Origin of the sequence: Pseudomonas sp. GXZC (assembly GCF_026967615.1) — a bacterium.
Taxonomy (GTDB): Bacteria; Pseudomonadota; Gammaproteobacteria; order Pseudomonadales; family Pseudomonadaceae; genus Aquipseudomonas; species Aquipseudomonas azotoformans_A.
Genome location: NZ_CP114115.1, coordinates 3,824,490 through 3,881,395, shown reverse-complemented (window position 1 = coordinate 3,881,395; position 56,906 = coordinate 3,824,490). Strand labels below are relative to the sequence as shown.

Annotated in this window: 52 protein-coding genes and 1 tRNA gene (1 of these 53 only partly in view); 17 read left to right on the top strand and 36 right to left on the bottom strand. The window is 61.7% G+C overall.

Translation table 11 applies throughout. The annotated features are described in order from the left end of the window. On the top strand, positions 1–249 hold the final stretch of the coding sequence (locus tag OZ428_RS18045; protein ID WP_269130750.1) for a saccharopine dehydrogenase family protein. Its footprint begins 870 nt before the window's first position; 249 of the gene's 1,119 nt are visible here — the last part of the coding sequence; the start codon falls outside the window, past its left edge; it ends in the stop codon at positions 247–249. Here OZ428_RS18045 and OZ428_RS18040 read toward each other — a convergent pair. From OZ428_RS18040 to OZ428_RS18030, 3 genes are all read right to left on the bottom strand, one after another. Continuing rightward, complete coding sequence (locus OZ428_RS18040; RefSeq protein ID WP_269130749.1) at positions 203–607, bottom strand: DoxX-like family protein; 405 nt, start codon at positions 605–607, stop codon at positions 203–205. The two genes, OZ428_RS18045 and OZ428_RS18040, sit on opposite strands and share 47 nt — an antisense overlap. Next, positions 604–1,056: a thiol-disulfide oxidoreductase DCC family protein gene (locus OZ428_RS18035; protein WP_269130748.1), complete on the bottom strand. Its 453-nt coding sequence runs from the start codon at positions 1,054–1,056 to the stop codon at positions 604–606. The genes OZ428_RS18040 and OZ428_RS18035 overlap by 4 nt, the downstream gene beginning before the upstream one ends. 71 nt (positions 1,057–1,127) lie before the next feature. Further along, on the bottom strand, positions 1,128–2,465 hold the full coding sequence (locus OZ428_RS18030; protein WP_177003662.1) for an MFS transporter: 1,338 nt from the start codon (positions 2,463–2,465) through the stop codon (positions 1,128–1,130). Between the two features lie 243 nt (positions 2,466–2,708). Here OZ428_RS18030 and OZ428_RS18025 point away from each other — a divergent pair, with 243 nt between their 5' ends. Next, positions 2,709–3,161 carry a putative 2OG-Fe(II) oxygenase gene (locus tag OZ428_RS18025; RefSeq protein WP_269130747.1) on the top strand — a complete coding sequence of 151 codons (453 nt, stop codon included), beginning with the start codon at positions 2,709–2,711 and terminating at the stop codon, positions 3,159–3,161. Here OZ428_RS18025 and pdxR read toward each other — a convergent pair. After that, complete coding sequence (gene pdxR / locus OZ428_RS18020; RefSeq protein ID WP_269130746.1) at positions 3,145–4,620, bottom strand: MocR-like pyridoxine biosynthesis transcription factor PdxR; 1,476 nt, start codon at positions 4,618–4,620, stop codon at positions 3,145–3,147. The genes OZ428_RS18025 and pdxR overlap by 17 nt on opposite strands. A gap of 85 nt (positions 4,621–4,705) precedes the next feature. On the opposite strand from pdxR, the gene OZ428_RS18015 reads away from it, so the two are divergent. After that, entirely contained in the window at positions 4,706–5,470 is a 765-nt protein-coding gene (locus tag OZ428_RS18015; RefSeq protein WP_269130745.1) for a sulfite exporter TauE/SafE family protein, read from the top strand. Here OZ428_RS18015 and OZ428_RS34520 read toward each other — a convergent pair. The 4 genes from OZ428_RS34520 to OZ428_RS17995 all read right to left on the bottom strand — a co-directional run bounded on the left by OZ428_RS34520 (position 5,467) and on the right by OZ428_RS17995 (position 10,814). Next, on the bottom strand, positions 5,467–6,960 hold the full coding sequence (locus OZ428_RS34520) for a methyl-accepting chemotaxis protein (protein WP_330911099.1): 1,494 nt from the start codon (positions 6,958–6,960) through the stop codon (positions 5,467–5,469). The genes OZ428_RS18015 and OZ428_RS34520 overlap by 4 nt on opposite strands. Positions 6,961–7,127: 167 nt before the next feature. Further along, positions 7,128–9,296, bottom strand: a complete 2,169-nt coding sequence (locus OZ428_RS18005; RefSeq protein ID WP_269130744.1) for a TonB-dependent siderophore receptor — start codon at positions 9,294–9,296, stop codon at positions 7,128–7,130. Between the two features lie 210 nt (positions 9,297–9,506). Further along, entirely contained in the window at positions 9,507–10,235 is a 729-nt protein-coding gene (locus tag OZ428_RS18000) for a CPBP family intramembrane glutamic endopeptidase (RefSeq protein ID WP_269130743.1), read from the bottom strand. Positions 10,236–10,316: 81 nt separating this feature from the next. Then, positions 10,317–10,814 carry an Lrp/AsnC family transcriptional regulator gene (locus OZ428_RS17995; RefSeq protein ID WP_033896536.1) on the bottom strand — a complete coding sequence of 166 codons (498 nt, stop codon included), beginning with the start codon at positions 10,812–10,814 and terminating at the stop codon, positions 10,317–10,319. Positions 10,815–10,935: 121 nt separating this feature from the next. Between OZ428_RS17995 and OZ428_RS17990 the strand changes: the two genes are divergently transcribed. Both OZ428_RS17990 and OZ428_RS17985 read left to right on the top strand, forming a co-directional pair. After that, a complete protein-coding gene (locus tag OZ428_RS17990) occupies positions 10,936–11,970 on the top strand; it encodes a histone deacetylase family protein (RefSeq protein WP_269130742.1) in 1,035 nt (344 codons plus the stop codon). A 58-nt stretch (positions 11,971–12,028) separates the two neighbouring features. Continuing rightward, positions 12,029–13,456 carry an amino acid permease gene (locus tag OZ428_RS17985; RefSeq protein WP_269130741.1) on the top strand — a complete coding sequence of 476 codons (1,428 nt, stop codon included), beginning with the start codon at positions 12,029–12,031 and terminating at the stop codon, positions 13,454–13,456. Here OZ428_RS17985 and OZ428_RS17980 read toward each other — a convergent pair. From OZ428_RS17980 to OZ428_RS17885, 20 genes are all read right to left on the bottom strand, one after another. Next, a complete protein-coding gene (locus tag OZ428_RS17980; RefSeq protein WP_269130740.1) occupies positions 13,434–14,468 on the bottom strand; it encodes an alpha/beta fold hydrolase in 1,035 nt (344 codons plus the stop codon). The two genes, OZ428_RS17985 and OZ428_RS17980, sit on opposite strands and share 23 nt — an antisense overlap. A gap of 138 nt (positions 14,469–14,606) precedes the next feature. Further along, a complete protein-coding gene (locus tag OZ428_RS17975; RefSeq protein ID WP_269130739.1) occupies positions 14,607–17,126 on the bottom strand; it encodes an autotransporter family protein in 2,520 nt (839 codons plus the stop codon). A gap of 248 nt (positions 17,127–17,374) precedes the next feature. Beyond that, positions 17,375–18,136 (bottom strand): PIG-L deacetylase family protein, encoded by a 762-nt coding sequence (locus OZ428_RS17970; protein ID WP_269130738.1) that lies wholly within the window; start codon positions 18,134–18,136, stop codon positions 17,375–17,377. A 179-nt stretch (positions 18,137–18,315) separates the two neighbouring features. Then, positions 18,316–18,975, bottom strand: coding sequence for a glycosyltransferase (locus OZ428_RS17965; RefSeq protein WP_269130737.1), 660 nt, complete (start codon positions 18,973–18,975; stop codon positions 18,316–18,318). After that, complete coding sequence (locus OZ428_RS17960; protein ID WP_269130736.1) at positions 18,972–19,571, bottom strand: SAM-dependent methyltransferase; 600 nt, start codon at positions 19,569–19,571, stop codon at positions 18,972–18,974. The genes OZ428_RS17965 and OZ428_RS17960 overlap by 4 nt, the downstream gene beginning before the upstream one ends. After that, on the bottom strand, positions 19,568–20,326 hold the full coding sequence (locus OZ428_RS17955; RefSeq protein WP_269130735.1) for a PIG-L deacetylase family protein: 759 nt from the start codon (positions 20,324–20,326) through the stop codon (positions 19,568–19,570). The genes OZ428_RS17960 and OZ428_RS17955 overlap by 4 nt, the downstream gene beginning before the upstream one ends. Beyond that, entirely contained in the window at positions 20,323–21,321 is a 999-nt protein-coding gene (locus OZ428_RS17950) for an acyl-CoA dehydrogenase (RefSeq protein WP_269130734.1), read from the bottom strand. Before OZ428_RS17950 ends, OZ428_RS17955 begins: the two co-directional genes overlap by 4 nt. A 1-nt stretch (position 21,322) precedes the next feature. After that, positions 21,323–23,482: a glycogen debranching protein GlgX gene (gene glgX / locus OZ428_RS17945; RefSeq protein WP_269130733.1), complete on the bottom strand. Its 2,160-nt coding sequence runs from the start codon at positions 23,480–23,482 to the stop codon at positions 21,323–21,325. 119 nt (positions 23,483–23,601) lie between these two features. Beyond that, positions 23,602–23,874 carry a DUF2934 domain-containing protein gene (locus OZ428_RS17940; RefSeq protein ID WP_269130732.1) on the bottom strand — a complete coding sequence of 91 codons (273 nt, stop codon included), beginning with the start codon at positions 23,872–23,874 and terminating at the stop codon, positions 23,602–23,604. Positions 23,875–23,898: 24 nt separating this feature from the next. Beyond that, entirely contained in the window at positions 23,899–26,634 is a 2,736-nt protein-coding gene (locus tag OZ428_RS17935; protein WP_269130731.1) for a malto-oligosyltrehalose synthase, read from the bottom strand. After that, positions 26,631–28,715, bottom strand: a complete 2,085-nt coding sequence (gene malQ / locus OZ428_RS17930; RefSeq protein WP_269130730.1) for a 4-alpha-glucanotransferase — start codon at positions 28,713–28,715, stop codon at positions 26,631–26,633. The genes OZ428_RS17935 and malQ overlap by 4 nt, the downstream gene beginning before the upstream one ends. After that, on the bottom strand, positions 28,712–30,457 hold the full coding sequence (gene treZ / locus OZ428_RS17925; RefSeq protein ID WP_269130729.1) for a malto-oligosyltrehalose trehalohydrolase: 1,746 nt from the start codon (positions 30,455–30,457) through the stop codon (positions 28,712–28,714). Before treZ ends, malQ begins: the two co-directional genes overlap by 4 nt. A 20-nt stretch (positions 30,458–30,477) precedes the next feature. Beyond that, on the bottom strand, positions 30,478–32,031 hold the full coding sequence (gene glgA, locus OZ428_RS17920; RefSeq protein WP_269130728.1) for a glycogen synthase GlgA: 1,554 nt from the start codon (positions 32,029–32,031) through the stop codon (positions 30,478–30,480). A gap of 482 nt (positions 32,032–32,513) precedes the next feature. Beyond that, on the bottom strand, positions 32,514–33,467 hold the full coding sequence (locus OZ428_RS17915) for a D-2-hydroxyacid dehydrogenase family protein (RefSeq protein WP_269130727.1): 954 nt from the start codon (positions 33,465–33,467) through the stop codon (positions 32,514–32,516). Positions 33,468–33,493: 26 nt separating this feature from the next. Continuing rightward, positions 33,494–34,495, bottom strand: coding sequence for an alpha/beta fold hydrolase (locus tag OZ428_RS17910; protein WP_269130726.1), 1,002 nt, complete (start codon positions 34,493–34,495; stop codon positions 33,494–33,496). 44 nt (positions 34,496–34,539) lie between these two features. Beyond that, positions 34,540–34,983 (bottom strand): YqaA family protein, encoded by a 444-nt coding sequence (locus tag OZ428_RS17905; protein ID WP_269130725.1) that lies wholly within the window; start codon positions 34,981–34,983, stop codon positions 34,540–34,542. After that, the gene (locus OZ428_RS17900; protein WP_269130724.1) at positions 34,980–35,426 is read right to left on the bottom strand and encodes a DUF411 domain-containing protein; all 447 of its coding nucleotides are present in this window, start codon (positions 35,424–35,426) and stop codon (positions 34,980–34,982) included. Before OZ428_RS17900 ends, OZ428_RS17905 begins: the two co-directional genes overlap by 4 nt. A gap of 97 nt (positions 35,427–35,523) precedes the next feature. Then, positions 35,524–35,982, bottom strand: coding sequence for an SRPBCC family protein (locus OZ428_RS17895; protein WP_033903032.1), 459 nt, complete (start codon positions 35,980–35,982; stop codon positions 35,524–35,526). Positions 35,983–36,063: 81 nt separating this feature from the next. After that, complete coding sequence (locus OZ428_RS17890) at positions 36,064–38,058, bottom strand: methyl-accepting chemotaxis protein (protein ID WP_269130723.1); 1,995 nt, start codon at positions 38,056–38,058, stop codon at positions 36,064–36,066. Between the two features lie 131 nt (positions 38,059–38,189). Beyond that, positions 38,190–39,185 (bottom strand): aldo/keto reductase, encoded by a 996-nt coding sequence (locus OZ428_RS17885; RefSeq protein WP_269130722.1) that lies wholly within the window; start codon positions 39,183–39,185, stop codon positions 38,190–38,192. A gap of 118 nt (positions 39,186–39,303) precedes the next feature. On the opposite strand from OZ428_RS17885, the gene OZ428_RS17880 reads away from it, so the two are divergent. Beyond that, complete coding sequence (locus tag OZ428_RS17880; RefSeq protein WP_269130721.1) at positions 39,304–40,215, top strand: LysR family transcriptional regulator; 912 nt, start codon at positions 39,304–39,306, stop codon at positions 40,213–40,215. On the opposite strand, the gene OZ428_RS17875 is transcribed toward OZ428_RS17880, so the two are convergent. Then, entirely contained in the window at positions 40,212–41,117 is a 906-nt protein-coding gene (locus OZ428_RS17875) for an AraC family transcriptional regulator (protein ID WP_016978064.1), read from the bottom strand. The two genes, OZ428_RS17880 and OZ428_RS17875, sit on opposite strands and share 4 nt — an antisense overlap. Positions 41,118–41,219: 102 nt before the next feature. Here OZ428_RS17875 and OZ428_RS17870 point away from each other — a divergent pair, with 102 nt between their 5' ends. From OZ428_RS17870 to OZ428_RS17845, 6 genes are all read left to right on the top strand, one after another. After that, positions 41,220–41,780, top strand: coding sequence for a carboxymuconolactone decarboxylase family protein (locus OZ428_RS17870; protein WP_033903025.1), 561 nt, complete (start codon positions 41,220–41,222; stop codon positions 41,778–41,780). A 33-nt stretch (positions 41,781–41,813) separates the two neighbouring features. After that, entirely contained in the window at positions 41,814–42,875 is a 1,062-nt protein-coding gene (locus OZ428_RS17865; RefSeq protein ID WP_269130720.1) for an acyl-CoA dehydrogenase family protein, read from the top strand. After that, positions 42,872–43,675 carry an ABC transporter ATP-binding protein gene (locus OZ428_RS17860; protein WP_269130719.1) on the top strand — a complete coding sequence of 268 codons (804 nt, stop codon included), beginning with the start codon at positions 42,872–42,874 and terminating at the stop codon, positions 43,673–43,675. The genes OZ428_RS17865 and OZ428_RS17860 overlap by 4 nt, the downstream gene beginning before the upstream one ends. Continuing rightward, the gene (locus OZ428_RS17855; RefSeq protein WP_269130718.1) at positions 43,662–44,861 is read left to right on the top strand and encodes an ABC transporter substrate-binding protein; all 1,200 of its coding nucleotides are present in this window, start codon (positions 43,662–43,664) and stop codon (positions 44,859–44,861) included. Before OZ428_RS17860 ends, OZ428_RS17855 begins: the two co-directional genes overlap by 14 nt. 11 nt (positions 44,862–44,872) lie before the next feature. Further along, complete coding sequence (locus OZ428_RS17850; protein ID WP_442964842.1) at positions 44,873–45,619, top strand: ABC transporter permease; 747 nt, start codon at positions 44,873–44,875, stop codon at positions 45,617–45,619. A 111-nt stretch (positions 45,620–45,730) separates the two neighbouring features. Further along, positions 45,731–45,919, top strand: coding sequence for a hypothetical protein (locus tag OZ428_RS17845; protein WP_010210250.1), 189 nt, complete (start codon positions 45,731–45,733; stop codon positions 45,917–45,919). Between the two features lie 6 nt (positions 45,920–45,925). Here OZ428_RS17845 and OZ428_RS17840 read toward each other — a convergent pair whose 3' ends face one another. Next, on the bottom strand, positions 45,926–46,306 hold the full coding sequence (locus OZ428_RS17840; RefSeq protein ID WP_033903021.1) for a fe2+ zn2+ uptake regulation protein: 381 nt from the start codon (positions 46,304–46,306) through the stop codon (positions 45,926–45,928). 237 nt (positions 46,307–46,543) lie between these two features. Here OZ428_RS17840 and pvdQ point away from each other — a divergent pair, with 237 nt between their 5' ends. From pvdQ to OZ428_RS17825, 3 genes are all read left to right on the top strand, one after another. Next, positions 46,544–48,829, top strand: coding sequence for a bifunctional acylase PvdQ (pvdQ, locus tag OZ428_RS17835; RefSeq protein WP_269130716.1), 2,286 nt, complete (start codon positions 46,544–46,546; stop codon positions 48,827–48,829). A 212-nt stretch (positions 48,830–49,041) separates the two neighbouring features. Further along, positions 49,042–49,115: transfer RNA gene (locus OZ428_RS17830), tRNA-Cys, on the top strand. Positions 49,116–49,323: 208 nt separating this feature from the next. Then, entirely contained in the window at positions 49,324–49,521 is a 198-nt protein-coding gene (locus OZ428_RS17825; protein ID WP_269130715.1) for a hypothetical protein, read from the top strand. Positions 49,522–49,559: 38 nt separating this feature from the next. On the opposite strand, the gene OZ428_RS17820 is transcribed toward OZ428_RS17825, so the two are convergent. From OZ428_RS17820 to OZ428_RS17800, 5 genes are read right to left on the bottom strand one after another with little or no spacing between them, the layout of a single operon-like run. Then, positions 49,560–49,814 (bottom strand): hypothetical protein, encoded by a 255-nt coding sequence (locus tag OZ428_RS17820; protein WP_269130714.1) that lies wholly within the window; start codon positions 49,812–49,814, stop codon positions 49,560–49,562. Continuing rightward, positions 49,815–50,345, bottom strand: a complete 531-nt coding sequence (locus OZ428_RS17815) for a GNAT family N-acetyltransferase (RefSeq protein ID WP_269130713.1) — start codon at positions 50,343–50,345, stop codon at positions 49,815–49,817. 39 nt (positions 50,346–50,384) lie between these two features. After that, complete coding sequence (locus OZ428_RS17810) at positions 50,385–51,806, bottom strand: efflux transporter outer membrane subunit (RefSeq protein ID WP_269130712.1); 1,422 nt, start codon at positions 51,804–51,806, stop codon at positions 50,385–50,387. Next, entirely contained in the window at positions 51,803–53,371 is a 1,569-nt protein-coding gene (locus OZ428_RS17805) for a DHA2 family efflux MFS transporter permease subunit (protein ID WP_269130711.1), read from the bottom strand. Before OZ428_RS17805 ends, OZ428_RS17810 begins: the two co-directional genes overlap by 4 nt. Then, the gene (locus OZ428_RS17800) at positions 53,364–54,473 is read right to left on the bottom strand and encodes an HlyD family secretion protein (protein WP_269130710.1); all 1,110 of its coding nucleotides are present in this window, start codon (positions 54,471–54,473) and stop codon (positions 53,364–53,366) included. Before OZ428_RS17800 ends, OZ428_RS17805 begins: the two co-directional genes overlap by 8 nt. Before the next feature lie 99 nt (positions 54,474–54,572). Here OZ428_RS17800 and OZ428_RS17795 point away from each other — a divergent pair, with 99 nt between their 5' ends. Then, entirely contained in the window at positions 54,573–55,283 is a 711-nt protein-coding gene (locus tag OZ428_RS17795; RefSeq protein WP_269130709.1) for a CerR family C-terminal domain-containing protein, read from the top strand. Positions 55,284–55,290: 7 nt separating this feature from the next. Here OZ428_RS17795 and OZ428_RS17790 read toward each other — a convergent pair whose 3' ends face one another. After that, positions 55,291–56,091, bottom strand: coding sequence for a S1 family peptidase (locus OZ428_RS17790; RefSeq protein WP_269130708.1), 801 nt, complete (start codon positions 56,089–56,091; stop codon positions 55,291–55,293). 236 nt (positions 56,092–56,327) lie between these two features. Between OZ428_RS17790 and OZ428_RS17785 the strand changes: the two genes are divergently transcribed. Further along, positions 56,328–56,792, top strand: a complete 465-nt coding sequence (locus OZ428_RS17785) for a hypothetical protein (protein ID WP_033903010.1) — start codon at positions 56,328–56,330, stop codon at positions 56,790–56,792. The last annotated feature ends 114 nt before the right edge of the window (positions 56,793–56,906 follow it).

Sequence of the window (56,906 nt, the reverse complement as noted above, 5' to 3'; positions counted from 1 at the left end):
TACATCGATGTGCAGGGTGTGGGGGCTGACGGCCAGCCTTTGTCACTGGCCGTGCAATTGACGGCCTTGAATGACAAAGGCCCGGAAATCCCCAGCTGCGCTGCTGTTGCGCTGGCGGTCAAGATCGCCCAGGGCTATTCGCCTGAACCCGGCGCGCGACCATGCGTCGGTGAGATTACCGTCGACGAGTACATGGCCGCCATCAACGACCCGGCGAACCTGAGTCTCTCTGTACGGTTCTCGGACTAGCGCACCACGCTATCGCGCACAACGCTACCCCGGCCACGTTGAGCGACACAGGGTTGAATGCCTCCCTGAGCATCGCCGGGCTGACAATCGCCACGTCTACCAGCAGGCCCGACAGCGCCGCCGCAGCCACTGCAACGGGCCAGACACTGCGCGGTGAAAGCACGATCCATAGCGCCAGGACGATCTCCCCAATTCCGGCCAGCGTGGCGAACAGCTGCACCTGTTCGATGCCATGCGCCTCAATCATCACCCGCTCGCCCTGGCTTAGCCACAGCAGCTTCGGCACCAGCCCATGGTAGGCAAACATGAACGCCAGCCCGACTCGGGCGATCCAGTTGATGCGCACCAAGGGAGTCATAGCGGTGCCTTCAAGAAACGCTGCTCATGGTCTGGATGCGGCAACAGGCAAGTGTCGTACCGCCCGAAAATCCGATAGCGATTGCGTGCGATGCGGTCGTAAGCCCAATCCCGCAGCCTGCGCGGGATGATGCGCAACAACAGCAATGGACGCCACGCGGCAGGCAGTTGCGCAATGATTTCGAACACGGCGTCCGAACGCACCCAGTAGTGGTGGTTACGAATGACTGCCAGGGTGTCGAACTGATCCAGGGGCAACCCCGCCCAGGCCAGCAACGCCTGGCCCTCGGGGGATTGCACCGCCGCCAAGCGTATGCGTTGTTGGCGGTCATGGCGGATCAGGAACCTCGCCCAACCATTGCACAACTTGCACACGCCATCGAACAGCACCACGGTTTCGCCAGGTTTGAGCAACGGCGCGGGGGAGGGGCGGGTTTGGGATACGGGCATCAGGGTGGGTCCAATCGGGCCGGTTTAGCCTGGATCATACCTGCGTTCAGCGGCTTCCACCCTCGCGCCGTTTACCTTGACAGCAACGGCGCGGTGCTTTTGTCCTCCGGCCCCACGTCATGCAAGGAAATCCTCGACGTCTCCGGCAACGCCAACCCACCTGCCAACGCCAGCAACGCCACGGCAATCAGGTAGAACGCCGGTGACAGATTGCTGCCCGTGGTGCTGATCAACCAGGTCGCCATCAACGGCGCGGTGCCGCCGAAGATCGTGTAGGCCAGGTTGTAGGTGATCGCCGAGGCGGTGTAGCGCGTGCGGGTCGGAAAGGTTTCCGACAGCAAGGCGGCCGTGACCACGCCACACAGCACGGCCCCCACCGCCAGCAGCATCACGCCGACGATGGAGGCCGCGAACGAGCCGGAGCTGGCCATCAGGAACGACGGATACACCACCACCATCAACAACACACAGGCGGTCATCACGGTGACACGACGGCCGACTCGATCCGAATACAACCCCGCCAGTGGGCAGATCGCCGCCGCGAAGATCAACGCAATCAGCGACACCAGCAACGCCATCGCCCGACTCAAGCCGCCCGCCACTTGCAGGTAGGTCGCGAAGTAAGTGGTGAACATATAAAACGACAGCGCCGTCAGTGACACAAAAGCGCCCAGGCAGCAGATCGCCGCACCATGGTTGCGCAGGGTTTCCTTGAGCGGGGAGTGGGCCACGGTGTGCTCCTCTTTCACCGCCTGGAAAGCGGGCGTCTCGTCCAGCTTCCAGCGCAGGTAAAGCCCCACCAATCCCAGCGGCGCGGCGATCAGGAATGGCAGGCGCCAGCCCCAACTGCCCATGGCCTCGGCGGACAACGACGCTTCCAGCGCATACGCCACCACCGCGGCGGCGGCGAAGGCGGAAAACGTCGACACCGGCACGAAGCTGCCGTACCACGCGCGTTTGTCACTGGGCGCGTGCTCCATCAGATAGGCACAGGCCCCGGCGTATTCGCCCCCGGCAGAGAAACCCTGGGCGCAGCGGATCAGCGACAACAGGATCGGTGCCGCTACGCCGATTGCGGCGTAGGTGGGGAGCAGGCCGATCAGCGTGGTGGCGCCAGCCATCAACAGGATCGTCATGGCCAGCGTACGTTTGCGGCCGATGCGGTCACCCAGCATGCCGAAGAAAATCCCGCCCAGGGGGCGGAAGGCAAACGCCACGGCAAACACGGCGAAGGTCTTGAGCAACGCCGCGCTGGCGTCGCCGCTGGGGAAGAATTGCTGCGCGATGGTGGTGGCGAGGAAACCGTAGACGGCGAAGTCGAACCACTCGACAAAGTTACCGATGCCGGCGGCGATAATGACCTTTCGCAAAGTCTGGGGGCTGACCTGTTCGGTGGATGGGCTCGTCATGGGGGGAGGCCTCGGGATAGGTGCGGGGATGACTGATTATCGGGGCAGGCTGTTGGGCGACGGGGCCCAAAAGAGTCGTCCGCGTAGTCAGCAGCGACTTGCTGGTGGTGAAGGCAGGATTTGGGCCAGGTGAGGCGGGGCGCTTGTACGCAACTGTGGTTAAGACTTTAACAATGGTTTACATCGCCGAATCGATGATGCCGGTACGGTTTGTGGCTACTGGTAAAACATGATGAGTAACCCATGCAGTCGAGCGACAATCTGTTGAATCCGGAGCTGATCAACATCCGGCGGCTGTTCACAACGCCTTTGGAAGGCTTCGGACTGACCGAGCCCGGTTTCGAGTGGAAACTCAACGCGTGGGCCAATGTGAACGAGGCGGGCCACAGCAATACGCTGCATGGGCACCCTGGCGCATTTTGGTCGGGTGTTTACTGGGTCGATGCGGGGGGCCGTGAAGAGGACGCCACCGTTGGCGGCGACCTGGAATTCGTTGATCCGCGAGGCATGGTTGCCTCGACCTACAACCCCGCCTTGCGCATGCGGGTCGAGGATTGCCTGACTGCCGGTTTCAGCAGCACCTGTGTCGCCAGCAGCGGGACATTGATCATGTTTCCATCGTGGTTGATGCACTCGGTACGACGCTTTGAGGGGGCGCGGCCACGGATCTCGATCGCGTTCAATTTTGGGGTGTGAGCGGCGCACGGGCTGCACCCATAACTTCTCGAATCACTGGCGCAAGTATCCGGATGCCTTCATCAATCTGCTGCACGGTAAGCCCGGCATAGCCGAGTATCAGGCTTGCCGGTCGTTCACCCTGCGTAGTGAACAGGGGGGATAGCGGATAAACACCGATCCCGCGCTCAAGCGCCATCGCCTGCAATGCGTGTTCATCCCGAGCGTGCAGGTCGGGCAACAACAAGACGCCGTGCAACCCGGCGGCCATGCCCTCCAGTTTTCCCAGACCCGGCAGGTGGCGGTCGACGGCGTCCAGCAGGGCCTTTCGACGGCCTTCGTTGTCGCGGCGCAAGCGTCGTAGGTGGCGCTCGTAGGCGCCGCTGTCGATCAACGAGGCCAGCACGTTTTGCTCCCAACGGGGTTCGTTGCGATCGGTCAACCGCTTGGCCTCGCGAAACACGCTCACCAGTTCGCGCGGCAGCACCAGGTAACCGAGCCTCAACTGGGGTGAAAGTGCTTTGGAAAAGGTGCCGACATAGATCACGCGCGCCTCGGCATCCATCGATTGCAACGCGTCGATGGGACGCTGGCCGTAACGGAACTCGCCACCGTAATCGTCCTCGATGATCCACGCGCGATGGCGGTTTGCCCAGTTGAGCAGTTCGACGCGTCGCGCGATGGACAGCACGGCGCCCATCGGGAATTGGTGCGATGGGGTGACGTAGGCCAACCGCGCGCGCGGGTTATCCGGCAACAGCTGTGCCTGCAAACCGGAGGCGTCCACAGGGATGGGCAATGCCGTTGCGCCGGTGGCCTCGAAGCAATAGCGGGCCATGCGGTAGCCGGGATCTTCGAAGATGAAGGTGTCGTCAGGGTTGAGCAGCAAGCGGGCACACAGGTCGAGCCCTTGCTGGGAGCCGTGCACCACCACTATCTGCTCGGCATCGCAGGTCAAGCCACGGGCGCGGCGCAGATAGCCTTGCAACGCCTGGCGCAAAGCGGCTTCGCCTTGGGCTTGGCCGTAAGACCGGGTGGGTTGGCGCTTGGTCAGTTCGGCACGATAGGCGCGGTTCCAGCCCAGTGACGGAAAGTCCCGCGATGCGACTGCTCCGTATCGAAAGTCGATGTGCGCGGAGGGTGAGGCCATGTGATAGGGCGTGAGGGCGGCAACCCGCTGCCCATAACGCGACAATGCTGGTGGCGGGCTCTCCGGGGACACCGGGGCAACGACAGGGCGCGCAACGGCAACGGCTGCAACCCTGGCGGCCTTGCCCACGGCGGTCACCACAAACCCTTCGGCAGCCAATTGCTCGTAGGCAGCGGTGACCGTGGTGCGCGAGACCCCAAGCGTCTGCGCCATGGCACGGGTGGAGGGCAGCTTGGCGTCGGGCACCAGGGTGCCGTCCTCTATCTGCGCTCGCAGCTGGGTGTAGAGGCGGCGTTCCGCGCCGCGCCTGGGGTTCGACAACTGGCCCATGGAAAAACCTCAAAACTGGTACTTTTTGCGGTGCCGGTGATGCGCGAGATTATGACGTCTCTTCGCTGCGAAATGAATGCACACCATGGAACTTGAGCTGACAACCACGACGATCCTGGTGACCTTTGCCGGGGTCTTTTTGATCTGCTTTATGAAAGGCGCCTTCGGCGGCGGCTTTGCCATCGTCGGTATACCACTGCTGTCGCTGGTGATGGATCCGATCACTGCCGGCGGCTTGCTGGCGCCGTTGTTCATCGCCATGGACCTGTTCGGCCTGCGCTATTGGAAGCCGTCAACCTGGTCAAAGCCAGACCTCAAGGTATTGGTGCCTGGGTTGGTGGTCGGAATTGGCGTTGGCTACCTGCTTTTTCGCGTGCTGGATCACCGAGCGATAGCCATCGTGATGGCAGCGGTCACGCTGGTGTTTGTCGGCCTGTGGTTCAAGGCCGGGGGCAGCGTCAGTGTGAAGCCGCGTTCAACACCGAAGGCCTTGGCCGCCGGGGTCACCTCGGGAATCACCACCATGGTTGCGCATTCCGGTGGGCCACCGTTGGCGATGTATTTGCTGCCGCTTGGCCTGAGCAAACAGCTTTACGCCGGGACCACCAGCCTGTTTTTCACCGTGGGAAATGTGCTCAAGGCGATTCCCTGGTTGATTCTTGCCAGGCCGACCGGCAACGTGTTGGGCCTGGCACTTATCTGTCTGTTCGCCGTGCCCAGTGGCGTGTGGCTGGGCTGGCGGCTGCATGCGCGGTTGGATCAGCGCCAACTCTATCGCGCCTGCTATGGCCTGCTGATCGTCACCGCGCTGAAGCTGCTGTGGGATGGGATTGGCGGCTACTTGGCCTAGGGGTGGAACCTGCGTCCCAACGCATCCAACCGCACCGCAATCGGCGGTAGCTGCTCACTGCTGCGCGCCAGGGTTTCCACATCGTTGGCGGTGCTTTGCGCAATGCTCTGCACCGACTGTAGCCTCCCGACAATCTCCAGGTTAGCGGTGGTCTGCTCGCGGGTGGTGGTCACGATCCGGCCGTTCAGGTCGTCGATGTGCGCAATGTCGTTGCCCACGGCGCGCAGCATGTCGACGGCGACCTGGCTGTCTTCCACGCAACGCTCCACGCCTTGGCGACTGTCGTGCATGGCTTCAACGGCCTGGCGGCTGCCGTGTTGCAGGCCTTCGATGATGGTCTTGATTTCCTGGGTGGACACCGCCGTGCGCTGCGCCAGGCTGCGCACTTCGTCGGCGACCACGGCGAAGCCACGGCCTTGCTCGCCGGCGCGGGCGGCTTCGATGGCGGCGTTGAGGGCGAGCAGGTTGGTCTGGTTGGCGATGCTGTTGATCACTTCGAGCACGCTGCCGATCTGCTCGGCTTGCACGGCCAGGCCCTGCACGGTTTCATGGGTGCCGTTGAGGCGCGAGGCCAACTGGGTGATTTCCTGCTGGGCACGGCTGACGCTTTCCTGGCCACGCAGGATCTGTTGGCTGGCCTTGCCGGCGTGGTCTACCGCTTGCTCGACGTGCACGGCGATGTGGCCCATGGCGTCCTCCATGCGCTGCATCGAACCGGTCATCTGAGTGATCTCGGCCAATTGGTGTCGTGCGCCTTTTTCCAGGGTGCCGCTGGCGCTGGCCAGTGCCTGGCCGAGTTGGCCGAGGCCGTGGGAGTCGCGGGCGACACCGTCGATCAGGTGCGTGATCTGTTGCAGGAAGTGGTCGAAACGCTTGGCCAGGGATACATGCACCTTGCCGTCACCTTGATTGGCTTGCGCGCTGAATTGGGAGGTCACGGAGAGCATCTTCTCCAGCATTTCCTGGCTCTCGACAGCTTCGGCCTGGCTGTGTACGGCGAGGTAGAGCAGGGCGACGGTTTCCATCACCACGTAGAAGGCGTGGACGAACACCATGGTCCAGCCGCCGTGATGTTCCATCACAAACACCGGGAAGCCTTGGTGTTGCAGGGCATGGAACACCACGTGATGCACAGCGATGGTGGCGGCAGCGACCAGGATCGGCAGCCAGTCACGATAAAACGTCAGCACCGCCAACAGCGCGAAGATCCCGAAGTGCGATTCGATCACGCCCTTGGCCTGGTTGATGTGCAGCGCCGCCATCACCATGAGGCCTGCGCCGAGGGCGCAGCGCATCACGCGGGTACCGCCTATCGCTCGGTACAGCGCCGTGAGCACCACGCTGGTGCCACCGCCGACAAGGGCGGCTTGTATCAAGGTGTCGTGCCAGAAGGCCAAGCCCAGGGAAAACAGAAACATCAACCAGATCAACGCCAGCATGATGCGGTCGGCTTTGCGGTAGTGCTCGAAAAAACGCGCGCGGGTGGGCATTCACACTTACTCCATGTGGTCTGGCCGAATCAAAGTGAGGGGCAGGGTGGAGCGAATCAGGGTGTTTTGGTTTTTATTGGATTCAGTGATGCCAAACGGTTATCGGCCTGCGGGGGAGGGACTTGAGGAGCGGCTACCCGGGTGGGTAGCCGTTGATCGGATCGTGATCAGAAGCTGTACTTGGCGGTCAGCATCATGTTGCGTGGGGTGCCGTAGGAATCACCGCCATAGCTCACGGAGTTGGAGATGGACTGGTAGTAGCGACGGTCAAAGATGTTGTTGGCGTTGAGTTGCAGGTCAAGGTGCTGGTTGACCTGGTAACCAGCCATCAGGTCGGTGACGGCGTAGGCGCCTTGCTTGAGGCGGTAGGTGCTGCCGTCCGCGACTTTGAAGTCGTTGTACATGCGGCTCTGCCAGGAGACGTTGCCGCCGACGCGGAGTTTTTCCAGGGCGCCCTGGAAGTGGTAGTTGGTGGTCAGTTTGAACAGGTGTTCCGGGGTGTCGGTGTCGAACTGCTGGTTGACGTTCTGCGGGTTGGCTTGATCCTTGATGGTGTGGGTACGCGCGTAGGTGTAGCCACCGCCGACCTGCCAGTTCTCGGTCAGGGCGCCTTGCAGTTCAAAGTCGATACCCTGGCTGCGGATTTCGCCTGAGGCTTCGGAGCAGCTGGCCTGCGGACAGTTAGGCACGACCACATCCACCGCGCGATTCTCCTGGTCGACGCGGAACAGCGCCACGCTCGCATTCAGCGCACCGCCGAGGTATTCGCCCTTGATGCCCACTTCATAGTTCTTGCCGACAATCGGCTTGACGGGGTTGCCGGAGGTGTCCTTGGCGCTTTGCGGCGTAAAGATATCGCTGTAGCTGACATACACCGAGTGATGGTCGTCCAGGTCGTAGATCAGGCCGGCGTAGCGGGTGAGGTTACGCGTGACCTTGTAGTCGCCGGAGTTGTCGGCACCGCCGTGGGCATCGTAGTCATACCAGTCCAGGCGCCCGCCGAGGATCAGCTTCAACGGGTCGGCCAGGTTCAGGCGCGTGGTGATATAGACACCATCCTGGGTGGTCACGTTACGCTTGTTGGTGGTGTGGACGAAGTCCGGCTTGCCCGCCGTGAGCGGCCAGTTGAGGTTGTAGGGGCTGTAGTTGTGGGTGGTCATGTCGTAGATGCGTCGGCTGGCGCCCACGACCAGTTCATGGGTACGTCCGAACGCTTGGAAGGGGCCGCTGGCAAAGGCGTCGACGCCTGCCTGGTTTTCATCGTAGGCCGCCTGGTAGACGGTGCGCGCCAGCGTGTTATTGACCCAGCGTGACTGGTACGAGCCGGAGAACAATGCCTTCTGTTCGGCGTAGTTGGCGTTGACTTGCAGTTTCCAGTCGTTAGCCAGTTGCTGGCGCAGTTCAGCGAATACCGTGTTGACTTCCTGGTCTTTGTTCTCCCAGTCAGTGCCTGGATTGTAGGACCGTGGCAGGTTCAGGTGATGACCATCCTGGCCGACCATCGACGAACCCCAGAAATAGTTGGTCTTGTCTTTCTGGTTCGAGAAACCGAGCGTCAGGGTGGTGTCTTCGCTCAGGTCGGCTTCGGTGACGGCATAGAACAGGCCGTGATATTCCTCGGCATTGTCGATGAAACTGTTGGCATCGCGGTAGGACGTGACGACCCGGCCGCGCCAGGTGCCACTGTCGTTGAGGGGGCTGGAGGCGTCGAGTTCGCCACGGTAGTCGTCCCAACTGCCGGCGGCGCCCGTGACGGTGACTTTTTGTTCGTCCAGTGGCCGCTTGCGTACCAGGTTGATGGCCGCCGAAGGGTTACCCGCGCCGGTTATCAGGCCAGTGGCGCCGCGCACGATCTCGACGCGATCGAACATCGCCAGGTTCGGCTGAGAGCCTACAGAGACGCCGTTATAGCCGGTGGGGATGCCGTCGTACATCAGGTTGTCGATGTCGAAACCGCGGGACGTGTAGGACTGCCGGCCAGGACCGCTGGAGAAGTTGAGGAACAGACCGGGTGTGGCTTTGACCACATCATTGATGCTGGTCATCGCCTGGTCATCCATGCGTTGGCGCGTAATGACAGTAACGGCCTGCGGCGTTTCACGCATGGTCAACGGCAGCTTGGTCGCGGTTTTCATCGCGCCGGTGGTGTAGGACTGCGTGCCTTCGGTGGTTTCACCCAGTTGCGCTTCGCCGGAGATTTGCGTGGCCCCCAGTTCAAGTGTGGTGGCGGGTACCTGGGGCTCGGCGGCGAAGGTCGCCGTTGAACTCGCAAGACAGACAGCCAACGCCATCAGACTGGGTGAAAAACCTTTGCCGCCGTGTTGTTGCACAGACATGGAACTGACTCTCCCCGAATGCCGTCCCTGGCGAATAATAAAGGTGTTGATAATTATTCGCATCAGTGTGGCAGATTGAGCTTGTGGGAAAAAGCCTTAAAAGAGAATTGGTTAACGATTTTTTCACATCTAGAGGCGCGGCGTTTTGCCACTAACTACGAGTATGGGCGCACACATTGGCCGTGCGCCCAAAGCATGTGTTGGGTTGACTCAACTGTAAAAACCAGCCCAAGCCCAGGTCCAATCCAGGCTTGCCGCAACCACTTCGGCCAGCATGTGCAGGAGGATGGGCACCAACAGTCCACCACTGGCAATTCGCACCCATGCAAACAGGCAGCCCACGACAAAGATCAGAGCCAGGGTGGTCCAACTGTCGTACTGGGTATGGATGATGGCGAACAACAGCGAAGTAGCGATCACCGCTATCCATTTCCAGATCACGCTGCGCTCGTAGGGAAACAGGCGCAGCAGGTAGTGACGAATCATCAACTCTTCGGCAATGGCCGGAAGGATCAGCAAGGAGGCCAATTTGAACAGAATCTGTCCCTGCGTCAGGCCACTCAGCAGGTCCGCCATAAACGCTTCTCGCGGCTGCCCCATCACAATGACGAGCAACCCGCTGAGCAAATAGGCGCCGATAAGGCCTATGGCGCCGAGACGTAATGTCTGACGGATGTGGTGACCGTAAAACGTTGCGGACAGGTTTTTTCGGTGTTGCACAACGAACAGGGCGGACAGCAATAACGCGATCGGGCCACTGGTGATGGCAAACATGAGGTAGCTCTGCATCGCTGGCGGCACCAGCAGGAATCCGGGTACCGGGGCCAGCACAAAGATCAGTGCCGCCAGTACGAACATCCCGAGGCGTTTAAAGAAGCGGAACTGCGCTGGGAGATCTGAGGGGAGGGTGGTGTCAGGGGTAGCAAGAACTAGCGTCACAATCGCTCCATGAGTGCGGGAAAAAGGGCATTTTGCCATCAACTTGACGAAAGGACGCACCTGTTATTTACCGGCACCTGCTTATGGGGTCTCGCCTTGTGGAATCGCCACCCGACTGGTCGCCTTGACTTCCCTCAGCGCCAGACTCGACTGAATCGACGCAATCCCTAACTGCCGTCGCAACACGCTCTCGACAAACTCGCTGTAGCTGTCCAGGTCTTGTGCGAGGACCTGCAACAGGTAATCCGCATCCCCGGTGATCTTGTGGCAGGACAGCACCTGCGGCAGCTCCTTCACCACGGCTTCAAACGCATCCGGCGCGTGATCGGTGTGGATCGCGAAGCGCACATGGACGAACGCCATGATGTCCAGTCCGAGCATCTTGCGGTCGAGGTTGGCCTGGTAATCCTTGATCACGCCTTCTTCCTCCAGGCGTTTGCGCCGACGCCAGCAGGGGGTGAGACTCAGTGACAGGCGTTCGCTCAACTGCGCGTTGGAAATACTCGCGTCTTCCTGCAACAAAGCGAGGATGGCGAGATCGGTGTCATCAAGAGCGACCTGTCTGGTTTTATTTTTCATAATTGTGCGCCACAGAGGTAAATATTCCCGATAAAGCTAACAGTGCCGTAAGTAAAAGCAAAGAAAACCCCAGGTTGCCAGAACAAAATAGACCCTGTCTTTTACTGGCGGATGCCCACCCATGTTGACTGTTTTTAGCGAAGCCCACCGTTTGCACCACGGCACTGAACTGAAGGACGGCGTGCTCAAACCTTCATTCGAACAACCGAGCCGCGCCGACACGGTGCGTGACCGCGTCAGGCAGGTGGGACTGGGCGATATCGTCACACCGCGCCGCTTCGATCGGGCCTGTTACGTCAATGCCCACAGCGAGCGCTACGTAGCGTTCCTCGAAACCGCCTGGGCAGAATGGACCGCCATTGGCCGCAGCCATGACGCGTTGCCCCTGGTGTGGCCGGTGCGTGACTTGGCGAACCATCACGTCCCGGAGTTCATCGACGGCAAGCTCGGTTTCTACGCGATGGACGCCGGCTCGCCGATTACCCGCACCACCTGGGAGGCGGTCAAAACCAGCGCGGACATTGCCTTGACCGGCCTGGCGCTGATCGACGAGGGCCATCACAGCGCCTTCGCCCTGTGCCGCCCGCCGGGCCATCACGCAGCCCGCGAATACATGGGCGGTTATTGCTACCTCAACAACGCCGCGATTGCCGCCGAGCAAGCCATTACCCAAGGCGCCAAGCGCGTGGCGGTACTGGATGTGGATTTCCACCACGGCAACGGCACGCAGAACATTTTCTACGACCGCCCAGACGTGCTGTTCATCTCCCTGCATGGCGACCCGGCAGTCTCTTACCCGTACTTTTCCGGTGCGGCCAGTGAACGCGGTGCGGGCGCAGGGGAGGGCTTCAACCTGAATTATCCGTTGCCGAAGAACACCACCTGGGCGCACTACCAAATCGCCTTGATCAATGCGTGCCAGCAACTGCGCGACTTCGCGCCCGAGGTGCTGGTGATCTCCCTGGGGGTCGACACCTTCAAGGACGACCCCATCAGCCACTTCCTCCTCGACAGCCAGGACTTCCTCGGCATGGGCGAAATCATTGCCAGCGTCGGCGTGCCCACTCTGTTCGTGATGGAAGGCGGCTACATGGTCGATGAAATCGGCATCAACGCCGTCAACGTGCTGCACGGTTTCGAAAGCAACAGCCAATAACAACAACCCGTCGACTTTTCTTCTGCCAAAACTCAAAAACATAACAAGAGGTTTTGTGATGAAAACAACCACGTCCGGGCTTTCTGAAAAGCCTGCGTTGCAACGTACCCTGAGCAACCGCCATATCCAGTTGATGGCCATGGGCGGTGCAATCGGCACCGGCCTGTTCATGGGCTCCGGTAAGATCATTGCGCTGTCCGGCACTTCGATCATCCTGATCTACATGATCATCGGGCTGTTCGTGTATTTCGTTATGCGTGCCATGGGCGAACTGCTGCTGTCCAACCTGAACTTCAAAAGCTTCGCCGACTTTGCCGGCGCCTACCTGGGGCCGCGTGCGGCGTTCTTTCTCGGCTGGTCATATTGGTTGAGCTGGAGCGTGGCGGTGGTGGGGGATGCGGTGGTGATCGGTGGCTTCTTCCAGTACTGGTTTCCCCATGTGCCAGCCTGGATGCCAGCAGTGGGCATGCTGCTCACGCTGTTCGCGTTGAATGTGCTGACGGTCAAGTTGTTTGGCGAAGTGGAATTCTGGTTCGCGATCATCAAGCTCATTGCCGTGCTGACCTTGATCGGTGTGAGTGTGGTGCTGATTGCCAGTTCGTTTGTCTCGCCCACGGGTGTCACTGCGTCGCTGACCCATTTATTGGACAAACAGGCCGCGTTCCCCAATGGTTTGTTCGGTTTCTTCGCCGGGTTCCAGATGGCGATTTTTTCCTTTGCCGGCACCGAGCTGATTGGCACCGCCGCTGCTGAAACCCGTGCCCCGGAAAAGACCTTGCCCAAGGCGATCAATTCGATTCCGCTGCGTATCATCCTGTTCTACGTGCTGGCCTTGGCGTGCATCATCGCGGTGACGTCATGGCAGCAAGTCTCGCCGAGCAAAAGCCCGTTCGTTGAGTTGTTCCTGGTGGCGGGTTTTCCGGCGGCGGCGGGCATCGTCAATTTCGTGGTGCTGACCTCGGCGGCGTCGTCGGCCAACAGCGGGGTGTTTTCCGCCAGCCGCATGTTGTTCGGCCTGGCTGACTTGGGGGATGCACCGGGAATTTTTCGGCGCTTGTCGAAGAGCAGCGTGCCGTTTATCAGCCTGGCGTTTACCACCGTGCTGATGTTGCTGGGCCTGGTATTGCTGTTTGTGGTGCCGGAGGTGATGACCGCCTTCACCATCGTGTCGACGGTGTCGGCGATCCTGGTAATTTTCACCTGGTCGACAATCCTGGCGTCCTACATCGCCTACCGCAAGAAACGTCCGGACCTGCATGCCAAGTCCACCTACAAGATGCCCGGTGGCGTGCCGATGGCCTGGGTTTCCCTGGGTTTCCTCGCGTTTGTGCTGGGTCTGCTGGCGTTGCGGCCGGATACACGCTTGGCGCTGTGCGTGATGCCGGCCTGGTTTATCTGGCTGGGGATTGCCTACCCATTTTCACGTTTCAAGGGCGGCCATTGGATGAAGACGCTGCACTCGGTCACAAGTGATCCGCATCAATGACCGCCTTGGCAAACGCCTCGGGCGCTTCCTGTGGCAGGTTGTGGCCCACGCCGCCATTGATCAGGCGGAACTCATATTTGCCGGTAAAACGTTTGGCGTAATCCTCAGGCTGCGGGTGCGGCGCGCCGTTGGCGTCGCCTTCGAGGGTGATGGTCGGCACGCCAATTGACGGTGCCTGGGCGAGTTTCTGCTCCAGTGGGTCGTACTGTGTTTCACCCTGGACCAGGCCCAGGCGCCAGCGGTAATTGAACACGGTGATTGCGACGTGGTCCGGGTTCTCCAGGCCCTTTGCGCTGCGGTCAAAGGTGGCGTCATCGAACTTCCATTGCGGCGACGCCAGCTGCCAGATCAGTTTGGCGAAGTCATGGGTGTTTTTCTGGTAACCGGCGGCACCGCGCTCGGTGGCGAAATAGAACTGATACCACCATTGCAGTTCGGCTTTAGGTGGCAAAGGGTTCTTGCCCGCCGCCTGGTTGCCGATCAGATAACCGCTGACCGACACCAGCGCCTTGACCCGCTCCGGCCACAACGCCGAAACGATGTCCGCCGAACGTGCGCCCCAGTCGTAGCCGCCGAGTACGGCTTGCTTGATCTTCAGCGCGTCCATGAAGTCGATCACGTCACTGGCCAGTGCCGCCGGTTGGCCGTTGCGCAGGGTTTTATCCGAAAGGAAATGGGTGTCGCCATAACCCCGGGCGTAGGGGATCAGTACGCGATAACCCTTGGCTGCCAGCAGTGGGGCGACCTGGGCGTAGCTGTCGATGTCATAGGGCCAGCCGTGCAGCAGGATCACCGCCGGTCCCGTGGCCGGGCCGACTTCAGCGTAGGCCACGTCCAGCAGACCGGCCTTGACGTGCTTGAGTGCGCCGAAGGCAGTTTGGCTGCTGGCGACGGCCCGAGTGGGCGCTTCGGGCATTTCAGCGTGGGCCACGCTTATTGCGCCCAGCGGCAACAAGGCAAAGACCAGGGAAAGGGCGTGGCGTTTGAAGCGGCGATTCAACTGAGCGTGCATGGCGAGCCTCCTGTGGCTGGATGTGTGCCTGGAGCCCAGTTGAACGCTGCGCTGTATCTGGCCTGTTTCAGGAAGTGCGTTGAGTTAAAGACGGTGTATCGCAACGGGCCCTGTACACACTGCGATACAAACCCCGACCTAGAAATCCACCCTCAACCCGAGCGTGCCCCGTGTGCCGCTAAGGTCAAGGCTATCGAGGTTCTGGCTGCGGCTCACTTCTGCGTAGAGGTCAACGCCGGGTGCAATCGCGGTGGTTGCGCCAAGGCTGAGGTCCAACGTGGTGGATTTTTGTTCGGTAGCAAAATCCACCGTGTTGAAGGTCACTGTGCTTTTACCTTGCGGGGTATGCCAGACGTTTGCCCGAACGTAGGGGCTGACGGGCAGGTTGTGCACGAGGTAGTTGCCACTGGCGCGCACGCCCACACGGGCGGTGAGCTGTGAATCCGCGTCATAGGACACCTTGGAGAACAGGTCCCTCTGGCTAACGAGCCGGGTGCGGTTCCAGATCATTTGCAGTTGAGGTTCGATGTTCCAGGTTGGGGTGATCGCAAACGGTTGACCGACCTCTACCGACAGCGCCAGGTCGTGGCCCTGGGTCTTCATCTTTATGCCTCGGTCCGACTCGTTGTTGCCACTGAGCCGGGTGCCCATCAAGACCACGTCCGCATACGCATTGTTCTGCCAGATGTGGGTCGCGGACAGACCCAGGCTGGCGCCGTGTAAGGTGGTGTCGCCGGCTTCCCGGTCAGGCTGGCCATCGATGAGCCCTTTGACCTTGCCCCTGAGTCGGCTCTGCCCTGCCAAAATGCCCAGATGCTGGGTAGCTCCGGCCTCGGTGGTCCTCGATAAAAGGGACGTGCCGACTTGATAGCCATTGATCGAGCTATCCAGCGAGGTGCTTAAATCCCCGGCAAACGCCTGACGACTACTGCCGCCGTAGACCCGTGCCCAACCCGTCGGGAACGCCCCCGTTTCTCGCTGCCGGCCTTGTTCACCCACGCGCTCGTGAAACGTCCCGAGTGCATTGCGTACCAGGTGCTGGGCCGCCGGGTAGACTGTTGCAGCGAGTGATACTTCCTGGCGAATGAAGGGCACTGGCCGGATCGTTGCGGTTGGCAACGGCGGACTGCCCGGTGCGGGCAGCGGGGTAACCGGCGCTTCCACGGGGGCTTCCGAGCGCAGGAACCAACTGTCCTGCGTGCCTGCACTGACCCCGCCGTGATACAGGTAATAGTTGTAAGGGCCGGCGGCCGCTGTCCCGTTCAATGAAAACGCAGTGCTGGCGCTGGTGGCCCCATTTTGTGCGTCGACCACCCTGATACCGTCCGCAGTCGTGGCGGCGCCGATACCTCCCAGGTTAGTGATTTGGATGGCTGTCGTGCCGCTGATCACGCCCTGGTTGACGATCAGTCTGTCGCTGGCAGAACTGTCATTGCCTAGTGCTGTTTGCAGTGCGAGCACACCTGCGTTACCGGTGTAGTTGCCATTGATGGTCAGGGTGTCGTTGGCGCTTGAACTGCCTGTCGTCATGTTGATGACACCGCTGTTGTTGACGTCGACCCGTTGTCCGGCGGTGAATGAGGTGATCAGCCCCGTGCCCACTAGCAGTTCACTGGCGCCATCCACCTTCAGCACACCCGTGCCTGTATCGCTGTCACCCAGGGTCAAGGTGCCGCCCAATGCCAGCTGCGAGCCGTTGTCGAGCTGCAGGGTTTCAAAATTTGTGAACAGGCCCGGATTACCCGCCTGGGTGTTGTCCAGGGTCAGCGTGTCGTTACCCAGGCCGCCATCGATCAGTTGTGCTGCCGCCACTTGCGAATTGACCAGGTTTTTCAGCAATGCCGTATCGTCACCCGCTCCCGTCAGCACGGACGAATGCAGGTTGCCGCCCGTCCAGATGAAGCTGTCGTTGCCAAAACTGAGCAGAATCTGCCCGTTGACTTCGCCACCCGACACGGTCACGTGATCATCACCGCCGCTGACACTGATATTGCCCCCCACAAACGCGGTGCCCGAGATCAGGATGGTGTCGCTGCCAAAGCCCGTCACCAGGTTGCCTATGATGCGCCCGCCCGACATATCAAAGAGGTTGTTGTCGAGTTTCATATCGACGCGGCCAATGCTGCCGCCGGTCATTATGGCGCGGTCTCCGTCTTCGAATGCCCCGGTGATCGTACCGCCGCTCATGAAGAAATCGTCCAGGCCGTCGCCTTGCTCCAGCAGCAAGAGGGTGCCGCCGCTCATGGAGAAGTTGTCGATGCCCGCGCCTTGGCGGACGGCTCCGGCTTGCCCCCCCGATATCTGCACAACGTCCGTGCCCGCGCCTTGTGTCACCGAGCCGGTAATACTTCCGAGGTTGAGCCTGAAGATATTGGCGCCGTCGCCTTGGTCGAGGTTGCCATCGATCCCTGCGCTGGGCCCGTTCACGTCCACAAGATCATTGCCGGCACCAAAGGTCACGTTGCCCGAAATCCGCCCCGTCGCGGTGATGTCGAGCGTGTTACTGCCGCCTGTGTCGGTAAAACCCGGCGCCGTTGCGCTAGTGCAGGTGGAGGTATCGTTGCCGGCGGTAATGTTTACGGTGCAGGCCCCATTAGAGGCGAGCGGCCATGCCGTCAGGGCGAAAAGATAAATCCAGGAGAGTGTCTGCGCGCGCATGATCCGTCCTCGTTCGAGGGGAGCGTTGCCCCGGCACCTGCAAAAGCCGGTGCGGGCCAGACCATGACAACGTGACGCACGATACGGATCAGGGACAGCGGGTTACCTGTTTCTGAAAACACCGGCCAATGCAAAAGGTTGGCATGGCTTTCTCGACTGCACCTGAACCGGTGCAGCGCTTTTTCACCTTAGCCACACATTCTCCGGGCCGCAACTGTGAGAACTAACAGGTAGGGACGAGTTGGGTGCTACGACAGCACGATCTCATAGGGTTCGCGCATTCTCTCCAGCAGCACCTGGGCCAGCATGGGCGCCAGACCGATGGCCGGGTCGCCGGCCAATTGGCTGGCATAGGCATGGGCGGCGTGAAGCTTGCGCGCCACGGTCCAGGTGTCCAGCCGCACCTTGCGTGCCCGTTGCCAGGGGATGATCGCGCCTTCGCGGGCAGGCCAGTGCCAGGCCCAGATCGGCAGTTCATACAGTTGCGCGCCCACCAGGCAGCAGGCATTGGCGCTGGCACGGCCAACAGTGTCGTGATCGTCATTGCCGTCGTTACGCCACGTGCTGAACACCACATCGCCCGGTTGCAAGTAGCGCGCAATGAATTGACTAAGTTGCGGCTCGCGGCTGGCGAGCGCGTCGTCACAGAAGCCACCGCGGATCCACTTCAAACTGTGCAGGGGCATGCCCAGGCGGCGCATGGCCTCGACGCTTTCCTGGGGCCGCACCACGCTCAGGCGGCTGGCCGGCCAGACGTTGGACCCCGGGTGACTGGCGCTGCCATCCGTGATCGAGATGAGTTGCAGGGGATGCTCCAAGGTACTGAGCAGTTGCAGCAGGCCACCGCAGGCCAGCACTTCGTCGCCCGGGTGGGGCGCGATGATGACCACGCGTGCGCCAGGCGGCACCAATGAGGACGGGGTGATCGGGGGGATTTGCGCCAGCTGCGGGGCGCTGTTCCAGATTTGCGCAGGGCCGCTACGGCCGTCGCTTAAGGAAGCAAGCTTCATGGGGTGTCACATCCTTGTCGATTGATGCTGGGTCGTGGCCCGTTGACGGGACGACACTCTTTTATCCACCACAGGCTCCGCCGCAGTGGCTGCATGACGCCCCAACCCTGGAACGCCAGCAAGGCGTCATCAGCATAGACAAGGATTGGTCGGTTTTACATTCGGCAACGTCGTTTTTTTCAAGTGGCGTGCACCAAGCTCTTCAAGTAATCGCCGAAACCGCCCTGTGCGCGAGCATCCAGGCGCGCACTGGTGATCACCTGCGGGCTGTGGCTCCAGGCGATGGAGGCGCCGCACAGCTCCAGGTTACGCACCAGTTGCACATCCTCATGACACGCCAGCGGCTCGAAACCACCCGCGCGCACATAAGCGCCTGCGCTCACGCCCAAGTTGGCACCGTGGATGTGTCGATGACCGTCTCGCGCCTCGTAACCCTGGTGATAGCGAATCTGCGCAGCCGGGTCGAAGCCTTCGCTCCAGGCGTCCACGGTGACGGTGCCGCATACCGCGTCGGCCCCCAGTGCCAACTGGGCCACCAGCCAATCAGGCGCCACGCGGCTGTCGGCATCGGTGCACGAAATCCAGCGGGCGCCCTGGTTGAGCAGATGCCGCGCGCCCACGCCTCGAACATGCCCGACATTGCGTGCCTGGGCTTCAAGCCATTGCACGGGATAGGCCTGGGCAATGGTGGCACTTGCATCGCTGCAACTGTCGAGTACCACCAAGACAGTCACGGCTTCGCCGAGTAAACCTGGATGACTGGCCGCGATCAGTGCCGCTTTCAGGCAGTCGCCCAGCAGGGCCTCTTCGTTGTGTACCGGGATCAGAATGCCGATCATCTCAGGCCCTCAAGGGTGGCGACCGAAGTGCCGTCGCGGCTCCACAGGTCGAGCAGGAAGTCGTGTTCGTGGTGGCTGGTCACGCGAGGCATATTCAGCCGTTCCTGAAGCAGGGCATGCACCTGCTCGGCCGTTTGCGGGCAACCTTCGATAGGCGGGCGCCAATGGCAGGCCAGCACCTGGCCGTCGTCGGTCAACGAGGTGCGCACGCGTTCGATCAACCGGCACAAATCGTCGGCGTCGAGGTAGTAACACAACTCGCTGAGCACGATCAGCTCGAACTGACCTGTGGGCCACTGTTCGGGCAAACGGCTTTGCTGCACCTGAGCCTGGGGAAAGCCCAGCAAGCGACTGCGCGCCAAGGCTACGGCGGCCGAAGCCGTGTCGCAGCACAGCAGGCGGTCACAGCGGGGCGCCAGTTCGAAGCTCAGCTCGCCATTGGCGCATCCGGGCTCGAACGCCGAGGCATAACGTGGTCGTGTGAGTATGGCCAGGGTCAACGCGCGTTTGCGGCGTTCGTACCAGCGTTGACGGAAGGCCCAGGGGTCATCATTTTCGGCGAACAATTGGTCGAAATACGGTGTGGCCACACTCATACGAATACCACTTCAAAAGGCTGGAGCAGACGTTCCACTACATAGGGTGCTAGCACGGGCGCCAGGCCGATCTGCGGGTCGCCCTCCAACTGGCTGGCGAAGGCGTGGATGGCGTGGCGTTTGCGGGCGACCGCTTCACAGGTCAATGGGATCTTGCGGGCGCGATGCCAGGGCACTTGGTTGTCTTCGGGCGTTGCCCAGTGCCAGGTCCATACCGGCAGTTCGTACAGGGTTGCGCCTACAGCCGAGGCTGCCTTGGCGCTGGCACGACCGACGGCTTCGTGGTCGCAATGCCCATCTTCGCGCCAAGTGGTGAACACCACGTCGGTGGGTTTGAGGTAACGCCGGATGAACGCCGCGAGTTCATCTTCCCGCGCCGCCACCTGACTGTCGGTAAACCCGGCACGCAGCCATTTCAAGCTGTGCAGCGGCAAGCCAAGACGATGCAGGGCCTGGGCCGACTCCTGCGGGCGCACCACACTCAAACGCTCAACCGGCCAACGCCGCGAGCCCGGATGACTGGCGCTGCCATCGGTGACTGAAATCAGCTGGATGGCCCGGCCGAGTGCCGCGAGCCCCTGCATCAAGCCACCACACCCCAACACTTCATCATCCGGATGGGGGGCGACAATCACCGCCCGATAGCCTTCTGGCACCAACTGCTCAACGCTGATCGGCGGTAGCTCGGCCATCTTCGGCGACGCCTGCCAGCGATGCAGCGGCGTGCCTTGGCCAACGATTGGATTGGGTTTCATAACTGCCACCTCCCTGTGGGTTCGCCGGCGACCAACTCGCCAAGGCCGGCCAAGTCGCGTTCGGCGTGACTCTGGCGCATATACACCGGCAAGTCCGCCATCAACTGGGCGAAATGCGGATCCTTGCAATAGGGCCCCGCACCGATGGCCCGACCCACGTGGCGGATCACCTGTTCGACGGTGTCTTCGATGCACGCCCGAGTCTGTTGCGCCAACTCCCTGGCATTGGCCATGGGTTCTCGATCGACCTGTTCCGCGCTGGCGCGCAGTACACAGGCGGCGCTGTTGAGTGCGCTGTCGACCGCGCCGAGGTGGGCGAGGGCGTGGGGTTCGGGGCGTTTGCTGCACTGCTCACGCAAGACTTCCGCCAGGCGTTGCGCCGCGCCATACCAGCAGGCAGCAATGCCAATGCCGCCTTGCCAGAATCCGGGGCGAGCCAGGTAATCACCGGGTCCGCCCACGGCCAGCCCCCAGGCTTGGTCAAACACGATTTCCACACTACCCGTGGCGGCCATGCCCACGGCGTTCCAGCCTTCGTCCGTGACGACGACGCCCGGTTGATCCATAGGCACTGCCACCAGTTGCTGGCGGTCTTCTTCGTCCCAGGCCGTCAGCAAGCCATGGCTGACCACTGCCGCGCCGGAACACCAGGCTTTACGCCCTTGCACCTTCAAACGCTGGCCGTCGTTGAAGACTCGTACCTTGGCGGTGGGTGGCTCTGCCGCCCACATGCCCCAAATGCTGCCCAAGGGCGGCAACGGGCTGTTGAGTTCGGCGATGATCGCCAAGGCGTCGGTGTGGCCTTCGAACAACTTGCACAGGCGCAGGTCATGGCCTGCCACCTGTGCCAAACGGCTGAACCGCGCCAGTGTCTGACCGCTGCCCGGCAAGGGCAGTTGGTCCAGGCCTTCCTCCTGAAGCGCCTTCAGGGCCGCGCCCAGGGCTTGCGTGTCCGCATAGCCCCGGTAGCCTTGAAGGAATCCATGCAGTGCCATTTCACACCTCGTCTTCACGCTGCAATTCGAACAGCAGCAGCGAGCGGCCAGTCACCGCGTACTCATGATCGAAATCAAAGCGTTCCTGGCCACGGACTGCCGGGGAGTTGGTGTCGAGCATGCACGTCCAGAATTCGCCCTCAGGCACCGCCGGCAAACGGAAGTTGACCATGTCGTGGTGGGCGTTGACCACCAGCAACAAGGTGGCATCCGCGCCGGGCCGGCGAATTCCCGTCTCCTGCGCGCGGCCATCCATCAGCATGCCCAGGCAGCGGCCATGGCTGTCCTGCCATTGCTCAGTGGTCATTTCATTGCCATCCGGCGCCAACCAGGTAACGTCCTTCACACCGATGTCTTCGTTGTAGTCGCCTACCAGGAAGCGCCCACGACGCAGGATCGGGTAGGCCAGGCGCAGCTTGATCAAGCGCTTGACGAACTTGAGCAGCGCCTTGCCATCTTCGTCCAGGTCCCAGTTGATCCAACCGATCTCGCTGTCCTGACAGTAGGCGTTGTTGTTGCCGTGCTGGGTGCGGGCGAATTCATCCCCGGCCACGATCATCGGCGTGCCTTGAGACAGCAACAGCGTGGCAAAAAAGTTACGCATCTGGCGCAGGCGCAGCGCGTTGATTTCCGGGTCGTCGGTTGGCCCTTCGACGCCGTGGTTCCAGGACAGGTTGTTGTTACTGCCGTCCTGGTTGTTTTCGTCGTTGGCCTCGTTGTGCTTGTCGTTGTACGACACCAGGTCGTGCAGGGTGAAACCGTCGTGGGCGGTGATGAAGTTCACCGAGCTGTAAGGGCGGCGTCCACGATGGTTGAACATTTCGCCGGAGGCCGTCATGCGTGCGGCGAAGTCGGCCAACTGGCTGTCGTCGCCTTTCCAGAACGCCCGAACGGTATCGCGGAAACGATCGTTCCATTCCACCCAGCCCGGCGGGAAATTACCCACTTGATAGCCGCCAGGGCCGCAGTCCCAGGGCTCGGCAATCATTTTTAACTGGCGCAACACCGGATCCTGGCGGCACGCCACGAGAAAGCTGTGGCGTTCGTCGAAACCATCGCGGTAGCGGCCAAGAATGGTTGCCAGGTCGAAGCGGAAACCGTCCACATGCATCTCGGTTGCCCAGTAACGCAGGGAGTCGGTGACCATCTGCAGTACGCACGGATGGCTCAAGTCCAGGGTGTTGCCGGTCCCGGAATCGTTGATGTAGAAGCGCTTGTCATCCGGCATCAGCCGATAGTACGAAGCGTTGTCGATACCGCGCATCGACAGGGTCGGCCCACGCTCGTTACCTTCAGCGGTGTGGTTGTAGACCACGTCCAGGATCACTTCGAGCTTCTGCTCATGCAGGTGCGCGACCATCTCCTTGAACTCGGCGATCTTGCCACTGGCGAGATAGCGCGGGTCTGGCGCGAAAAACGCGATGCTGTTGTAGCCCCAGTAGTTGGTCATGCCTTTTTCCAGCAAGTGCTGGTCATTGACAAAGGCATGCACTGGCAGCAATTCGACGGATGAAATGCCCAACTGGCGAATGTGCTTGAGCACGTCGTCTTCCATCAGCCCGGCGCAGGTGCCGCGCACGGATTCAGCGACGGATGGATGGCGCATGCTGATGCCGCGCAGATGGGTCTCGTAGATGATGGTGCGATCCCAAGGTACGCGCACCGGCTGGTCGTTGCCCCAGGTGTGTGCCGGGTCAATGACTTTGCATTTGGGCACGAAGGGTGCGCTGTCGCGTTCATCGAAACTGAGGTCGTCGTCCGGGTGGCCGATGGTGTAGCCGAACAACGCCTCGGACCATTTCAGCTCGCCCACCAATTGCTTGGCGTAGGGGTCGATCAGCAATTTGTTGTGGTTGAAACGGTGGCCGTTGGCCGGGTCATATGCACCGTACACGCGATAGCCGTAAATCAGCCCTGGATGGGCGTCGGGCAGGTAGCCATGGAAGGTTTCGTCGGTGTATTCGGGCAGTTCGATGCGCTCCAGCTCGACTTCGCCGGAATCATCGAACAGGCACAGTTCGACCTTGGTCGCGTTGGCCGAGAACAAGGCAAAGTTGACACCCAGGCCGTCCCAGGTGGCGCCAAGGGGGAAGGGCAAACCTTCACGAATCCGCGACGGCTCGCTGCCCGGCGTCGAAGGGGTTTTATCGGGTTTGCTCATTACGTTGCTCCTGCAAGGGTCTTTTTTCGGGCCGAACGCGGCCGTGCTGACGAAAATTCAGCTGAGAGTCTGGAGGGTAAATTCACCTCTTGCCGACAGCGCCGACAAGAGGCGAGGGGTCAAGGCTTGGGCTTTTTGGGCGCCGGTGGTTTTTTAGCGGCCGGTGGCGCCGGCTTGCTGGCCGCAGGTGCCGCCGGTTTGGCTTTCGCCGGCGGCTTGGGGGGGCTGGCCTTGGGCTTGGCGGCTGCCTTGGGCTTGCTCGGCGTCAGCGCTTCGGCTTCCGCCAGTTTGCGCGCCATCTCCCAGTGGCGCGCATCTTCACCATGGGGTTTGCCCTCGGACTCCCAGATCTGGTGCGCCAGTTCGCGTATGCGTTTGTCTTCAGTACTCATCACAATGCTCCTCACAGAAAATTTTCAGCTTTCTTGATCATCAGGATTGATAAAGACATTGACCGGGAAATCCCCCAGGGCAGCGCTAACCAACAGCTCCTTGTCTGGTGTGACTGCGCCTGTATGAAAAAGTCCCTTCCAGTTTTGCGTTGTGGCGGCGAACGGTAATTTCACCCGTGTATCGCCCCAAACCTGCGCGTTGATCTGGGGATGCACACCGTTTTCAAGCAGGTCATGGGGCCAGCGTGGCACCACGATCAGCAAGCGTTTGCCGTGATGTTCGCGGCTGAATGCGACCACCCGTTCGGCGTGTTTACCAACCACTTCCAGCGGCGTGTAGGTGCCGCTGCGGAACAGGTCAGGCTGGGCCTTGCGCAAGCCCAGCACCTGGGCAATCAACGCCTGTTTGATACGCCCGTCGCGCCAGTTGAACAACAGTTCGCCGATGTCCGGTGGGGTCGCCAGCGCCTGTTGCCGTGCGCTGAAATCCACCGGGCGGCGGTTGTCCGGGTCGACCAGGCTGAAGTCCCAGAACTCATCGCCCTGGTACAAGTCCGGTACACCCGGTACGGTCATGCGAAGCAAGGATTGCGCCAGGCCATTCAGGGCGCCGGCCGGGGCAATCGCCTGAGCGGAATTGCCAATGGCGGTGCGTAGTGCGTGGCCTTCTTCACTGAGCAACAGCCGTGAAAGGAATGCTTCGACACCTTGTTCATAGGCTTCGTTTGGCGCGCTCCAGCTGCTCTGCAACTTGGCTTCGCGCAGAGCCTTTTGTTGCCACTGCCACAGGCGCTGCTGGTAGCCGTCAAAGTCGGCGCCCTGATCCAGCGGCCAACTGCCGAGCAAGACTTGATAGAGGATCAATTCATCGCCCGGTGAGGGCGCGGTGTCGGTGCGCAGTGGGGCGGCCAGGGTGCGCCAGTGTTCCACCTGCTCAACAAACCAGGGCGCGCACTCACTCAACACTGCCAGACGCGCACGGGTGTCTTCGCCGCGCTTGTGGTCATGGGTGGCGGAGGCCAGCAGGTTATCGGGGAAGGTCTGCAAACGCTGCTGGTTGACAGCATGGAAGTCGGCCAGTGGCGCGCTGAACTGTTCGGTGCTGAAGCCCACGTCATTGCGCGACAACAATACCGCCGAGCGATAGAACGCGGTGTCCTCCACGGCCTTGGCGGCGGCGGGGGAGGTCAATTGCTGGAAACGCACGCAGGCATGCTTGAGGATCTTGCGTTCACGGCCCACCGGGCGGTTGCGCCAGGGTTGACCGCCCAGCCATTTTTCCAGGTGATCGAGCACCGGCCAGTCGCCTTCGCCCAAGGTGGTGCGCGCGCCGTCCATGGCGTGTTGGAACATCGAGTCGTCGGCGTCGCTGCGCCCGCGTGCACTGATGTAGGTGCGGTACACCGGGAAATGCACGATCAGTTCCTGCAAGGCGCGGCGGATGGCGCCTAGGGTCAGGTCGCGGGTCATCACATCGTCGCGGGCTACTTGCAGCAGGGCCTGGGCCACACTTTCGAAGTCTCCGCCGAGGGAACCGTTAAGGATTTGCTGGCGCGCCAGTCGCGCCTCCTCGATGAACGCCGAAGGCCGTTCGCTGTGACGGGTCCACAATTGGGCCAATGGCTCAAAGCCGTCGGGGTGATGTTGCAGCAGCGACAGCTGGTTCATGAATTCGTAGCCGGTGGTGCCGTCCACTTGCCAGTCTTCGCGCAGGGTTTCGCCTTCGCCGAGGATTTTTTCCACGAAGATCGGCAGATGCCGCTGCGGTGACAACGAATCCACCCGGCGCCGCAGCTTGCGGCAATACCCGCGCGGGTCGGCCAGGCCGTCGATATGGTCGATACGCAGGCCATCTATCAGGCCTTCGCTGATCAACTCGAAAATCTTGGCGTGGGTAGCTTCGAACACGGCGCTGCGTTCAACACGCAGACCGCCCAGTTCATTGACATCGAAGAAGCGCCGCCAGTTGATATCATCCGCTGCGGTGCGCCAGCTGGCGAGGCGGTAAGCCTGTTGTTCAAGCAGTTGGTGCAGGCGGTCGAAGTCGAAGCTCGCCAGTTGTGCGTCGATGGCCTGGCGCACGTCGTCTTCAGTGGCCCGTTCGGCCAGGGCTTGTTTGAGCCAGGCGGCTTCGTGGTAAGCGTCGTCCTGATAGGCCAGGGCGCTGAAACGGTCGGACAATGGCTTGAGCAACTCATCGCTGCCCAGGATCGCCGCGTAGTCCCGTGGGCAGATCGGAAAGCGATGCTCGTAATGCTCGACGTAGAACGCGCCATGGGTGGCATCGAACTTCAGGCTCACACTGCCGCTCTGCAAGGCTTCGCCGTAGTCGCTGCCGAGGAACGGCATCAGCAACTGGCCTTTGAGTAGCGGGTCGGGCGAGTGCCACTGAATATCGAAGAACTCGCTGTAGGGGCTCATGCGTCCCCATTCCAGCAGGTCCAGCCACCAAGGGTTATCCGCACCGCCCACGGCCATATGGTTGGAGACGATATCCAGGATCAGGCCCATCTCATGTTCACGCAAGGCGGCGACCAGGCGGCGCAAGGCAGCTTCGCCACCCAGTTCCGGATTGACGCGGGTGGGGTCGACCACGTCGTAGCCGTGCATGGACCCGGCGCGGGCGCTGAGCAGCGGCGAAGCGTAGAGGTGGCTGATGCCGAGGCGTGCAAAGTAGGGCACCAGGGGCACCGCGTCATCCAGGGTAAAACCTTTGTGGAATTGCAGGCGCTGGGTCGCGCGCAGGGGCAGTGCGTTCATCGGTCACGCTCATAGGCTTGGTTGCGCGCGACGGCCAACAGTTCGAGGCGGCGGGCGGCACCGGCATTGTCGAGCAGGCTGGAGGCCTCCCCCACAAAGCGGCGGCGCCAATTGGGGTGGGTGTCGGTGGTGCCTGGCAGGTTGGCCTGCTCCTCGACGCCGAGCGCATCTTCCAACGGCAACAGCACCAACGGCGCACGGGTATGGCCGAGGTAGCGCACGCTGGCGTCGATCATGTGGTCGGTTTCATTGCGGATTTCTTCAACGAAGTTCTGCGGGTCCTGGCTCAAGGCCTGGCGCAGTGCCTGGCGTTCGCGCAGGCGATGTTCGCTCCATTGCTCCACGGTGGGTGCGTCGATCAGGCCGAGCTGAATGTTCCAGTCGATATCGCGGCTGTGCCACCAGCCGTTGAGCGTCGGCAAGTCGTGGGTACTGGTGGTGGCCAGGGCATTGTCCGGCCAGTCGAGGATCGGCTTGAACTGGCCCTCGTGGTTTTGCTCGAACAGCAACACGCGCATGCCGAGGATCGAGCGGGCGATGAGTTTTTCGCGCAGGCCGTCCGGCACCGTGCCTAGGTCTTCACCGAGCACGATGGCGTGGTGGCGATGGGATTCCAACGCCAGCAGGCGCAGCAGGTCCTCCACCGGGTAATACAGGTAGGCGCCTTCTCGCGGCGAGGCGTCCATGGGGATCACCCACAGGCGTTGCAGGCCCATCACATGGTCGATACGCAGGCCACCGGCATGGGCGAAGTTGGCGCGCAGCATTTCGATAAAGGCGCGGAAGCCGTTGCGCTTGAGGCCTTCAGGCGAGAACGCGGAGATGCCCCAGCCCTGACCTGCGCGATTGAGAATGTCGGGTGGCGCGCCCACGGTCAGGTCCGCGAGCAGCTCGTCCTGACGGCTCCAGGCCTGGCTGCCACCGCCGTCAGCGCCCACGGCCAGGTCGGCAATCAAGCCGACGCCCATGCCGCTGCCGCGCGCAGCCTGTTGCGCGCGTTCCAGGCAACGGGCGATCAGCCATTGGCTAAAGGCGAAGTAGCCGATCTCATCCGGGTTTTCTGCGGCAAATGCTGCGAGTGTCGGGCTCTGCGGGTTGCGCCAGTCTTCTGGCCAGTGGCGCCAGTCGAGGTCTTCCCCCTTGGCGGCGCGCACGGCCTGCACGGCTTCGAAGCGGCAGTGATTTTCCAGCGCTTCACCACCGGCTTGGCGGAAACTCAGGAAGTCGGCGTGTTGTGGATGCTGGCCGTGGCGGAAGTCTTCGTACAACGCTCGCAACAGTCGCTGCTTGGCCTTGGCGGCTGTGGGCCAGTCGATCAGGCTGTGTTGTTCCAGATCGTGCAGCTCGTCTGTCGGACCGAGGGCTTCGATGGCGTTGCGCACCTCGCGCTCCCCTAGAATGCAACCGGGCGAGGCGTACAAGCTGTTGAGGAACAGACGACTCGACGGCGAATACGGGCTGTAGCGCTCGGTGTCGGCGCTGAACATGGCGTGCATCGGGCTGATGGCCAGGGCGTCGGCACCGCGCTCGGCGGCCGAACGGGCCAAGTGTTCCAGGGCCAGGGTGTCGCCAAAGCCGCCATCACCCAGGCGGCGCAGGCTATACAGTTGCGCGCTGAGGCCCCAGGCGCGAGCGGGGCGACTGTCGACGGCCTCGGCCACGCTGTAGCAGTGGGTGGGGGCAACGGCCAAAGTGAAGGTCTGCTCGGCGATATGCACCTGGTGGTAACCGAGGGCGATGACGCCGGGTAATACGGCGTCGCCATCCAGACGCAAGTCGAGGGTTTCGCCATCTTCCAGGCTCACGCGGCACAGGGTGTCCGGCTCAAAGTAACGGGCCAGGTCCAGGCCTTCGCCGCTGTCGATGGTCATCAAGGGTGGCAGGTGTTTGTCGTGTTGTGCCTGTTCCAGTTCGAGCAGGCTGGCGTCGATCTCGGCATCGCTGTCGGCCGGGTGGCCCAGGCCTTTGAGAACGGCGCGCAGGGCGTCGGGTTTCACACGTTGCGGGCGGCCGTTTGCGTCGATCCAATCGACGGCCAGGCCCGCTCGGCTGGCGAGGATTTCCAGGTTCGCTTCGCTCAAGGGTGCTCTCCAACAGGGAATAGGGTCACGCGTGCGCTGTACGCCGGCAGCTGGGCGCCGAGGTTGGCAGGCGTTTCGAAAAGAACGGCGCCGGTCGCCGGGTGATCCAGCGGCGCGGCACTCAGGTTGAGATCGATCTGCAACAGGTTGCCGTTGCCCAGGCGCCAGCGGGCGCTCACGGCACCTTCAGCCAGCACCTGAGCGCCGAGCGCTAGGCTGCCCGGCAAGTGCGGCACGATATGCTGGTGGCGCAGGTTCAGCAGTTGGCGGTAGAGCTGGGCGTGCGGGTTGTCGGTAAACGACGGCGCCGATTGTTCAAAGGTGGTCGCGTCGTTGGGATCGGGAATGCGTTCACGTCGTTCCGGGTCCTTGAACGCGGCGAAGTCAGCAAACTCATTGCGCCGTCCTTCACGTACCGCTTCGGCCAACTCGCCGTGATGGTCGGTGAAGAACAGGAACGGCTCGCTGGCGTTGACCTCGTCGCCCATGAACATCATCGGGATCATCGGCGAGAGCAGCAGCAGGGCCGTTGCTGCCTCTAAAGCCTGGGGCGAGCAGAGTTGATGCAGGCGCTCGCCCAGGGCGCGGTTGCCGATCTGGTCATGGTTCTGCAAAAACGCTACAAACGCGGTCGGCGGCAGGTGCCCGCTGGGTTCGCCGCGTTCATGGCCATGCCGGGTGGTCTGCCCCTGGTAGATGAAACCTTCGCCCAGGCAGCGCGCCAGTTTGGCGGTAGGTTCCTCGGCAAAATCACTGTAATAGGCGTCGGTTTCGCCGGTCAGCAATACGTGCAGGACGTTATGAAAGTCATCATTCCATTGCGCGTCAAAATCGTGCTGCAGGAGGCTGGCCTGATTGAGTTCGTTTTCCAGCATCAGCCAGACGTGTCGACCGGTGTCGACTTGCTCGCGAACCCGGTGGGCCAGTTGTTTCAGAAAAACCGGGTTATCGATGGCGTGTACCGCGTCCAGGCGCAGGCCGTCGAAACGGTATTCGAGCAGCCACATCAAGGCGTTATCCAGGAAGAAATCCCGCACTTCACGCCGGTCAAAGTCGATACCGGCGCCCCATGGGGTGTGCACGTCTTCCTGGAAGAAGCCTTTGGCGTATTGGCCGAGGTAGTTGCCGTCGGGGCCGAAGTGGTTGTAGACCACATCGAGAATCACCGCCAGGCCCTGTTCGTGGGCGCTGTCGATCAGGTGCTTGAGTTGATCGGGCGTGCCGTAGGAGGCTTGGGGCGCGTAGGGCAGGACACCGTCATAGCCCCAGTTGCGTTCGCCGGGGAACTGCGCGAGCGGCATCAATTCAATCGCGGTCACGCCCAGCTCGGCCAGGCGCGGCAGGTGCTTCTCGACGCCGGCATAGCCACCCATCGCGCCGACGTGCAGTTCATAGATGACGGCTTCGTGCCAGGGACGGCCCTGCCACTGGCTGTGGCGCCATTGATAAACGAGGGGATCGACCACCAGGCTCCAGCCATGCACATCCGAAGCCTGGGCCCTGGAGGCAGGGTCGGGAACATCCATTTCCCCGTCGATGTTGAAGCGGTAGCGCGTGCCCGCCGGGCACGCTATTTCGGTTTCAAACCAGCCATCTGCCTGGGGCAGCATGGCGACGGACTTGCCATTTTCCAATTCAACGCTGACATAAAACGCGTCTGGCGCCCACAAGGCAAAACGCGTGTGTTGCGCGTCCAGCATGATTGCGCCGTGGGGCCAGGTTTCCAGAGTCCGTAACGGCATCTATAGAGACCTCCCGTTGATTATTTAGCGGATTTCCCCAAGGCCTTGGCCACAAGTTGCTCATACAGCTCGGCGTAGGGTTCCACCGCCTGGCTCCAGTTGAACGGTTGCGTCATCGCCCGGCAGCGCATGGCATTGAGCAGGCCAGGGTAGGCAAATACCTTGAACGCGCGGCTCAAGGCTTCTTTGTAGCTGTCGACCGTGGATTCATTGAACAGAAAACCGGTCACGCCATTTTCGATGGTGTCAGCCAGGCCGCCGGTATTGCGCGCGACGGGCAGCGAGCCGAAGCGCTGGGCGTACATCTGGCTCAGGCCGCACGGCTCGTAGCGCGACGGCATGAGCAAAAAGTCACTGCCAGCGAACATGCGCCGGGCATCAGTCTCATTGAAGCCGATGCGCACACCAATCTGGCCGGGGAAGCGCAGCGCCAGTTCACGCATGGCGTTTTCTTCTTCCGGCTCGCCGCGACCGATAATGGCGATCTGCCCACCTTGCTCGACAATAAAGCTGGCCACGGCTTCGGTCAGGTCCAGGCCTTTCTGGAATACCAAGCGTGAGACCACGGCGAACAACGGGCCGGTGGATTCACTCAGGCCGAACAGCTCGCGCACTTGGGCGGCGTTGACCGCTTTGCCTTCCCAGTCGCCGATGTTGAAGTTGTGGGTCAGGTGTGGATCGGTAGAGGTTTCCCAACTGTCTTCAATGCCGTTGGGAATGCCGCTGAGCAAGCCTTGCTGGGTCTTGCTGGCAAGAAAGCCATCCAGGCCGCAGCCGAATTCCGGGGTGGTGATTTCCCGGGCGTAGGTGGCGCTCACCGTGGTGATGTGGCTGGAATACGCCATGCCGGCCTTGAGGTACGACATCTTGCCGTAGAACTCCATGCCTTCCTGTTGCAGGGCGTGGGGTGGAATGCCGAGTTCCGGCGTGGAAGCCAGGCTGATCACGCCTTGATAGGCCAGGTTATGAATGGTGAACAGCGTCGGTGTGCGTGACCCACGCCAGTGCATATACGCCGGCGCCAGGCCAGCGGGCCAGTCGTGGGCGTGCACCAGGTCCGGGCACCAGTGGATCTGCGCGAGGTTGGCAGCCATGTCGGCGGCGGCCAGGCCCAGGCGGGCGAAACGGATATGGTTGTCCGGCCAGTCGCGACCGTTATTGGCGCCGTAGGGCGTGCCCTCGCGCTCGTACAGTTCGGGGCAGATCAACACATAGATGACCAGGCCGTCCTTGAGGTCCATGCGCCCGATCTTGCACGGCGGCAGCGCGGCGTGGCCACCCAGCTCACCGATGATATGGATCGGGTTATCGCTTTCCATCACCTGCGGGTAACCGGGAATCAGCACCCGCACATCGTGCAGGTGGGCCATGGCGCGGGGCAGGGCCGCGGACACATCGCCCAGGCCGCCGGTTTTCACCAGGTCGGCAAATTCGGAGGTCACGAACAGGACTTTCTTGCGATTAGGATTCTGACTCACGATCGGCCGCACAGTGGTGGGCAGGTCGACCAACGAAGGTCCCCCTACCGGCTGACTGACACGCTCTCCCTGAATATCTACAGCGGCACTGATCATAGTTCTCTCCCACATGTTGGTCGGCTAATGGCCCGCTGCCATTAGCTCCGATGGCCACATCCTGCGGCCAGGCGCACAAGCACTGTACAAACTGGCAAGGCGTATGCCAGTTGCACGGTTAGCCAAAAAAGATTGGATGGACGGGCATTTCGCGTGAACCGCGGGTGCTCGCCTTACCTTAAAACTGGACCTACGGCAGAGTTGGAAAGTTTCGATTTTTTGCGGGGTTTTTGTTTTCGAACGGACCCATCGGTCATGAGTCTAGGACAGATCCTAGAGCTTGTAGGCTTTCTGCGGAAATTTTGTAGGACAAAAAACTTGTAACGATATGCTGCTTTGAAGAAAGCTTTGGAAGGGTACTTTCTGTGGCGAGGGAGCTTGCTCCCGCTGGGCTGCGCAGCAGACCCAGAATAGGGCCGCTGCGCGCCCCAGCGGGAGCAAGCTCCCTCGCCACAAGAGTGCGAATGCTCCGAAAGAGTGCGTCAGCCCAGCACGCGAATGGGCGCTCCTTTGGCCCACGCTTGAATGTCTTCGAGCATCTGGCCGTAGAACTGTTGGTAATTCTGTTCGCTCACATACCCCACGTGCGGCGTCGCCAGTACGTTCGGCAGGCGGCGGAACGGGTGATCCGCCGGCAAGGGTTCCTCGGCGTACACATCCAGCGCGGCTCCCGCCAGGCGACCGCTTTCCAATGCCTGTACCAGCGCAGACTCATCCACAATCGGGCCACGGGCCGTGTTCACCAAGCGCGCGCTGGGTTTCATCCACCCTAAAGCCTCGGCGTCCACCAGCCCACGGCTGCGGTCGCTAAGCACCAGATGAACGGTAAGAATATCCGCCTGTTCAAACAGCGCCTGCTTGCTGACCCAGGTCACGCCCGATTCCGCCGCGCGTTCCGGCGTGAGGTTTTCACTCCAGGCAATCACCCGCATGCCGAACACCTGGGCAAACTGCGCGACTTTCTGGCCAATGCTGCCCAGGCCGAGAATGCCCAGGGTCTTGCCATGCAGATCGCCGCCCAGGCCAACCTGCCAATGGCCAGCGCGCAAGGAATTGGCCTCGGCCAGCAGATTGCGGGTGGACGCCATGATCAGCGCCCAGGTCAATTCGGGCGCGGCGTGTTTATAGCTGTCGGTGCCGCAGACTGTGATGCCCAGCGCCTTGGCGGCGTGAATGTCGATGGCCGCATTGCGCATGCCACCTGTGACCAGCAATTTAAGCTTTGGCAAACCTTGCAGCAGAGCCTTGTCGAAGGTGGAGCGTTCGCGCATCACGCAAATCACCTCGAAGCCCCGCAAACGCTCGATCATGGTGGCGGTATCCGCCGGGTAATCGTGCAGGAAATGCACCTGGCCCACGGCCTCAAGCACTGACCAATCCACCACGCCACTGGCCACATTCTGCCAATCATCAATGACTGCGATCTGTACCGACATTCACGAGTGCCTCGAAAAAGGTTGGATTAAAGGGCGTTCAAACCCTGCAACAGCGCTTTATGAAACTGGGCCGGTTCCTCCATCTGCGGTGCATGCCCCAGGCCCGGGAACTCCACCAAGGTGGCATGGGGAATCAACTTGGCCACTTGCTTGCCCAGCACGGCATAGTCGCCGAGCTTGGCCTTGACTGCCGGCGGCGCGACGTCCTTGCCGATGGCGGTGTTATCGGACGTGCCGATCAGCAGCAGCGTGGGCATTTGCAGGTTCTTGAACTCGTAGTACACCGGCTGGGTGAAGATCATGTCGTAAATCAACGCCGAGTTCCATGCGACCAGGGTATGCCCTGGGCCGTTGCTCAGGCCGGCGTACATGTCTACCCAACGCTCATACTCGGGCTTCCAGCGTCCGACGTAGTAGGTGTTGAGTTGATAGTTTCGAATCCCGTCGGCGCTGACTCTCAGCTCACGCGCATACCATTGGTCGACGGTCAGCGAGGGCACGCCCAGTGCCTTCCAGTCTTCCAGGCCAATCGGGTTGATCATTGCCAGCTGTTCGGTCTGCTCGGGGTACATCAGCGCGTAACGCGTGGCGAGCATGCCGCCGGTTGAGTGGCCGATAACCGTGGCCTTTTGAATGCCGAGTTTTTCCAGCAGTTGATGGGTGTTAGTCGCCAACTGCTGGAAACTGTATTGATAATGGTCGGGCTTGCTGGAGCTGCAAAAGCCGATCTGGTCCGGCGCGATCACCCGGTATCCGGCATCGCTCAACGCCTTGATCGAACCTTCCCAGGTAGCGCCGCAGAAGTTCTTGCCGTGCATCAACACCACGCTGCGGCCGTTGGCCTGTCCTTTGGCGGGCACGTCCATATACCCCATCTGCAGGGACTTGCCCTGGGATTGGAATTCGAAATGCTTGAGTGGGTAGGGGTATTCAAAGCCTTGCAGCTCGGGGCCGTAGCTGGCGGCAAAGGCGGGTGTGGTGCTGACGGCGAGCAGGCCGGTGATGCAAAAAGCGCGGATCAGGGGCATTGGCAACGCTCCGAGAAGGGTGCTCGGATGCTGTTGCGGGACGATTAACTGGGGATTAACACCCAGTGCAAGGTCACGGCAGCGAGTACCCCATAACGCAGGCTTTTGGCTAAAGTCACCAACAGCAGGAATCGCCACAACGGCTCACGCATCACCCCGGCGACCAAGGTCAGCGGGTCACCAATGATCGGCACCCAACTGAGCAACAACGTCCAATGGCCCCAGCGCTGGTAATGGTTGCGAGCCTTGTCCAACTGCTTGTCACTGACAGGAAACCAGCGCCGCCCCTTGAAATGCTCGACCCAGCGTCCTAGCCACCAATTGACCACCGAGCCCAGCACATTGCCCAGCGTGGCAACGCCCAGCAGTAGCCAGAGGCTGTAATGCCCGCTGAGCAGCAGGCCCACCAGCACGGCTTCCGATTGCAGTGGCAGCAGCGTTGCGGCGCCAAAGGCCGCGAAGAATAACCCCAGGTAGCCGGCGATCATTGCGCCGGGTATTCAGCCACCACCACATCTTTGCCTGCACGGCTCAGGCCGATGACTTGATAGGCCTCGCTGCGGCCTTCGACTTCCATGCCCGGTGAGCCCATGGGCATGCCCGGCGCGGCCAAGCCCAGCAGGTCATCGCGTTTACGCAAGGCCAGCACTTGCTCGGCGGGCACGTGGCCTTCGACGAACTTGCCGTCAATCACGGCGGTGTGGCACGAACCCAGGCGCGGCGCCACGCCCAGGCGTTGTTTGACGGCGCTCATGTCGGCTTCGACGTGGTCATTGACCTTGAAACCATTGCTTTCCAGGTGACTGATCCACTTTTTGCAGCAACCGCAGTTGGCGTCGCGGTGCACGTCGATGGGAATCAGGTCGGCAGCCTGGGCCAGGGTGGTGGTGAACAGGGCTGACAATAAGGCCAAGCGCAATGTGGTTTTCATAGGAACTCGCGTGTAGGAGAGGGCCGTCGGGATGGCGGCGATCATGACGCCGTCATCGCAGGCAAGCCAGCTCCTACCGGTTGGGAATGTTTCCAAATTATACGAAGGGTGGGTTTTCCAGGCGGTGCTTCAACTGGTCCAGGGCAATGGTCGACAATTCGATCATGCGCTCATGCAAAGTGGCCAGTTGCAGCTCGGTTTCGTAGGTCAACACCCGCTTGAACAGCGTGCCGCCCTGATGGGGCAGCAGGAAGTAATGAATGGAGCCATCCACGGCCAGGGAGGTGAACACCGTCTTGAATTCGCCAGGGCGCCGGGCGATCTGCACGCGGTAACTCATGGGGACACGCACCCCCAGCAGGTCGATGAACTCGGTAAACCGTGCGCCTGCGGGCAGTGAACCGGTGGTGCCGGTGTCGGCACTGAGGGACGTGGGGTGCCATTCGTGCCAGCGATCCGGTTGGGTCACATAGTCGTAGACGGCTTCGATAGGGGCTCGGATAAAGCGTTCCTGACTGATCCGCTCCAAACGGACCGACTGCTCGGCAGCTCGCATGGCACACCTCCTGTGTTGCGACTAGGAACTGTCAGAATAGTCCCACTCCCGCACATTGCACGGGAGTGTTTCAGCCGTTTATCACTGCACCTTGAATCGACCCATCAAAGCGATCACCCGGCCATTCGCCTCCAGCAGGCTTTGGGTATTGGTTTCGGTGGCATGGCCGCTCTGCACCAGCTCTTCGACCATTTGTCGGATCTGCACCATGCTGCGGTTGATCTCCTCGGTCACCGCGCTCTGCTGCTCGGCCGCCGTGGCAATCTGGGTGCTGAGGTTGTTGATATGGCTGACCGAACCGGCCATTTCATCCAGGCCGGTGTTTACCCTTGCCGTGGCATCCGCCGCCGACTGGCAACTGGCCTGGGTGTTTTCCATGGCGGCCACCGAGGAACTGACGCCAGCGGTCAAACGCGTGAGCATGTCGTTGATCTGCGAGGTGCTGGCCTGGGTGCGTGCCGCCAGCGCCCGCACTTCATCGGCCACCACCGCAAAGCCCCGGCCTTGCTCGCCGGCACGTGCGGCTTCAATTGCCGCGTTGAGCGCGAGCAGGTTGGTCTGGCCGGCAATCGCACCGATTACGCCAAGGGTTTCGGTGATGCGTGCGGCGTCCTGGCGCATGTTTTCCACGCTGTGGGTGGCGCTGGACACTTCGCCGATCAAGGCGCTGACGCTGGTGGACGCTTCGCCCACCACCACTCGGGAGCGGTCGGCATGCTCATTGGCGCGCTGGGTGAATGCGGCGGTTTCGGCGGCGTTTTGCGCAACGGTGTCGGCGGTGGAGCTCATTTCGGTGATGGCGGTGACCGTCTGATCGGTCTCCGAGGCATGCCGCACCAGGATCTGGTTGGTGTGCGCCGAGGTCCGCTGCAGTTGCTCAAGGCTCGACGACATGGCGCCGGTGGCCTGGGTCACTTCACCAATCATGTTCTGCAGGTAGACGATAAAACGGTTCACCGAATGACCAATCGCGCCTAGCTCGTCTTCGGCACGGATGGTGATGCGTCGCGTCAGGTCGGCATCGCCGGCAGACAGCGCGTCGATATTGGTTTTCAGCGACTTCATGCGCTGCACCAGTTGGCGGATCGCATACACCGCGAGGAGCACCAGCAACAACACCATGGGGATTTGCAGCAGGGCCAGGGTGCCGAGTACGTCATCGCGTTGGGCAGTGATCAGCGAGGTGGGCAGGGCGGTGGCGAGGAACCACGGCGTGCCTGCGATCGGGCGCATATAGAAGGTGCTGGCCACGCCCTGGTTGTCGAATTCGCCGCGTTGCAGCGCTTGGTCTCGATTAACCAGGGCCTTGCTGATTTGAGCAGCAAACGCAGAGGTACCGGTGAGTTCGCTGATGTTTTTCAACACCACCGGGCCGCTGATCCGCGAGCTGTTGCTGATGATCTTGCCGTCGCCCTCGACGATCAGCATTTGGCCACCGATGTCTTTTTCTTTGCTGGCCACCAGGTCATTGAAGAAGCCCAGGGTCACGTCGATGGTGGCGACGCCATAGGGCACGCCGTCGCGTTGGATCGCCATGGCGCAGTTGGTGCGCGGCTCCTGGCTGGCGTCGTCCTTATAGGCGGCCGCCCAGGCGCATTGGCCACGCGGGGAGGCCAGGCCGCCTTTGTACCAGCTCTGGTCGTAATAGTTGGGCGCAGGGTCGCTGTTCCAGAAGGTGTTGACGGCCAGTTTGCCCGAGGCATCGCGGTGCCAGAACGTACTGTGCTTGTTGCGCCCCGGTGTGCGCTGGTTGGGCAACGGCCAGATCCCGCCGCCGAAGACTTTCAGCTCGCCATACTGGTCGACCAGGCCAGGCAGGACCTTGTCGATGGCATCGCTGTCAAGCAACGGGACCGTCTGGGTGATGCTGCGTTGCTGTGACTGAACCTTGTTCAGCTCGCCCTGGATCTGTTCAGCCACCTCGGCGATACGATTGAGCACCACCTGTTCTTCGGTGTGACGCAGCGTGGGCGCGACCAACTGGCCGATACCCACGACGGTCAACACAAATAACACCAGGACGAACAGCACCAGAAACAGGGTATAGCGGGCTTGGATGGAGCGCAGTGGGGGCATGGGGTCGTCCTTACGAAGCGTTTATGACCGACGCGGCTTTGTTAGAGCTTCGTCGGGATATCGGCTTGGCGAGGAGGAGCTTTAGGTACGATCGTGCAAGAAAAAAGCGCCTGTTGAGGGCGCTCCTTCGCTCAGATATCCAGCATGGCCATGACCGCTTCCGGGTAACGCAGGCCGGCGGTTGCCTCGACGGGGAAGATAGCTTCCAGCGCCGCCAATTCAGCCGGGTTGAGGTGGATCGCGAGGGCGGCCACATTCTCTTCCAAGTACTTGCGCTGCTTGGTGCCGGGAATCGGAATGATGAAGTTACCTTGCGCCAACACCCAGGCCAGTGCGAGTTGCCCGGCGCTCACGCCTTTGTCGGCGGCCAGTGCCTGCACCTGCTTCACCAGTTCCAGGTTTTTGCCGAAGTTCTCCCCCTGGAACCGCGGGCTGAAGCGGCGATAGTCATCTGCACTGAAGTCATCCGGGCTTTGCAGGGCGCCGGTCAGGAAACCACGCCCCAACGGGCTATAAGGTACAAAGGCAATGCCGAGGCGCTGGCAGGCGGCAAGGCAGCCGTTGTGTTCCTGATCACGGCTCCACAGCGAATATTCGCTTTGCAGGGCGCTGATCGGATGCACCTTGTGGGCACGCTCCAGGGTGGCGGCGGACGCTTCGCTCAGGCCCAGGTAACGCACTTTGCCCTGTTGCACCAACTCGGCCATGGCGCCGACGGTTTCTTCGATGGCGACCTGCGGGTCGATACGATGCTGGTAATACAGGTCCAGGGTGTCCACGCCGAGGCGTTGCAGCGTGCCGTCAATCGCCTTGCGGATGTAGTCGGGGCGCCCGTTGACGCCACGCAGCGCCGGGTTGGCCGGGTCGCGCACGATGCCGAATTTGCTGGCCAGGAACACCTGGTCGCGTTTGCCGGCAATGGCTTTGCCGATCAGTGCTTCATTGGTGTGCGGGCCGTAGATGTCGGCGGTATCCAGTAAGTTGATACCGAGTTCCAGCGCGCGGTGCAGGGTCGCAGTGGCTTCCCGGGTATCGCTACCGGGCGTGTAGAAATCGCTCATGCCCATGCAGCCGAGACCGATGGCGGAGACGAGTGGGCCGTTGTTACCGAGTGGACGAGTGTGCATGGGGACAGCTCCTGGTTGGGAAGGCCTGCATTGTCACGCTCGACAAAATCGGGATAAACCGGCTAAAAGCACTAACACTATTCGGTATTTCTAAATAATCAGCTCAAGGAGCCGACGCTTGGACCGTTTCAACGCGATGCGCGTGTTCACCCGGATCGTCGAACTGCGGGGCTTTGCCAAAGCCGCCGACAGCCTGCAACTGCCCCGCGCCTCGGTGACCGTACTGATCAAGCAGTTGGAGGCGCACCTTGGCGTGCAACTGTTGCAACGCACCACGCGACAGGTCAGCCCTACATTGGATGGCGCTGCGTATTACCAGCGCTGCGTGCAATTGCTGTCGGACCTTGAGGAAACTGAAGCGGTGTTTTCCGCGAGTCGGCAGAACCCACGCGGCACGTTGAGCATTGATATGCCGTCGGGCATCGGCCGTTTTCTGGTGATACCCGCACTGCCCACGTTCACCGCACTGTATCCGCAGATTGAATTGGAAATCGGCTTGAATGACCGGCCGGTTGACCTGATTCGTGAAGGCGTCGATTGTGTGCTGCGCGGTGGCCTGGCGCTGGATGATTCGCTGGTGGCGCGGCCGCTGGCGATGATGGATCAAATCACCCTGGCCAGCCCCGCTTACCTTGAGCGTATGGGGGTGCCCGAAACGCTCGACGACTTAGCCCACCATCAGATGGTCGAATACGTCTCGGCCGCCAGCGGCAAGCGGTTTGGCTTGGAGTTTCTACTCGCCTCCCAATTGCGTACGCTCAACCTGCCAAAGGTGGTCGCGGTCAACAGCGCCGACGGCTACTTCTGTGCTTGCGAAGCGGGCTACGGGTTGATCCAGGCGCCGTACTATCACGCCAGGCAGCGACTGGCCCAAGGCACGCTGTTGGAAGTGCTGCCCCGGTTTGCCGTGCCGTCAATGGCCTTGACGGCGCTGTATCCTCCGCACCGCCAACTGTCCCAACGCGTACGCGTGTTTGTGGACTGGCTGGTCGAACTCTGCGCCAAACCCGGCACTGGCTTGCGCCGCTAAGCCTGTGCCTTGCGATAGGCCCCAGGCTGTTGCCCCGTCACCTTGTGAAACGCCCGGGTAAACGCCGCCACCGACTGATAACCCACGGCCAGCGCGACATCCGCCACCGTCTGGTCCTGCTTGAACAACTGGCAGGCATGACGCATGCGCATCATCAGCAGCACTTGCCCCGGTGACTGCCCGCACAGTTCATTGAAGCGCTTGAAAAACGCCGAACGCGACAGCCCGGTGCAAGCGGCCATGCTTTCCAGGGTCCAGGCATCGGCCGGGTGCGCGATCAGCTGTTCCAGCAAACCGGCAAACGCCGGCTGCCGACCCAGTGCCGCCAGGCCGCCCAGTTCACTGTTGTCCAGCACCTGTTGGCGCAGTACATACAGAAACAACAGGTGGCAAAGCCGTTCAAGCAAGGCCGAAGAGGGCGCAGGCAGGCGCTGGCATTCTTGCAGGATCAGTTCGAACAGGTTGCGCGCGGCAGTCAGTGAGGGATCGCCCGCCCGCAGGATGATCCACGCGGGCAGGGTGTCGACGATCATCGCCGACAGACCGGACTGGAAGTGAAAGAACCCGCACACCAGGCCGACGCCATCGCTGGCGGCGCTGTCCAGGGGCACCATGGGCACGCGCGGGCATTCCTGTGCGCTTGCCGCCGTGGGCTCGCCGGAGAGGCGATATTCCAGGTCGCGCAGCAGGAACACCGCATCGCCGTTATCGAGGCGATGAGGCGTGGCGTCGCCGTCGATATGCAGCCAGCACTGGCCTTGCACAATCAGGTGGAAACTCGCGCTCGCCAGGCCATGGGTGCTCGCATGCCAGTCGCCGCAATAACGACCCACATGGAACAGGCTGGTGTCGAGTTCGAGGCTGTCTAATAACCAATCGACAAGTGCACTGGACGAATTCATCTAATGGAAAGACTCAAGAGCAAGTAATCGCTACTTTAGACTATTGAGGCGATTTTTTATAACCAACAGACTGGATACACGAACTCATCAGGAGACCCCTCCATGTCCCGTGTACCCTTGCTCACCCCTGAAACTGCGCCGGAAGCGGCCAAGCCTTTGCTGGAAAACGCACTGAAAGGCTCGGGCTTCATTCCCAATCTGCTCGCGGTGCTGGCCAATGCACCCGCCGCATTGGAAACCTACATCACCGTCTCCGCTTTGAACGCCAAATCTGAACTGGGCCTGGCCGACCGCGAAGTGGTGCAACTGATTGCCGCCACCACTCACGGTTGCGATTTCTGCGTGGCCGGCCACACCGCCGTCGCACGTAACAAAGCCAAGTTGCCGGAAAGCGTCATCGAAGCCCTGCGTCAACGTGGCGAGCTGCCCGATGCCCGTTATGAAACCCTGGCGGCCTTCACCCGCGAAGTGATCGCCACCCGGGGTGATGTGAGCGATGCGGGCTATGACGCATTCCGCGCCGCCGGTTACACCGAAGGCCAGGCCCTGGAAGTGATTCTGGGCGTCAGCCTGGCAACCTTGTGCAACTTCGCTAACGTGTTTGCTCGTACTCCACTGAACCCGGAGCTGGCGCAATACCGTTGGGAAAAGCCCGCAAGTTGAAGTTGGCCCACCTGCTGTAAAGGAGAAACAGGAATGCTTGACCCCATCTTGAGCCGTTGGCTCGACATCCAGGCGCAAGCCTTGGACGTGGGCAGTTGCGATCCACAGGAAGTGCTGCCACGGCTGGCAGAGGCCAACGTATTACGCATCGGCGTGCCGACTCACCTGGGCGGCCTGGGCGGTGATGTGGCGGGCGCCGTAGAGGCCATCGCCAACGTTGCCAGCCATTCCCTGGCGGCGGCATTCGTGTGCTGGGGCCAGCGCTCGTTTATCGAGTATCTGCTGCAGAGTCCCAATGCGCGGCTGCGTGAACAGCTGCTGCCCGATTTGCTCAGCGGCAAGCTGGCGGGGGCGACGGGGCTGTCCAACGCGATGAAGTTCTTGTCGGGCATCGAGGCGCTGCAGATCAGCGCCGAACCGTCCAACGACGGCTGGACCCTCAACGGCCGCCTGCACTGGGTGACCAACCTGCGCAAGAACGGTTTTGTCGCGGCGGCGGCCATTGAGCACGCGGGCGGTGGTGCGCCGTTTATCCTGGCGATTCCGGACTCGGTGGCAGGTTTGCAGCGTTCTCGCGACCTGGAATTGCTCGGTTTGCAGTCAAGCAACACGGCGGCCCTGGATCTGGAACGCGTGGAGCTGAGTCGCGACTGGCTGCTGCACGAAGACGCGCGCACATTCCTGCCGGCGGTGCGCCCGGCGTTCCTGGGCCTGCAGTGCGGGATGTCCATCGGGTTGGCGCGTCGTTCCCTGGCGGAAGTCGCCAACCACCTGGGCGCGACCCGCACGGTGCTGCGCGAAGAGTTGGAAACCCTGCGCGTGACCTTGGACCATGTGGTCAACGACTTGAAAAGTGGCCTGTTGGCAGGGCGTTTCGCCGCCGAACCGGTGCCGTTGTTCAAGCTGCGCATCGCCCTGGCGGAGACCGCCGCCAGCGCCGTGCAGCTGGAGTTGCAGGCCAGCGGCGGCAAGGCTTATCTCACCGCCCACGGCAGTGGTTTCGCGCGGCGTTGGCGTGAGTCGGCGTTTGTGCCGATCGTGACGCCAAGCCTGGTGCAATTGCGCACTGAACTGCAGCGTCAGGCCAACCTATGACAGCGGCCGCATTAAGTGCCCAGGGGATTTGCCTGGGCTATGCCAGCGGGCCGGTGTTGCAGCACTTCGACCTGCACTTGCAACCCGGTGAAGTGGTGTCGATCCTCGGCCCCAGCGGTGTGGGCAAGTCCAGCCTGTTGCGCGTCCTCGCCGGTTTGCAGGCACCGCAGGGCGGCAGTGTGCGCGTGCTGGGCGAGCCGTTGAACGGTCCTCATCCACGCGTGGCGGTAGCCTTCCAGGACCCGAGCCTGCTGCCCTGGCTGAACCTGGAAAAGAACGTTGCCTTCGGCCTGGATTTCGCCCGGCAACCCCATCTGAGCGCTGACGAGCGCCGCCAGCGCGTCGACCATGCCATCGCAGCCGTCGGCCTGGAGCATGCGCGGCAGCACTTCCCGGCGCAGTTGTCCGGCGGCATGGCCCAGCGCACGGCATTGGCCCGCTGCCTGGCACGCCAGCCCCAGGTGCTGTTGCTGGATGAACCCTTCGGCGCCCTGGACGAAGTAACCCGCGCCGATATGCAGCACCTGTTGCTCAAGGTCAACCGCGAGCAAGGCTCGGCGGCAGTGCTGATCACCCATGACATTGACGAAGCGCTGCTGCTGTCCGACCGCATCCTGCTACTGGGTAACCGTCCGGCGCGGACGTTGGGCGAATGGCTGATCGACCTGCCGCAACCCCGCGAAGAACAGGTGGAAGCCATCGGCGCGCTGCGTATCGACATCCTTAAAACCTTACGGCAGGCGAGCCGCCCTCAAACCAACCCCCTTGATCTGCTGGAGCCTGCCCATGTGCCTGGATGACCTGACCCATTCGCGCCGCGACTTTCTTAAACTTTCCGCCGTACTCAGCGCCGCCGGTGCCTTGCCGCTGCTCAGCAGTTTGCAAGCCCGCGCCGCCAGCGAGCCGGATGCGCCGGTGCGCATCGGCTACCTGCCGATCACCGACGCCACGCCACTGCTGGTGGCGCACAACAATGGCCTGTTCGAAGCCGAAGGCATCAAGGCCGAACGCCCGGTGTTGCTGCGCAGTTGGGCGCAGGTGATCGAGGCGTTTATCTCGGGCCAAGTCAATGTGATTCACCTGCTGTCGCCGATGACCGTGTGGGCACGTTATGGCAGCAAGGTGCCGGCCAAGGTGGTGGCGTGGAACCATGTGGGCGGCTCCGGCCTGACCGTGGCGCCGGGCATCACCGATGTGAAGCAACTGGGCGGCAAATCAGTGGCGATTCCGTTCTGGTACTCGATCCATAACGTGGTGGTGCAGCAACTGTTCCGCGACAACGGCCTCACGCCAGTGGCACGGGCGGCGGGCAGTGCGATTGCGGCCAATGAGGTCAACCTGATCGTGTTGCCCCCTTCGGACATGCCACCGGCCCTGGCCAGCCAGCGCATCGACGGTTATATCGTCGCTGAGCCGTTCAACGCCCTGGCGGAAAACCTCAAGGTTGGCCGCGTGCAGCGCTTTACCGGCGACGTGTGGCGCAACCACGCGTGCTGCGTGGTGTTCATGCACGAACACGACCTGGCCAACCGTCCGGAGTGGTCGCAGAAGGTGGTGAACGCCATCGTCAAGGCGCAGGTCTGGACCCGCGACAACCGCGAAGAAGCGGTGAAGCTGCTGTCCAAGGACGGCCCGAACCGCTACACCCCGCATGCCGAGCCGGTATTGAGCAAGGTGTTGGCGCCGGCTGCCGCCGACCGTGCCGCCTACCTGGCAGACGGTGCGATCCAGCACGGGAATTGGGATGAACACCGCATCGACTTCCAGCCGTATCCATTCCCCAGCTACACCGAGGAGCTGGTGCGGCGCCTGAAAGACACCTTGATCGAGGGCGACAAGAAATTCCTCGCTGACCTCGACCCGGCGTTCGTCGCCAAGGACCTGGTGGACGACCGCTTCGTGCGCAACGCCATCGAGGCCGTGGGCGGCATGAAGACCTTTGGCTTGCCGGACGGCTATGCGCGGCATGAGGAGATCGGCGTTTGAACAACCGTGAAATCCCGGGCTGGTTGCTCGGGTTGAGTGGCTTGGCGGGGTTGCTGTTGCTCTGGTGGCTGGGGGTGAAGGTGTTTGGCGCGACGGATGGATTGTCTGCGCGTTTTTCCCTGGCCGCCACCTTCGGTAGCCTGTGGGAATTGCTGGGACGCGGTGAGCTGTATCTGCATATTGCGGTGAGTCTCAAGCGCATCTTTGTCGGGCTGTTCCTGGCGTTGCTGGTGGGGGTTCCACTGGGGCTGCTGGTAGGCCGTTCGCGCACGCTGGAAGCGGCGACCACGCCGGCCTTTCAGTTCCTGCGCATGATCTCGCCGCTGTCGTGGATGCCCATCGTGGTGATGCTGATGGGGGTCGGGGACCCGCCGATCTATTTCCTGCTGGCGTTTGCCGCCGTGTGGCCGATCATGCTCAACACCGCTGCCGGCGTACGGCAGTTGGACCCGCGCTGGCTGCAGCTGAGCAGCAGCCTGAGTGCGACGCGCTGGGAAACCTTGCGCCGGGTGATCATTCCCGGTGTGGTCGGGCATGTGCTGACCGGCGTGCGTTTGGCCATTGGCATCTTGTGGATCGTGCTGGTGCCGTGCGAAATGCTCGGGGTCAGTGCCGGGCTGGGCTACTACATTCTCGACACCCGTGATCGGCTGGCCTACTCGGAGCTGATGGCGATGGTGTTGCTGATCGGGTTGCTGGGCTTTGCGCTGGATGCCTTGGCGCGCTGGCTGCACCAGCGTTGGGTGCACGCCGGCTGATTGGTCGAGCCAAAGTTTTTCATCGCCTGTAACATGAGCGCCTGTCGGATCTGTTCGCCCTTGCGCGTAGGACAGGTTCGACGCTTTATTTTTCAGGTTCAGGAACCCGTCATGACACAAAAGCAACGTTTGAAATATTCGATTCTGATTGCCCTGGCCGTACTGGCGACGATGTTTGGCCTGTCCTATTTGCAGAACACCGGGGTTATCAGTGAGAAGACGTTCCAGACCATCGCCATTGCCGTCGCAGTGGTCGTGGTGGTGATCAACGGCATCATGCGCCGCAAGGTCAAGCTCTAAGGGCGATCAGGCGCGACCTTCGAGCACCTTGGCAGCCTCTTCATGGAGGCTGTAGCTTTTATCCGCATTGAGGGTGATCACGCCCTCGCTGCACAGGCGCTTGAGCACCTCGCGCACGCTGAGAAACGACAACGGAATGCCCAGCTCCAGCAGATGGCTGTGCACGCCGCGTACCCCGAGGGTGCGCTGGTTGTCGGCGGCGGTGAGCAGGGCGTCGATGACCTTCAGCCGAATCAGGCTGGTGCGCAAGCCAAAACACTTGAGCAGGTGGCGGATACGCTGGTTGCCTTGCTGTTCGGGCGTTTTGCCGAACGCTTGTGCGCCGTTGCCGAAACTGGCCTCGGCAGCCGGTGAATGTCCATCCGTGGGCACTTGCGGGTTGTACATGCAAAAACTCCTTATCAGAGCCTGATCAGGAAAAAATGAGCGCTCTTAGTTAATAAGACGAACGAGCGAGCAAAATCATGAAGTGCCGGATGTAGAAATTTTGTCGGTATCGGTTTTGTCACATCCGCATTGCCTTAAATAAACGTGCCGTCGCGCTAAATTATTCCTGGTGGTTTGCGTTCTTACGGTGGGGTTATTACCCCTTGTGAGGCGGTTAAATCTGACGGTGGAGTTTGCGTGATTATTTCCAATGGGTTGTCCAGGGTAGGTGTGGCGGGCGTATTGCTGGGATTGAGCCTGGCCGCCTCGGCGCGGGAACCGGTGACGCAAGCGTCGGCGGATATCCGGCGCACCAGTTACGGCGTACCGCACATCCGCGCCAACGATGAGCGTGGCCTGGGTTTCGGCATCGGCTACGCCTATGCCCAGGACAACCTGTGCCTGCTGGCCAATGAAGTGGTCACCGTGAATGGCGAGCGCGCCAAGTTCTTCGGCCCCGAGCAGGCGACCCTGGAAGAGCGCAACAATCTGGCCAGTGACGTGTTTTTCACGTGGCTCAACACGCCGGAATCGGTCGCCGCGTTCTGGAAGGCGCAAAGCCCGCAGATCCAGCAACGTATCCAAGGTTACGTGGCCGGCTACAACCGTTACCTGAAAGAGCAGGGCGCTCCGGCGCAGTGCCAGGCGGCGTGGGTGCGGCCATTGGTGGCGGAAGACTTGGTCAAGCTGACCCGTAGGTTATTGGTGGAAGGCGGTGTCGGCCAATTCGCTGAAGCCTTGGTGGGGGCGACGCCGCCCCAAGCCACGGCCCGGGTACAGACCGGCTCGAAAGCTTTTGAACTGGCCGCCGCCAATCAGCAGCGCTTCGCCTTTGATCGCGGCAGTAACGCCGTGGCGGTGGGCCGTGATCGCTCGTTCAACGGGCGCGGCATGCTGCTGGCCAACCCGCACTTCCCCTGGGTCGGCGGCATGCGCTTTTATGAAATGCACCTGACCATCCCCGGTCAGCTGGATGTGATGGGCGCGGCGCTGCCGGGCCTGCCGGTGATCAATATCGGCTTCAACCAACACGTGGCGTGGACTCACACCGTGGACACGTCCAAGCACTTCACCCTGTATCGACTGACCCTGGACCCGAAGGATTCCACGCGCTACCTGCTTGATGGCAAATCCGTCGCCCTGGATAAAACCACGGTGACGGTGCAGGTCAAACAAGCCGATGGCAGACTCAAGGGTCAGTCGCACACCGTCTATAGCTCGCAATTCGGCCCGGTGGTGCAATGGCCGGGCAAGCTCGACTGGGACAACCGCTACGCCTTCAGCCTGCGTGACGCCAACCTGGGCAACGACCGTGTGCTGCAACAGTGGTACGCGATGAACCGCGCGGGCAGCCTAGACCAATTAAAAACCTCGGTGCACACCCTGCAAGGTATCCCGTGGGTCAACACCCTGGCCGCCGATGACCAAGGCCAGAGCCTGTATATGAACCAGTCGGTGGTGCCCAACGTCAGCGCGGCCAAACTCGCGGAATGCAGCGACCCCCGTGCAGGCCTGCAGATGATCATGCTCGACGGCGCCCACAGCGCCTGCGCCTGGGACATTGACCCGCGCGCAGCCCAGGCCGGCATCTTCCCGGCCGAGCAACTGCCGCAACTGCAACGCACCGACTACGTGCAGCACTCCAACGACTCGGCCTGGCTGGCCAACCCCAAGGCGCCGCTCACCGGCTTCTCCCCAGTGATCAGCCAGGACCATATCGGCCTCGGCCCACGCGCGCGTTTTGCCTTGCAACGCCTGCAATCCCTGGACAAACCGATCAGCGTCACCGACCTGCAAAACATGGTGATGGACAACGAGGTGTACCTGGCGGGCCAAGTCATGCCCGACGTGCTCGCATTCTGCGCCAAACACCTCGGCGCCGACGCCACTGCGCTGCAGCCCCTGTGCACCGACTTGAAAAACTGGGACCAGCGCGCCAACCTCGACAGCGGCATCGGCCTGGTGCACTTCATCAATCTGGTGCAACACCTGCAGCAAATCCCCGACGCCTGGCGCGTCGCCTTCGACCCGGCCCAACCCCTCACCACGCCACGCGGCCTGGCCATCGAACGGGCGGACGTCGCCAAAGCCCTGCGCGACGCCATGCTGGCGTCCACCGCCGACGTCGCCAAACTCGGCCTCACCGCCAACAGCACCTGGGGTGACCTCCAAGTCTCCGGCCAAACCCCGATCCACGGCGGCCCGCAAGAGCTGGGAATCTACAACGCCATGCAAACCGTGCCCCGCGCCGACGGCAAGCGTGAAGTGGTCAGCGGCACCAGCTACCTGCAAATCGTCACCTTCGACGACCAGGGGCCCCATGCCCAAGGCGTACTCGCGTTCTCCGAGTCCAGCAACCCGGCGTCCAGACACGCCAAGGACCAGACCCAAGCCTTCTCCCAGAAAAAACTCAGCCCATTGCCCTTCACCGAAGCGCAAATCAAGGCCGACCCGCAGTACCAACAACTCCACATCAAGGAGTAGGGCAGCCCCGCAACCCCTTGATGCCAATACGAAATATTTTTGAAATCAAGGGGTTGCACGCTTTGGCAAATACGTACATAATGGCGCCCATCGAACGCAACGAAGCATTAAAAACTTCAATGTATTCAATGAGTTAGAGTAGAGGCAGGGTTTCATAGCCCACTCAAGTTTTTATGCGGTGAGTGTCAGCAGCCAGGACATTGATCGTTTGAGGCCGAGTAGCAAAATGGTTATGCAGCGGATTGCAAATCCGCCTACGCCGGTTCGATTCCGACCTCGGCCTCCACTCTTAGAAACCCCGTAGATTAACGTCTACGGGGTTTTTTATTGGCTTTGAAAAAGTTTTGGAAGTCTGGCGCGTTAGGCGTTGACTCTGAAACGCCTTGCCATTGCGTAAGGCTTTCTGCCGTTCGTCCAGTACATCGCACTCGCTGACCACTGCCTGATCCCATGTTTAAGCGCCGATATCCCGAGCGTAAGAACGGAGAGCCAGCATGGAAATCAATGAAAATGCCCCTGGGAATATTTCTCAGCAGGATGTAACCCGCGGCACCGACAATGAGACAGGGCACGATCCGAAGCGCGATGAGGAGAGTGCTCCGTTGCCGCCGGACGATGACGCGCCTCTTGAAGAGGACATGTCGGATGTAGACGCTGCTGATTCAGTGGCGAGCGAGCATCCCGATAACTGAACATTTGTAATTCCATGAGCCCGGCCGCTGCGTCGGGCTTATAGGACCTGAGACCTGACGATCCTCTGGTCTTTGACCTCACCTGCATACGCCCGAAATTTCTCCTGCTGCGCCGCCAGCAGCGCGCAAATCTTCATCAGCGCCACCGCCTCATCCGGCGTCCTGCCGCTGGCTGCCATAGCCGTCAACTCGACTACCGACCACCCAATCACCGCCGCCGCATCTTCCAGGTCGTAGAACAATTCCTGCTGCGCCGTCCTGGGTCCGTCGAGGCCTTTTATCAACTCATCCATTCAGGCTCCTCGCCGCTTGAGTTCAAGCTCCATCACGTCCATTCCAATTTCAGCCAGGTCCGTCTTGAATGGAGTTTCTCCGATCCACTTGAACCCAAACGCCGCATAAAACCGTCGTGCATCGGGATTGGACTTGAGCACCGTCAGCCACAGCGAGCGCTCACCACGCTCTACAGCCTGGTCGCAAATGAACTGCATAAATCGCTTGCCATACCCGCGCCCGGCGGCGGATTTGAGAAAGTAGATCTTGCGCAGTTCTGCGCCAACTTCACCTGTTATGGGCGCCGGCGCCGACCAGTTGACCTTCGCCAGACCGACGACTTGCGCGTTGTCATCCGACGCGAGCAGCCATGAATGGCTGTCGGACATTTCGAGTGATTGGCGCAAGGCGTCGTGGGAAAAGTCCCGATCCAGAAACGCCTGCAATCCGCCGGGCGACCAGATCTGCGCGAAGTGTTCTCGATAGGTGGTACAGCCAACGTCGCGCAAGGCGTCAAGGTCGGCTGGGGTCGCTTGATGAATACGGAGCATGGTTCCCTCGTGTCTGGCGGCGCTGTGCTAAGAAGTGTGTCACAACGTCCAACCCAGCCCCAATGCCTTGTGCAACGAAGCAAAATCCTTGAGTAGTTCCGCGTCCCCTGATATCCGACTTTCCTGGGCCTGGTAGCGCGTGCGCTCTGCATCCAGCCAATCCAGGGTGCTGGCTGTGCCCGCTCGATAACGCTGGCGGGTCAGTTCTGCCGCACGCACGGCCGAGGCTTCCACACTGCGCAGCAGCACCACGTTCTGGCGCTGGTGGCCGTACCGAGCCAGGGCGACATCGGCATCACGCAGCGCACTCAGCACGACACTTTTGTACTGCGCGAGCGCTTCGTCGTGACCGGCTTCGGCGCCTTTGACGCTGGCGGAAACGCGACCGAAGTCCAGGGCGTTCCAGGTCAGGCGCGGCAGGATCAACCAACTGCCGTTGGCCTTGCGGGCGAGGTGGCCGGGGTCGCCGGCGGAGAATGACAGGTCACCCATCAGGCTGAGCTTGGGAAACCAGTCGGCGGTTTTTTCGCCGATCTGGGCGTTGCTGGAGGCCAGTTTGCGTTCGGCCACGCGGATGTCGGGACGGGCCTTGAGGAGGGCGGCGGGGTCTGCCACGGGCACCGTGCCGGGAATGGCGGGCAGGGCCTGGGCGGTGGCGAGGCTGCCGTCCAGTTCGCCGGGCTCCAGGCCGCAGAGCAAGCCGAGCTGGTCCAGGGATTCAACGATGGCAGCTTGCAACGGCAGGCGTTGGGCCTGGGTGTTTTCTGCCTGGGTGAGGACTTGTTCGAGTTGCAGTTGGGAAGCTACGCCGCGACTGCGGCGCTGCTGGGTCAGGTCGAGGGCCTGGTTTTCGATGTCGACGCTGGCTTCAACCAACGCTAATCGTGCTTGCTGGTCGCGAAGATCGGTGTAGGCCTGGACCACTTCGGCCGCCAGTTGCACCTGGGCGTCGGCCAGTTGGGCTTGGGCCGCGTCGGCTTCCGCTTGCGCCGCTTCGACTGCGCGGCGGGTGCCGCCGAACAGGTCGGCTTCCCAGCTGGCATCGAAGCCGGCGAGGTAAAGCGTCAACGGGCCACGGCCGCCGCCACCGCTGCCGCCCAATGCGGAGGTGTCGGGTGAGCGCAGTTTCAACATCGCGGCGTCGCCGGTGACCTTGGGCAGGGCGTCGGCGCGGGCACCGCTGAGGCTGGTGCGGGATTGCTTCAAGCGCGCCTGGGCGGTGGCGATGTCGGGGCTGTTCTTCAGCGCCATGTCGACCAGTTCATTGAGCTGCGGGTCATTCAGCGTTCGCCACCACTGCGCCACAGTCGGTGCACTGGGTGCTTGGTTGTCGGCGTGAGGTAATCGCCCAGCGGCCAGGGTTTTCGGCGCCGCATCCGGCGCGCCTGGGTAATCCGGCCCCACGGTGCAGGCGGACAGCAGGCCAACGGTCAGGAGCAGGGGAAGGGAGCGAGCAATCATGGCTGTACCGTGCGCTTTTTGAGGATGAAGATCAGGGGCAGGCACGCCAGCATGGCAAGCCCCAGTACGTAGAAGGCGTCGTTGTAGGCCATGACCGAAGCTTGTCGTGCGATGTCGTTGGCCAACTGGGCCATCGCTTGCAACGGGGCGCTGGAGGCATCGCCGGTTTGCGCCAGGTAGCTGGCGGTGTTGTTGGCCATGTGGTCCTGGGCGAGTTGGCTGTTGGCCAGGATGCCTTCACGTAGCCTGTCGTCATGGAAGTGGCTGCGCCGGTCCATCAAAACGCCGAGCAGCGCCAGGCCGAGGGTGCCGCCGAGGTTTCGTGACATGTTGTAGAGCCCGGCGGCATCCCCCGCGTCCTTGGTCTCGACCGAACGCATGGACAATTGGCTGAGCGGCATCATCACCAGGATCTGCCCGAAGCCGCGCAATAGCTGCGACCAGATAAAGTCATGCCCGACGCTGTCGGCGGTCAACAGGGTGTCGACGAAACAGCTGGCCCAATACAGCAACAGGCCGGCGCCGACCATCCAACGCAAGTCATAGCGGCCGAGCATCCTCGGCAGGATCGGCATCAGCAGGAAGGCGGGAATGCCCGACAGCAACATGATCGAGCCGGACTGTTGCGCGTTGTAACCGGACAGAATGCCGAGGAACTGCGGTACCAGGTAAGCCGTGCCATACAGCCCCGCGCCCACGGCCGTACCAATCAGCAACACACTGCCAAAGCTTTTGTTGAGTACCAGTGGCAGGCGCAGGATCGGCGTACTCGACCGAAATTGCCCCACGGCAATCAGGAAAAATCCGGTCACCGTGGCGATGCTCAGCCACACGATCAGCAGCGAGTCGAACCAATGCTCACGCTGACCTTCTTCAAGCACCACGGTGAGCGAACTCAAGCCCATCGCCAGGCCGAGAATACCCAGCCAGTCAGCGCTGATAAAGCGTTGCAGGTTCATGCGCTCACTGGGCAACCCGGTGATCAGCAGGGTGATCAGGGCGATGCTGATGGGCAGGTTGAGAAAGAAGCACCAGCGCCAATTGATGTTTTCCGTCAACCAGCCGCCGATCACAGGGCCGAGCAACGGGCCGAGGATCACCGTCATGCCGAACATCGTCGTACCGATGGCCAGTTGGTGTGGCGGCAGGCGGGTGCGCACGATGGTCTGCGCGGTGGGGATCATCGCGCCACCGGCAAAACCCTGGCCGATGCGCCCGGCGATCATCGCGCCGAGGCTGGTGGACAGGCCGCAGAACATCGAAAACAGCGTGAACATCAGCGCTGTGCCGATCAGGAACCGGCGCAGGCCGAACACCCGCGTCAGCCAGGCGGCGAGGGGGATCATGACGATCTCCGACATCAGGTAGCCGGTGGCGATCCAGGTGCCTTCGGTGCCGGTGGCGCCGATCTGGCCCTGGATCTGCGGCAAGGCGGAGTTGGTGATCGACACGTCGAGAGTGGCGAGCAACGCGCCCAATGCTCCGGCGGCGACGGCGATCCAGTCGGTCAGCGAGGCGTTGCGCGGTTTTTCGGCAGCCACCCCGGCCATGATCGCCTCAGCCATGATTGGCATCCGCAGCGTGGGTGCGCGTGTCGACTTCCACGGTGGCCGACAAGCCAGGCATCAACGCCGCACGCAGGTCGTCCGGCACGTCCAGAGCAATGCGCACCGGCACGCGTTGTACGATCTTGGTGAAGTTACCGGTGGCGTTCGACGGTGGCAGCAAGGCGAACTGCGCGCCGGTGCCGGGGGCCAGGCTGTCGATGTGGCCTTGCAGGTCGCGGCCGGGCAGGGCGTCCACGTGCACGGTAACCGTCTGGCCGGGGCGCATGGCGCCGATCTGGGTTTCCTTGTAGTTGGCGGTCAGGTAGATCGCGCTGATCGGCACCACGGTCAGCAGGCGCGTACCGGGCTGTACGTACTGGCCCACACGCACGCCACGGTCGGCCACGCGACCGTCAAGCGGGCTGCGGATCACGGCGTCGTCCACGTCCAGTTGGCTTTGCGCTTCGCTGGCCTTGGCTACGCCCAGTTGCGCCTGGGCTTGCTTGAGCTGGGCCTGCAGCGTGCCGTAGCGAGTCTGGCTGGAGCGCAGCGCCGCCTGTTTGGCCGCCACGGTGCTGCGGGCTTGGGCCAGTTGGTTGTTCAATTGGGCCAGGCGCTCTTCCGGTTCGGCACCGGAGCGGGCCAGCGGTGCGTAACGGGCCACTTCGGTCTGGGCGTGTCGCGCATCGGCTTCGGCGCCCTGCAATTGAGCGCGGGCTTCGGCGATGGTCGAGTCCTGTTGCACCAGATCGGCCTGGGCTTTGGCGAAGTCGGCATTGCGTGCGGCGATGGTGGCCGACGCTTCGTCACTCACCGCCTGGTATTTGCGCGCATCCAGGCGTACCAGCACATCGCCGCGCCTGACGTTCTGGTTGTCGCTCACCAGCACCTCGGCCACATAGCCGTTGATCTTGGGCGCCACGCTGATGCTGTCGGCTTGCAAGTAGGCGTCGTCAGTGGTCTCGATAAAACGCCCGGTGATCCACCACCAGGCGGCCCACGAAACACCCACCAGTACGGCGATGCCGGCCAGTGAAAGCAGGATGCGACGGGCCTTGCCGCGTTGACCGTTGACGGTTTCTTCAGGCATGACCTGAGGGGAGGGAGGTGCAGCCGACATCGAGGTCACTCCAGATTTATAGCGGGTGGAATAAATTCCTTTTTTCGCGAATTTTTGTCAACTGGTATATTTTGGTCCGGTATTCGAATGGAGTTGCACATGGCACGACATAAACCGGCTGCCGAGGGTGGCTACCAGCGCGGCGAAGAAACACGGGCGCGCATCATCGAGGCGGCGGTCGGGGTGTTTGGCGAGCGTGGCTACGATGGCGCGTCGACCCGCGATATCGCCACCGCCGCCGGCGTCAACGCCCCCGCGATCCAGTACTACTTCGATGGCAAGGAAGGCGTGTACCTGGCGTGTGTCGAACACTTGATCACGCTGTTGTGGGGCAAGATGTCGCCGTCCGTGGAGGCTGCGGAAAGCGCGCTGGCGGACGCCGATTCAGGTGACAACGCGCTGATCGACGCCTCCCTGGGCATTTTGGGTACGGTGGTTTCGACCATCCAGGACAGCCCGCAAACCACGGTCTGGCGTGCATTCATGGATCGCCACCAGGCCGGGTTGTGCCCGCCCAGCGCGACACGGGCGTTCGATGAGCATTTCAAGGCGCGCATCGGCCGAGTGATCCGGTTGCTGATCGCGCGCCTGTCCGGTTTTGCGGTGGAGGATGAACGCACAGTGATCCATTCCATGGCGCTGTTCACCCAGGGCCTCGCGTTTCGCGTGCAAAAGCCCAAGTTGCTGGCGGCATTGAACTGGACCGAGGTGAATCAGAAGGAAATGGAGCTGGTGCGCCAGGTGGTGCTGACCCAGGCGCGGTTTACGCTGGAGGGGCTGGCACGGCAGCGGGATCAGGCCACGAAGTAGCGCTGGTTCACGGCGATTCGTTCAGCGTCTCGCGAATAAAATCAGCAATCTTTGGGTTGGACAACCGGGCAATCAGGACCCCTTGGCTGACAACGCCCAGTTGCACAAAACCTCGCTTGGGGGGCTTTACAAAGACGGGGCTGCCCGAGTCGCCGCTGTCGGGTATCAAACCGTCAGCCCCGATACAAAAGGTATTCTGCAGGTTCACGCTCGGCGCGAGTGACGTGCATTGCGCGTCCGGCATCCTGGGCAATCGTGCGCGTTGCAGGTGGTCCGGGCGTACATCTGGCGCCGGGCTGCGCGCCGTGTTACCCCAGCCGAGGACTGTTGGACGCTTTATGCGCTCCTCTAGCGTTTCCTCGCGCATCACGATAGCGATGGGCTGAATGCCGGTGATGGCGCGATCAAGTTTGAGGAGTGCGACATCAAGGGTCAACGAGCGGAGGAATTCAGGATGGAGGGCGATGCGTTTTACACCTACTGTCTGCCCTTGCAAGGTATTGCTCAGTTGGGTGCGACCCAGGATCACTTCTACCTCTGACGGCTGGGTGTTTACCAGGCAGTGGGCAGCGGTCAGCACCCAGTCAGGCGCGACCAGCGCAGCGCCGCAACCATGGCGCTCAAGCGGGGTCTCGCCGGACGCCTTGAATTGCAGCGTCGCCATAAACGGGTAGCGGCCATCCGTGGCATCGGCGCCGCCTACAACTGCCGCTGCGAACATCGGGAACATCAGAACGACGACGCCCCAGCTGTTGCGCAGGAAACGGTCCATCAGTGTTAACGCAAGGCAACGGCTTCGGTTGAGCATGGCGACTTCCATGGGTGGTTGTGAAGTGCCCAAGTAGCGCATAGGCATAGATGCGCGCGAAATCAGAAGAGGCCGAGAAAGTTGAATGATCTTTCGCAATGGCGCTTGGAGTGATGTCGCGGCGCCTTGTGAATTGTTGTGAAGCACGGATTACTGGCCCATTGCCCATGCTAACGTCCGCTTCGGGCTGTCGTCAGCACGACGATTGCATTCGTTCCACCAGGGGAGCAGCGCCGATGTCTACTACCGTAACGCCCGCCGGCAGCGGGGCAAACACGCCTAAAGCATCACCTTCGGTGTTCGACGACAAGTTGAACATCGCCAAGTCCAGCAAGGTCATTGCCGACTACATGCGCCAGACCGGCAAGTCGGCCATCACCAAGCAGGAACTGACCCAACTGGCCAACAATGCCTCAGGCAAAGTGCCGGCCGAAGTCTCTGATGCGGCCAAGTACATGGAGCGTCACCCCGATGTATTCACCGCTATCGAAACCCACGACGTCCCTGGCGCCGATAACCTCTCGGGCGTGTGGAACTTCGACTGGGCGGCCAACGGCGGGCTGAAGGGCACCGCCACCGATGCCATTGCCAAGATGCAGGATACCTTCGATTTTGCGATCGCCAAGTCGGCGCAAATCACTGAAATCAGCACCGGTAAAAAAGCCGAACTGGACTCCACCAAGCAACGTCCGCAGAACTGACGGCACCTTGTACCACCTGGCTTACAAACCCTACCATCAGGTTACACGATAGCCGTGACGCACTTGAGTTGGCGCTGTCTTACCCTGCGAGAAGTCAATCTCGTCAAGTAAGAG

Coding starts and splice junctions, on each gene's coding strand:
- OZ428_RS18040 (WP_269130749.1), bottom strand. CDS start 607: ATGACTCCCTTGGTGCGCATCAACTGGATCGCCCGAGTCGGGCTGGCG.
- OZ428_RS18035 (WP_269130748.1), bottom strand. CDS start 1,056: ATGCCCGTATCCCAAACCCGCCCCTCCCCCGCGCCGTTGCTCAAACCT.
- OZ428_RS18030 (WP_177003662.1), bottom strand. CDS start 2,465: ATGACGAGCCCATCCACCGAACAGGTCAGCCCCCAGACTTTGCGAAAG.
- OZ428_RS18025 (WP_269130747.1), top strand. CDS start 2,709: ATGCAGTCGAGCGACAATCTGTTGAATCCGGAGCTGATCAACATCCGG.
- pdxR (WP_269130746.1), bottom strand. CDS start 4,620: ATGGGCCAGTTGTCGAACCCCAGGCGCGGCGCGGAACGCCGCCTCTAC.
- OZ428_RS18015 (WP_269130745.1), top strand. CDS start 4,706: ATGGAACTTGAGCTGACAACCACGACGATCCTGGTGACCTTTGCCGGG.
- OZ428_RS34520 (WP_330911099.1), bottom strand. CDS start 6,960: ATGCCCACCCGCGCGCGTTTTTTCGAGCACTACCGCAAAGCCGACCGC.
- OZ428_RS18005 (WP_269130744.1), bottom strand. CDS start 9,296: ATGTCTGTGCAACAACACGGCGGCAAAGGTTTTTCACCCAGTCTGATG.
- OZ428_RS17995 (WP_033896536.1), bottom strand. CDS start 10,814: ATGAAAAATAAAACCAGACAGGTCGCTCTTGATGACACCGATCTCGCC.
- OZ428_RS17990 (WP_269130742.1), top strand. CDS start 10,936: ATGTTGACTGTTTTTAGCGAAGCCCACCGTTTGCACCACGGCACTGAA.
- OZ428_RS17985 (WP_269130741.1), top strand. CDS start 12,029: ATGAAAACAACCACGTCCGGGCTTTCTGAAAAGCCTGCGTTGCAACGT.
- OZ428_RS17980 (WP_269130740.1), bottom strand. CDS start 14,468: ATGCACGCTCAGTTGAATCGCCGCTTCAAACGCCACGCCCTTTCCCTG.
- OZ428_RS17975 (WP_269130739.1), bottom strand. CDS start 17,126: ATGCGCGCGCAGACACTCTCCTGGATTTATCTTTTCGCCCTGACGGCA.
- OZ428_RS17970 (WP_269130738.1), bottom strand. CDS start 18,136: ATGAAGCTTGCTTCCTTAAGCGACGGCCGTAGCGGCCCTGCGCAAATC.
- OZ428_RS17965 (WP_269130737.1), bottom strand. CDS start 18,975: ATGATCGGCATTCTGATCCCGGTACACAACGAAGAGGCCCTGCTGGGC.
- OZ428_RS17960 (WP_269130736.1), bottom strand. CDS start 19,571: ATGAGTGTGGCCACACCGTATTTCGACCAATTGTTCGCCGAAAATGAT.
- OZ428_RS17955 (WP_269130735.1), bottom strand. CDS start 20,326: ATGAAACCCAATCCAATCGTTGGCCAAGGCACGCCGCTGCATCGCTGG.
- OZ428_RS17950 (WP_269130734.1), bottom strand. CDS start 21,321: ATGGCACTGCATGGATTCCTTCAAGGCTACCGGGGCTATGCGGACACG.
- glgX (WP_269130733.1), bottom strand. CDS start 23,482: ATGAGCAAACCCGATAAAACCCCTTCGACGCCGGGCAGCGAGCCGTCG.
- OZ428_RS17940 (WP_269130732.1), bottom strand. CDS start 23,874: ATGAGTACTGAAGACAAACGCATACGCGAACTGGCGCACCAGATCTGG.
- OZ428_RS17935 (WP_269130731.1), bottom strand. CDS start 26,634: ATGAACGCACTGCCCCTGCGCGCGACCCAGCGCCTGCAATTCCACAAA.
- treZ (WP_269130729.1), bottom strand. CDS start 30,457: ATGCCGTTACGGACTCTGGAAACCTGGCCCCACGGCGCAATCATGCTG.
- glgA (WP_269130728.1), bottom strand. CDS start 32,031: ATGATCAGTGCCGCTGTAGATATTCAGGGAGAGCGTGTCAGTCAGCCG.
- OZ428_RS17915 (WP_269130727.1), bottom strand. CDS start 33,467: ATGTCGGTACAGATCGCAGTCATTGATGATTGGCAGAATGTGGCCAGT.
- OZ428_RS17910 (WP_269130726.1), bottom strand. CDS start 34,495: ATGCCCCTGATCCGCGCTTTTTGCATCACCGGCCTGCTCGCCGTCAGC.
- OZ428_RS17905 (WP_269130725.1), bottom strand. CDS start 34,983: ATGATCGCCGGCTACCTGGGGTTATTCTTCGCGGCCTTTGGCGCCGCA.
- OZ428_RS17900 (WP_269130724.1), bottom strand. CDS start 35,426: ATGAAAACCACATTGCGCTTGGCCTTATTGTCAGCCCTGTTCACCACC.
- OZ428_RS17895 (WP_033903032.1), bottom strand. CDS start 35,982: ATGCGAGCTGCCGAGCAGTCGGTCCGTTTGGAGCGGATCAGTCAGGAA.
- OZ428_RS17890 (WP_269130723.1), bottom strand. CDS start 38,058: ATGCCCCCACTGCGCTCCATCCAAGCCCGCTATACCCTGTTTCTGGTG.
- OZ428_RS17885 (WP_269130722.1), bottom strand. CDS start 39,185: ATGCACACTCGTCCACTCGGTAACAACGGCCCACTCGTCTCCGCCATC.
- OZ428_RS17875 (WP_016978064.1), bottom strand. CDS start 41,117: ATGAATTCGTCCAGTGCACTTGTCGATTGGTTATTAGACAGCCTCGAA.
- OZ428_RS17870 (WP_033903025.1), top strand. CDS start 41,220: ATGTCCCGTGTACCCTTGCTCACCCCTGAAACTGCGCCGGAAGCGGCC.
- OZ428_RS17865 (WP_269130720.1), top strand. CDS start 41,814: ATGCTTGACCCCATCTTGAGCCGTTGGCTCGACATCCAGGCGCAAGCC.
- OZ428_RS17860 (WP_269130719.1), top strand. CDS start 42,872: ATGACAGCGGCCGCATTAAGTGCCCAGGGGATTTGCCTGGGCTATGCC.
- OZ428_RS17855 (WP_269130718.1), top strand. CDS start 43,662: ATGTGCCTGGATGACCTGACCCATTCGCGCCGCGACTTTCTTAAACTT.
- OZ428_RS17845 (WP_010210250.1), top strand. CDS start 45,731: ATGACACAAAAGCAACGTTTGAAATATTCGATTCTGATTGCCCTGGCC.
- OZ428_RS17840 (WP_033903021.1), bottom strand. CDS start 46,306: ATGTACAACCCGCAAGTGCCCACGGATGGACATTCACCGGCTGCCGAG.
- OZ428_RS17825 (WP_269130715.1), top strand. CDS start 49,324: ATGGAAATCAATGAAAATGCCCCTGGGAATATTTCTCAGCAGGATGTA.
- OZ428_RS17820 (WP_269130714.1), bottom strand. CDS start 49,814: ATGGATGAGTTGATAAAAGGCCTCGACGGACCCAGGACGGCGCAGCAG.
- OZ428_RS17815 (WP_269130713.1), bottom strand. CDS start 50,345: ATGCTCCGTATTCATCAAGCGACCCCAGCCGACCTTGACGCCTTGCGC.
- OZ428_RS17810 (WP_269130712.1), bottom strand. CDS start 51,806: ATGATTGCTCGCTCCCTTCCCCTGCTCCTGACCGTTGGCCTGCTGTCC.
- OZ428_RS17805 (WP_269130711.1), bottom strand. CDS start 53,371: ATGGCTGAGGCGATCATGGCCGGGGTGGCTGCCGAAAAACCGCGCAAC.
- OZ428_RS17800 (WP_269130710.1), bottom strand. CDS start 54,473: ATGTCGGCTGCACCTCCCTCCCCTCAGGTCATGCCTGAAGAAACCGTC.
- OZ428_RS17795 (WP_269130709.1), top strand. CDS start 54,573: ATGGCACGACATAAACCGGCTGCCGAGGGTGGCTACCAGCGCGGCGAA.
- OZ428_RS17790 (WP_269130708.1), bottom strand. CDS start 56,091: ATGCTCAACCGAAGCCGTTGCCTTGCGTTAACACTGATGGACCGTTTC.
- OZ428_RS17785 (WP_033903010.1), top strand. CDS start 56,328: ATGTCTACTACCGTAACGCCCGCCGGCAGCGGGGCAAACACGCCTAAA.